This window comes from Stenotrophomonas sp. SMYL89, assembly GCF_036319985.1.
In the GTDB taxonomy this organism is placed as follows: Bacteria; Pseudomonadota; Gammaproteobacteria; order Xanthomonadales; family Xanthomonadaceae; genus Stenotrophomonas; species Stenotrophomonas maltophilia_Q.
The window spans coordinates 1-57,671 of record NZ_JAWIRW010000006.1 but is presented as its reverse complement, the minus strand read 5'-3'; the positions used below and the strand labels follow the sequence as shown (position 1 = coordinate 57,671).

At 68.4% G+C, this 57,671-nt stretch carries 42 protein-coding genes; 23 read left to right on the top strand and 19 right to left on the bottom strand.

Annotated elements, in window-relative coordinates; genetic code table 11:
• The first annotated feature begins 22 nt into the window (after window positions 1–22).
• On the top strand, window positions 23–1,507 hold the full coding sequence (locus V3B41_RS09355; protein WP_049429869.1) for an AAA family ATPase: 1,485 nt from the start codon (window positions 23–25) through the stop codon (window positions 1,505–1,507).
• A 683-nt stretch (window positions 1,508–2,190) separates the two neighbouring features.
• Here the strand turns inward: V3B41_RS09355 and V3B41_RS09350 are convergent.
• The gene (locus tag V3B41_RS09350) at window positions 2,191–2,826 is read right to left on the bottom strand and encodes a tetratricopeptide repeat protein (RefSeq protein ID WP_197632193.1); all 636 of its coding nucleotides are present in this window, start codon (window positions 2,824–2,826) and stop codon (window positions 2,191–2,193) included.
• A 171-nt stretch (window positions 2,827–2,997) separates the two neighbouring features.
• On the opposite strand from V3B41_RS09350, the gene V3B41_RS09345 reads away from it, so the two are divergent.
• On the top strand, window positions 2,998–6,684 hold the full coding sequence (locus V3B41_RS09345) for an indolepyruvate ferredoxin oxidoreductase family protein (protein ID WP_049427798.1): 3,687 nt from the start codon (window positions 2,998–3,000) through the stop codon (window positions 6,682–6,684).
• A gap of 36 nt (window positions 6,685–6,720) precedes the next feature.
• Here the strand turns inward: V3B41_RS09345 and V3B41_RS09340 are convergent, their stop codons facing one another.
• Window positions 6,721–7,335 (bottom strand): DUF938 domain-containing protein, encoded by a 615-nt coding sequence (locus V3B41_RS09340; protein ID WP_049427800.1) that lies wholly within the window; start codon window positions 7,333–7,335, stop codon window positions 6,721–6,723.
• A gap of 751 nt (window positions 7,336–8,086) precedes the next feature.
• On the opposite strand from V3B41_RS09340, the gene V3B41_RS09335 reads away from it, so the two are divergent.
• From V3B41_RS09335 to V3B41_RS09295, 9 genes are read left to right on the top strand one after another with little or no spacing between them, the layout of a single operon-like run.
• Complete coding sequence (locus V3B41_RS09335; RefSeq protein WP_049430849.1) at window positions 8,087–9,718, top strand: TldD/PmbA family protein; 1,632 nt, start codon at window positions 8,087–8,089, stop codon at window positions 9,716–9,718.
• Window positions 9,719–9,748: 30 nt separating this feature from the next.
• A complete protein-coding gene (locus V3B41_RS09330; protein ID WP_295548042.1) occupies window positions 9,749–11,383 on the top strand; it encodes a TldD/PmbA family protein in 1,635 nt (544 codons plus the stop codon).
• A 21-nt stretch (window positions 11,384–11,404) separates the two neighbouring features.
• A complete protein-coding gene (locus V3B41_RS09325; protein ID WP_049430853.1) occupies window positions 11,405–12,739 on the top strand; it encodes a TldD/PmbA family protein in 1,335 nt (444 codons plus the stop codon).
• Window positions 12,739–13,446: a DUF4159 domain-containing protein gene (locus V3B41_RS09320; protein WP_049430856.1), complete on the top strand. Its 708-nt coding sequence runs from the start codon at window positions 12,739–12,741 to the stop codon at window positions 13,444–13,446. Before V3B41_RS09325 ends, V3B41_RS09320 begins: the two co-directional genes overlap by 1 nt.
• A 16-nt stretch (window positions 13,447–13,462) precedes the next feature.
• On the top strand, window positions 13,463–14,446 hold the full coding sequence (locus V3B41_RS09315; protein ID WP_049430858.1) for a MoxR family ATPase: 984 nt from the start codon (window positions 13,463–13,465) through the stop codon (window positions 14,444–14,446).
• Between the two features lie 7 nt (window positions 14,447–14,453).
• A complete protein-coding gene (locus V3B41_RS09310) occupies window positions 14,454–15,350 on the top strand; it encodes a DUF58 domain-containing protein (RefSeq protein WP_197620644.1) in 897 nt (298 codons plus the stop codon).
• A complete protein-coding gene (locus tag V3B41_RS09305) occupies window positions 15,347–16,468 on the top strand; it encodes a BatA domain-containing protein (RefSeq protein ID WP_197620646.1) in 1,122 nt (373 codons plus the stop codon). The genes V3B41_RS09310 and V3B41_RS09305 overlap by 4 nt, the downstream gene beginning before the upstream one ends.
• Window positions 16,465–18,630, top strand: a complete 2,166-nt coding sequence (locus V3B41_RS09300; RefSeq protein WP_329860809.1) for a hypothetical protein — start codon at window positions 16,465–16,467, stop codon at window positions 18,628–18,630. Before V3B41_RS09305 ends, V3B41_RS09300 begins: the two co-directional genes overlap by 4 nt.
• Window positions 18,627–20,435, top strand: coding sequence for a hypothetical protein (locus tag V3B41_RS09295; protein WP_329860807.1), 1,809 nt, complete (start codon window positions 18,627–18,629; stop codon window positions 20,433–20,435). The genes V3B41_RS09300 and V3B41_RS09295 overlap by 4 nt, the downstream gene beginning before the upstream one ends.
• A 107-nt stretch (window positions 20,436–20,542) precedes the next feature.
• On the opposite strand, the gene V3B41_RS09290 is transcribed toward V3B41_RS09295, so the two are convergent.
• Both V3B41_RS09290 and V3B41_RS09285 read right to left on the bottom strand, forming a co-directional pair.
• Window positions 20,543–21,217 (bottom strand): hypothetical protein, encoded by a 675-nt coding sequence (locus V3B41_RS09290; protein ID WP_049430867.1) that lies wholly within the window; start codon window positions 21,215–21,217, stop codon window positions 20,543–20,545.
• A 39-nt stretch (window positions 21,218–21,256) separates the two neighbouring features.
• Window positions 21,257–21,742 carry a hypothetical protein gene (locus V3B41_RS09285; RefSeq protein WP_049430869.1) on the bottom strand — a complete coding sequence of 162 codons (486 nt, stop codon included), beginning with the start codon at window positions 21,740–21,742 and terminating at the stop codon, window positions 21,257–21,259.
• Window positions 21,743–21,930: 188 nt separating this feature from the next.
• Here V3B41_RS09285 and V3B41_RS09280 point away from each other — a divergent pair, with 188 nt between their 5' ends.
• The 4 genes from V3B41_RS09280 (at window position 21,931) to V3B41_RS09265 (ending at window position 28,032) form a co-directional block, all read left to right on the top strand.
• Window positions 21,931–23,997 carry an IgaA/UmoB family intracellular growth attenuator gene (locus V3B41_RS09280; RefSeq protein WP_329860805.1) on the top strand — a complete coding sequence of 689 codons (2,067 nt, stop codon included), beginning with the start codon at window positions 21,931–21,933 and terminating at the stop codon, window positions 23,995–23,997.
• Between the two features lie 145 nt (window positions 23,998–24,142).
• Window positions 24,143–26,632: a DEAD/DEAH box helicase gene (locus V3B41_RS09275; RefSeq protein ID WP_295548024.1), complete on the top strand. Its 2,490-nt coding sequence runs from the start codon at window positions 24,143–24,145 to the stop codon at window positions 26,630–26,632.
• A complete protein-coding gene (locus V3B41_RS09270) occupies window positions 26,629–27,651 on the top strand; it encodes a ribonuclease H-like domain-containing protein (RefSeq protein WP_329860801.1) in 1,023 nt (340 codons plus the stop codon). The genes V3B41_RS09275 and V3B41_RS09270 overlap by 4 nt, the downstream gene beginning before the upstream one ends.
• Window positions 27,652–27,717: 66 nt before the next feature.
• Window positions 27,718–28,032 carry an I78 family peptidase inhibitor gene (locus tag V3B41_RS09265; RefSeq protein WP_049430881.1) on the top strand — a complete coding sequence of 105 codons (315 nt, stop codon included), beginning with the start codon at window positions 27,718–27,720 and terminating at the stop codon, window positions 28,030–28,032.
• Window positions 28,033–28,184: 152 nt separating this feature from the next.
• Here V3B41_RS09265 and V3B41_RS09260 read toward each other — a convergent pair whose 3' ends face one another.
• Complete coding sequence (locus V3B41_RS09260; RefSeq protein WP_049430883.1) at window positions 28,185–30,176, bottom strand: M56 family metallopeptidase; 1,992 nt, start codon at window positions 30,174–30,176, stop codon at window positions 28,185–28,187.
• A 3-nt stretch (window positions 30,177–30,179) separates the two neighbouring features.
• Complete coding sequence (locus V3B41_RS09255; RefSeq protein ID WP_049430885.1) at window positions 30,180–30,566, bottom strand: BlaI/MecI/CopY family transcriptional regulator; 387 nt, start codon at window positions 30,564–30,566, stop codon at window positions 30,180–30,182.
• Between the two features lie 191 nt (window positions 30,567–30,757).
• Between V3B41_RS09255 and V3B41_RS09250 the strand changes: the two genes are divergently transcribed.
• Window positions 30,758–31,855, top strand: a complete 1,098-nt coding sequence (locus tag V3B41_RS09250) for a serine hydrolase domain-containing protein (protein WP_049430925.1) — start codon at window positions 30,758–30,760, stop codon at window positions 31,853–31,855.
• Here the strand turns inward: V3B41_RS09250 and V3B41_RS09245 are convergent.
• From V3B41_RS09245 to V3B41_RS09235, 3 genes are all read right to left on the bottom strand, one after another.
• A complete protein-coding gene (locus tag V3B41_RS09245) occupies window positions 31,814–32,626 on the bottom strand; it encodes a hypothetical protein (RefSeq protein ID WP_329860797.1) in 813 nt (270 codons plus the stop codon). The genes V3B41_RS09250 and V3B41_RS09245 overlap by 42 nt on opposite strands.
• A gap of 3 nt (window positions 32,627–32,629) precedes the next feature.
• On the bottom strand, window positions 32,630–34,051 hold the full coding sequence (locus V3B41_RS09240) for an XVIPCD domain-containing protein (RefSeq protein ID WP_295548564.1): 1,422 nt from the start codon (window positions 34,049–34,051) through the stop codon (window positions 32,630–32,632).
• Between the two features lie 123 nt (window positions 34,052–34,174).
• Window positions 34,175–35,281 carry an SDR family oxidoreductase gene (locus V3B41_RS09235; RefSeq protein WP_197620571.1) on the bottom strand — a complete coding sequence of 369 codons (1,107 nt, stop codon included), beginning with the start codon at window positions 35,279–35,281 and terminating at the stop codon, window positions 34,175–34,177.
• Between the two features lie 196 nt (window positions 35,282–35,477).
• On the opposite strand from V3B41_RS09235, the gene V3B41_RS09230 reads away from it, so the two are divergent.
• Entirely contained in the window at window positions 35,478–35,786 is a 309-nt protein-coding gene (locus V3B41_RS09230) for a hypothetical protein (RefSeq protein WP_049430894.1), read from the top strand.
• Between the two features lie 22 nt (window positions 35,787–35,808).
• Here V3B41_RS09230 and V3B41_RS09225 read toward each other — a convergent pair whose 3' ends face one another.
• The gene (locus tag V3B41_RS09225; protein WP_049430896.1) at window positions 35,809–36,867 is read right to left on the bottom strand and encodes a DNA topoisomerase IB; all 1,059 of its coding nucleotides are present in this window, start codon (window positions 36,865–36,867) and stop codon (window positions 35,809–35,811) included.
• 112 nt (window positions 36,868–36,979) lie between these two features.
• On the opposite strand from V3B41_RS09225, the gene V3B41_RS09220 reads away from it, so the two are divergent.
• From V3B41_RS09220 to V3B41_RS09210, 3 genes are all read left to right on the top strand, one after another.
• Complete coding sequence (locus V3B41_RS09220; protein WP_049430928.1) at window positions 36,980–37,369, top strand: I78 family peptidase inhibitor; 390 nt, start codon at window positions 36,980–36,982, stop codon at window positions 37,367–37,369.
• A gap of 174 nt (window positions 37,370–37,543) precedes the next feature.
• A complete protein-coding gene (gene gltB / locus V3B41_RS09215) occupies window positions 37,544–41,998 on the top strand; it encodes a glutamate synthase large subunit (protein WP_295548566.1) in 4,455 nt (1,484 codons plus the stop codon).
• Window positions 41,999–42,048: 50 nt separating this feature from the next.
• Window positions 42,049–43,494, top strand: a complete 1,446-nt coding sequence (locus V3B41_RS09210) for an FAD-dependent oxidoreductase (protein ID WP_049430900.1) — start codon at window positions 42,049–42,051, stop codon at window positions 43,492–43,494.
• On the opposite strand, the gene V3B41_RS09205 is transcribed toward V3B41_RS09210, so the two are convergent.
• Window positions 43,480–45,888 (bottom strand): ATP-binding protein, encoded by a 2,409-nt coding sequence (locus V3B41_RS09205; protein WP_049430931.1) that lies wholly within the window; start codon window positions 45,886–45,888, stop codon window positions 43,480–43,482. The genes V3B41_RS09210 and V3B41_RS09205 overlap by 15 nt on opposite strands.
• Before the next feature lie 168 nt (window positions 45,889–46,056).
• Here V3B41_RS09205 and V3B41_RS09200 point away from each other — a divergent pair, with 168 nt between their 5' ends.
• Entirely contained in the window at window positions 46,057–46,923 is an 867-nt protein-coding gene (locus V3B41_RS09200) for a methylglyoxal synthase (RefSeq protein WP_197633666.1), read from the top strand.
• A gap of 415 nt (window positions 46,924–47,338) precedes the next feature.
• Here V3B41_RS09200 and V3B41_RS09195 read toward each other — a convergent pair whose 3' ends face one another.
• Genes V3B41_RS09195 through ttcA form a run of 3 tightly spaced genes read right to left on the bottom strand, consistent with a single transcriptional unit; the run spans window position 47,339 to window position 50,052 of the window.
• Window positions 47,339–48,118: a SprT family zinc-dependent metalloprotease gene (locus V3B41_RS09195; protein WP_049430906.1), complete on the bottom strand. Its 780-nt coding sequence runs from the start codon at window positions 48,116–48,118 to the stop codon at window positions 47,339–47,341.
• A 59-nt stretch (window positions 48,119–48,177) separates the two neighbouring features.
• A complete protein-coding gene (locus tag V3B41_RS09190) occupies window positions 48,178–49,083 on the bottom strand; it encodes a recombination-associated protein RdgC (RefSeq protein WP_005411825.1) in 906 nt (301 codons plus the stop codon).
• 36 nt (window positions 49,084–49,119) lie between these two features.
• Window positions 49,120–50,052 (bottom strand): tRNA 2-thiocytidine(32) synthetase TtcA, encoded by a 933-nt coding sequence (gene ttcA, locus V3B41_RS09185; RefSeq protein WP_180849206.1) that lies wholly within the window; start codon window positions 50,050–50,052, stop codon window positions 49,120–49,122.
• A gap of 91 nt (window positions 50,053–50,143) precedes the next feature.
• Between ttcA and V3B41_RS09180 the strand changes: the two genes are divergently transcribed.
• On the top strand, window positions 50,144–50,347 hold the full coding sequence (locus tag V3B41_RS09180) for a YdcH family protein (RefSeq protein WP_049430910.1): 204 nt from the start codon (window positions 50,144–50,146) through the stop codon (window positions 50,345–50,347).
• A gap of 90 nt (window positions 50,348–50,437) precedes the next feature.
• On the opposite strand, the gene plsB is transcribed toward V3B41_RS09180, so the two are convergent.
• The 4 genes from plsB to V3B41_RS09160 all read right to left on the bottom strand — a co-directional run bounded on the left by plsB (window position 50,438) and on the right by V3B41_RS09160 (window position 56,121).
• The gene (gene plsB, locus V3B41_RS09175; protein WP_049430913.1) at window positions 50,438–53,074 is read right to left on the bottom strand and encodes a glycerol-3-phosphate 1-O-acyltransferase PlsB; all 2,637 of its coding nucleotides are present in this window, start codon (window positions 53,072–53,074) and stop codon (window positions 50,438–50,440) included.
• On the bottom strand, window positions 53,074–54,027 hold the full coding sequence (locus V3B41_RS09170; protein ID WP_329860790.1) for a hypothetical protein: 954 nt from the start codon (window positions 54,025–54,027) through the stop codon (window positions 53,074–53,076). The genes plsB and V3B41_RS09170 overlap by 1 nt, the downstream gene beginning before the upstream one ends.
• A 448-nt stretch (window positions 54,028–54,475) precedes the next feature.
• Window positions 54,476–55,201, bottom strand: coding sequence for an orotidine-5'-phosphate decarboxylase (gene pyrF, locus V3B41_RS09165; RefSeq protein ID WP_049430916.1), 726 nt, complete (start codon window positions 55,199–55,201; stop codon window positions 54,476–54,478).
• Entirely contained in the window at window positions 55,198–56,121 is a 924-nt protein-coding gene (locus V3B41_RS09160; RefSeq protein ID WP_049430918.1) for a 5'-nucleotidase, lipoprotein e(P4) family, read from the bottom strand. The genes pyrF and V3B41_RS09160 overlap by 4 nt, the downstream gene beginning before the upstream one ends.
• A 101-nt stretch (window positions 56,122–56,222) precedes the next feature.
• On the opposite strand from V3B41_RS09160, the gene V3B41_RS09155 reads away from it, so the two are divergent.
• Window positions 56,223–56,873 (top strand): DUF480 domain-containing protein, encoded by a 651-nt coding sequence (locus tag V3B41_RS09155; protein ID WP_295548574.1) that lies wholly within the window; start codon window positions 56,223–56,225, stop codon window positions 56,871–56,873.
• Window positions 56,874–56,987: 114 nt separating this feature from the next.
• Here V3B41_RS09155 and V3B41_RS09150 read toward each other — a convergent pair whose 3' ends face one another.
• Window positions 56,988–57,515: a GNAT family N-acetyltransferase gene (locus tag V3B41_RS09150; RefSeq protein ID WP_329860786.1), complete on the bottom strand. Its 528-nt coding sequence runs from the start codon at window positions 57,513–57,515 to the stop codon at window positions 56,988–56,990.
• Window positions 57,516–57,671: the final 156 nt, after the last annotated feature.

The following is a 57,671-nucleotide window of genomic DNA, read 5'->3' as shown; positions in this document are numbered from 1 at the left end:
GCCCCCGAAGGATCGAACCGGCATGAGCGAGCTGCAGGACCTGAGCGCACTGATCCGCGCCAACACCCCCCTGATCGTGATCGAGACCCAGGACGAGGGTCGCATCGTCGATCTGTTCCGGCAGACGCTGATGCACGTATGGCGGGCGCTGCACCGCTGGTCGATCACCGAGGGCCTGCGCCGCATCGACCTGGACAGCGAAGATCCGCCGGTCGGGCCACCCGACGCCAGCGCGGCCCTGCAGATGATCCGCCAGGCCGAGCAGCGCGGGGTCTACCTGCTCCTCGATTTCCACCCCTACCTGGGTTATGCCAGCCACCAGCGCGCCCTGCGCGACCTGATCCAGCGCCGCCACAGCGAACCTCATGTGCTGGTGCTGATCGGTGCCAAGGTGGAACTGCCGGCCGAGCTGGAAGCGCTGGCGGTACGCTTCAACCCGCGCCTGCCCGACGCCAACGCCCTGCTGAAGATGCTGCGCGAGGAGGCCGATGCCTACGCCCGGGAGCATGGTGGCCGCCGGGTCGAGGTCGACAGCGAGGCGGTGAAGAAGATCCTGAAGAACCTGCAGGGCCTGAGCCTGGTCGACGCCCGGCGCATTGCGCGCCAGCTGATCTACGCCGACGGTGCGCTGCGCGACGACGACCTGCCGCAGCTGGCACGACTGAAGTTCGAACTGCTCAACCGCAGCGGCCACCTGTTCTTCGAGCATGACAGCGCGCGCTTCGGCGACGTGGCCGGCGCCAACCGGCTCAAGCGCTGGATCAACCAGCGGCGTGTGGCGTTCATCGCTGGCTCGGCACCGGCCGGGCTGGACCCGCCGCGCGGCATGCTGCTGCTGGGCGTACAGGGCTGCGGCAAGTCGATGCTGGCCAAGGCCACCGCTGCCGGCTTCGGCGTGCCATTGCTACGCCTGGACGTGGGTGCGCTGTACAACAAGTACCACGGCGAGACCGAGGCCAACCTGCGCCAGGCCCTGGCCTCGGCCGAGCAGCTGGCGCCCTGCGTGCTGTGGATGGACGAAATCGAGAAGGGCCTGGCCAGCGGTGGCGAAGATGGCGGCGTGTCGCGCCGCGTGCTCGGCCATCTGCTGACCTGGATGGCCGAGCGCAAGGCACCCGTGTTCATCGTGGCCACTGCCAACCAGGTGCACGAGCTGCCTGCCGAGCTGCTGCGCAAAGGCCGCTTCGACGAGATCTTCTTCGTCGACCTGCCCTCGCCTGAGGTGCGCGTGGAGCTGCTGCGGCTGCACCTGGGCCGGCGCCAGCTCAACGCCGACGACTTCGCGCTACCCGCGCTGGCGGCTGCCGCCAATGGGTTCTCCGGCGCCGAGATCGAACAGGCGATCGTGGCCGGGCTGTACGCGGCGCATGCCGAGGGCCGGCCGCTGGACACCGAGCTGCTGATGAACGAGATCCGCGCCACGCGGCCGTTGTCGGTGCTGATGGCCGAGCAGGTGGAGGCACTGCGGGCGTGGGCGTCGGGGCGGACGGTTTCCGCGGACGATTGAGTTTCCAGCGAACGGCGCAGCCCCTCGTGGTTGCTCGCTGGAGGCGAATGCCGGGTGGGGCCGGGCGGACAGGCTGCGCAGGGGACGCTGCAAGTACGTCCATGTAAGCTCGATCGCCGCATCCATGCGGCTCACGCCCCTGCGCAGCCTGCCCGCCCGGCCTCTGACAGTTTCCGGGGGCGATCAGCCACGTAGAAGAAAGAAGAAGAGCAAGAGCAAAACCGGTTGGCTGGCCGCTTTTTGTAGAGCCGAGCCCACGCTCGGCTGCATTTCGATCAGATATCGAATAGTCGATTCCGATACAGATTCCTCCACGCATGGCGTGGATCTACCGTGTCGACCAAGGTCGACACCTACCAACTGCAGCGTCGAACCGTCAGAGGTGGGGCGGGGGGGGGGGGGGGGGGGGGGGGGGGGGGGGGGGGGGGGGGGGGGGGGCGCCGCGGGGGGGGGGGGGGGGGGGGGGGGGGGGCCGCCACCCCCCGTGGGTTGGCAGGACCGTTGGCGCCATGGATGGTGCCATCGAGCCCCCAGGGACGGGTCTACGGCGTGTCCTGCCAACCCACACCGCCCCGCCATCCCGCGAAATGCCCGCTGTTGCTGTTGCTTAGGCTGTTGCTTGGGCTATTGCTTCGGCCGTTGCCTCTGCGGGTGCCGGGTGCAACCCGGCCGAACCCCCAACCTCAGGGCCACGCAGGCGGTGCGGCCGCCCAGGCCTGCTGCACTTCGGCCAACGACGCACGCTCATCATCGCGCCATTGCGGCAGCAGCTGTGCGTAGTTGGCACTGGTGCTCCACTGCGACGGCTCGGTACGCACCGCCGCGGCATACCACTGCACCGCTTCCTGTTTCTGCCCCATCCGCCACAGCGCCAGCGCATAGGTCGGTGGCACCCAGCTGGGCTTGCTGCGCGCATTGCCGGCCGATGACAGCCATTGCTCCAGCGCTGCCTCCGGCTTGCCTTGGCGCAGCAGGTCCCAGCCATAGTTCCAGCGCACGCTGCGGCCCGCGCTGCTCTGTGCCGGCGCCTCCTTCAAAGCCTCGCCGTACAGCTGGTCGGCCAGCTCGGCACGGCCCTGGGTACTGGCCACTGAAGCCAGCTGCACGGTGGCTTCCACCGCTCGCCGGCCGCGCTCGCGCAGCCTCACCAGCTGGGTGACCAGCTCATCGCCCTCGCCCTGCATCGCCACCATCGGTGCCGCCGCCAAGTCGCTGTCGAAGTAGAACTCCTGTGGTGCCGGCATGGCCGGCGCGGCCCACGCCGTGACCGCTCCCGAGGCCAGCAGAACGCTGGCCAGGATCTTTCCTGGAACTGACATCCCTTCTCCCCAGGCTGCACAACCGCAGCCTCCCTCTCTCGCCCCGATCCTAACCCCAGCAGCGGCGCGGGCGCGAGTGCCGGGACCACCACGGCCCCGCTGCTACAATTCGCGCCTTTCCCGCCGCGTGCCTGCACGCGGCCGGTGCCAGCCGATCCTACCGGGCCAGCCATGACCAGTACCGCGCAACTCACTTCGCCCTCTTCCGCCGACCTGCTCGACCGTGATTACACGCTCGACCACAAGTACACCCGCAACGAGGGGCGGATCTACCTGAGTGGCGTGCAGGCGCTGGTGCGGCTGCCACTGATGCAGCGCCTGCGCGATGCCGCCGAAGGCATCGACAGCGCCGGCTTCGTCAGCGGCTATCGTGGCAGCCCGCTGGGTGGCTTCGACCTGGAACTGTGGCGCGCGCGCAAGCATCTTGAAGCGGCGAAGGTGAAGTTCACCCCTGGCCTGAACGAGGATCTGGGCGCCACCATGGTGTGGGGCACCCAGCAGACCAACCTGTTCCCCGGCGCCAACGTGCAGGGCGTGTTCGGCATGTGGTACGGCAAGGGCCCGGGCGTGGACCGCTGCGGCGACGTGTTCAAGCATGCCAACGCGGCCGGCACCTCGCGCTACGGCGGCGTGCTGGCGCTGGCTGCCGATGACCATGCCTGCCGCAGCTCGACCCTGCCCCACGGCAGCGAAGACGAATTCGTCAGCGCGATGATGCCGGTGCTGAACCCGGCCGGCGTGCAGGACATCCTCGACATGGGCCTGCTCGGCTGGGCGATGAGCCGCTATACCGGGCGCTGGGTCGGCTTCAAGACCATCGCCGAAACGGTGGAATCATCGGCCTCGGTGCAGGTCGATCCGCTGGCGCGCCGCATCGTGCTGCCGGAAGACTTCGAGCTGCCCGGCGGGGGCCTCAACATCCGCTGGCCGGACCCGCCGATGGACCAGGAGATGCGCCTGCACCGCTATGCGGTGAAGGCCGCACAGGCCTTTGCCCGCGCCAACGGCATCGACAAGGTGGTGATGGACGCACCGCGCGCGCGGCTGGGCATCGTCACCACCGGCAAGAGCTACCTGGACGTGCTGCAGGCGCTGGAGTACCTGGGCCTGGACGAAGCCGCCTGCGCCGACATCGGCATCCGCGTGTACAAGGTCGGCATGACCTGGCCGCTGGAGCCGGAAGGCATCGCGCGCTTCGCGCAGGGCCTGGAAGACATCATCGTGGTGGAGGAAAAGCGTGCCTTCATCGAGCGCCAGATGAAGGAACAGTTCTTCAACTGGCCGGCCAGCTGGGGCCAGCGCCCGTCCATCGTCGGCAAGTACGACGAAAGCGGCGAGTGGATCCTGCCGTCCACCGGCGAACTTACCCCCGCCACCATCGCCGGCGTGATCGGCCGCCGCATCCAGAAGTTCTTCAACAACGAATCGATCGAACAGCGCCTGCAGTGGATGCAGGAAAAGGAAGCCGAGCTTGCGTTGCCGCGCGCCAGCTTCCCGCGCGTGCCGCATTACTGCTCCGGCTGCCCGCACAACACCTCCACCACCGTGCCGGAAGGCTCGCGTGCGCTGGCCGGCATCGGTTGCCATTACATGGTGACCTGGATGGACCGCAGCACCGACACCTTCACCCACATGGGCGGCGAAGGCGTGACCTGGGCCGGGCAGGCGCCGTTCACCGATACCCCGCACGTGTTCCAGAACCTGGGCGACGGCACCTATTTCCATAGTGGTTCGCTGGCGATCCGCCAGGCAGTCGCGGCCGGCGTCAACATCACCTACAAGATCCTCTACAACGATGCGGTGGCGATGACCGGCGGCCAGCCGGTGGACGGCCCGCTGAGCGTGCCCGACATTGCACGGCAGATGCGCGCCGAAGGCATCCACACCATCGTGGTGCTGTCGGACAACATCGGCAAGTGGACCGGCCAGCGTGAGCACTTCCCCAGCGACGTGGAGTTCCACGACCGCAGCGAGCTGGATGCCGTGCAGAAGCGCCTGCGCGAAGTGAAGGGCGTCTCGATCCTGATCTACGAACAGACCTGCGCCACCGAGAAGCGCCGCCGTCGCAAGCGCGGCAAGCTGGAAGACCCGCAGAAGCGTGTGCTGATCAACTCGCTGGTCTGCGAAGGCTGCGGTGACTGCGGCAAGAAGAGCTTCTGCGTTTCGGTGCTGCCGAAGGAAACCGAGTTCGGGCGCAAGCGCGAGATCGACCAGTCCAACTGCAACAAGGACTACTCCTGCGTGAACGGGTTCTGCCCGAGCTTCGTCACCGTGCACGGTGGCCAGCCGCGCAAGGGCAGCAAGCGCGATGCCTCCACGCTGCTGGACAACCTGCCGGCACCGACCATCCGCGGCACGCTGGAACAGCCCTGGAACATCCTGATCACCGGCGTCGGCGGTACCGGCGTGGTGACCATCGGCGCGCTGCTGGGCATGGCCGGCCACCTGGAAGGCAAGGGCGCGACCGTGCTCGATCAGACCGGACTGGCGCAGAAAGGCGGCGCGGTGACCACCCACATCCGCATCGCTCGCCGCCCCGACGACATCCATGCCGTGCGCATCGCCGCCGGCGAGGCCGACCTGGTGCTGGGCTGCGACATGGTGGTGGTGAATGACTACTGGGCACTGTCCAAGGTCCGCGCGGGCCGTTCGCAGGTAGTACTGAACACCTATGAAGCGATGCCCGGCACCTTCACCACCCGCCCGGACATGCAGTTCCCCGCCGCCGACATCGTCGCCGGCGTGCGCGTGGCCCTGGGCGGCCAGGAACCGCTGCTGCTCGATGCCACCCAGCTGGCCACCGCGCTGCTGGGCGATGCCATCGCCGCCAACCTGTTCATCCTCGGCTACGCCTGGCAGCAGGGCCTGGTGCCGCTGTCGTTCGAGTCGCTGATGCGCGCCATCGAGTTGAATGGCGCCGCCGTGGCGATGAACCAGCAGGCGTTCGCCTGGGGCCGCCTGGCCGTGGTCGATCCGCAGGCCGTGCAGCAGGCCGCCGGCCTGGTGCGCAACCGCCACACCGATACCGAATCCACCCCGGGCCCGCTGCACGCGCTGCCGCCGGGCGAGTGGGAAGGCAACGAGTGGGGCGCCACCGCGGCACCGCGCAACACGGCCGACGAACGCGAACTGCGCGGCCTGCCCTCGCACGGTGGCGACGTGGCCTTCCTGCCGCTGGACGACGCGCGCCTGTCGCGCTCGCTGGATGAAATGATCGAACGGCGCGCCGCGTTCCTGGTCGAGTACCAGGATGCCGCCTACGCCAAGCGGTACCGTGATCTGGTGGCACGCGTGCGCGCCACTGAGGCCGACCGCATCGGCGGTTCCACCGCGCTGACCGAGACCGTAGCCCGCTACCTGTTCAAGCTGATGGCCTACAAGGACGAGTACGAAGTGGCCCGCCTGTACACCAGCGGCGACTTCCAGCGGCGCCTGCAACAGCAGTTCGAGGGCGACTACCAGCTGCGCTTCCACCTGGCACCGCCGCTGTTCGCGAAGAAGGACGAGCAGGGCCGGTTGCTGAAGAAGGAATACGGCCCGTGGATGTTCAAGGCGTTTGGCCTGCTGGCCAAGCTGAAGTTCCTGCGCGGCGGCCGGCTCGACGTGTTCGGGCGCACTGAAGAGCGCCGCATGGAGCGCCAGCTGATTGCTGATTACGAGGCGACGGTGCAGGTGCTGCTGGACGGCCTGGAGGATGATCGTCTGTCGCTGGCGGTGGAAATCGCCAGCATTCCCGAGCACATCCGCGGCTTCGGCCACGTCAAGGAAGCGCATTTCGCACAGGCCAAGGCGCGTGAAGCGGCGCTGCTGGCGCAGTGGCGCAATCCGAAGGCGCTGCATATCGTGCAGGTCGCTTGAAGGTGGTGCCGGCCGCTGGCCGGCACTACCGGCGGTTCAGCCCAACCGCCACAGCAACAGCCGGTTGTTGGCCGGCATCGCCACGTCACCCAGGCGGGTGAAGCCGTTGTCTGCCGCCAGCGCCTGCACCGCTTCGCTATCGCGGATACCGCTGCGCGGGTCGCGCGCCTTCAGCCAGCCATCGAACTGTGCGTTGCTGTCGCTGGTGTAGCGGCCGCCGTAATTGAACGGCCCATACACCGCCAGCAGCGCGCCATGGCGCAGCACCGGTGGCAGCGCGGCGAACAGCGCCTGTACGTGGTCCCAGCTCATGATGTGCAGCGTGTTGGCGCTGAACCCGGCGTCGAACGCGCTGCCCTCGGGTAGCGACAGGCCGGGTGCCGGCGGCAGTTCCACCTGCAGCGCCAGCGGCGGCAGCAGATTCAGCAAGGCTGCTTCGGCACGCCATGCCTCGATGCCAGGGAGATGATCCGGGTGATCACTGGGCTGCCAGCGCAACCACGGCCAGCGCTCGGCGAAGAAGGCGGCGTGCTGGCCGGTGCCGCTGCCGACTTCCAGCACCCGGTGGCGGTCACCCATCCACGGATCGAGTGCGGCGGCGATCGGTTCGCGGTTGCGCTCGCAGGCTTCTGAATACGGCTTGCTCGACATCAGGACGGGGGCCAGGCGGGGTCGGCCCATTGTGCACGAGGGGGTGTTGCTCGGCAGGGCGGCGCCCTGCACCCGCCGAAGCCGGAGCCAGAGCAACGTCAAAAGCTGGCATTCCGTGGGATGGCGGGTGGGTCCGGTGGCGGGGGACGCCGTGAATCCGTCCATGGAGGCTCGGTCGCGCCTTGCTCGTGTGCGCTGTCCTGCGCACACGGCAAGACCGGGGTTGGGCGTCCTGCCCAACCCGCCCGAGGCATGCCTCGGGCCCATGCCGCTCACGCCCCGCAACCGGACCCACCCCGCCTTCGACAGTTTCCTGCGGTCTGCAGGAACGGCTCTCGGGATCAGATCCGTTTTCCGCAGGAAAACGGATCTGACCCCATTTTTATGTATCGATATCTGACAGATGTGTCGACCAAGGTCGACACCTACCAACAGCCACCCGGAATCTGTCAGAGGTGGGGCGGTGTGGGTGGGCAGGACCGTTGGCGCCATGGATGGCGCCATCGAGCCCCCAGGGACGGGTTTACGGCGTGTCCTGCCCACCCACACCGCCCCGCCAACTCACGGAATGCCGCTTCGGCTTCGGCTTCGGCCGTTGCATTGAGCAGGTGCAGGGCGCAGCCCTGCCGAAACCCTCCCCAACCATGACTGCAGTCACTTGTCCCCGCGCGCCGTGCTGGCGAAAGTCGAGGAGTTGACGTGATCGGTGCGGCCTGTTGCCAACCGCACGCAAGCGAGAGAGAGAAACGCTGTGCAACGACGTGAGTTCCTGGCTTTTTCCGGTCTGGGCCTGGCGGGCCTGCTGCTGCCGCATTCCCGTGCCATCGCCGCCGAGCAGCTGTTGGCGCCGGTCGATACCGCCCAGCGCCGGCGTCTGGCCGAGCTCGCGCTGGCAGCCGCACGCACCGCCAAGGCCAGCTACTGCGATGTGCGCATCGGGCGCTACCTCAACCAGTCGGTCATCACCCGCGAGCATCAGGTCGGCAATGTGACCAACCGCGAATCGTCCGGCGTGGGTGTGCGGGTGATCGTCAACGGTGCCTGGGGCTTCGCTGCAACCCATCAGCAGACCGAGGCCGCCGTGCGCGCTGCGGTCGAGCAGGCTGCGGCGATCGCCCGTGCCAACGCCACCATCCAGACCCGGCCGGTGCAGCTGGCGCCGACGCCCTCGGTCGGAGAGGTGCGCTGGCAGACGCCGGTGCGCCGCAACGCGATGGCGGTGCCGATCCAGGACAAGGTCGAGCTGCTGCTGGCACTCAATGCCGCCGCGCTGAATGCGGGTGCCGACTACATCAATTCCACCCTGTTCCTGGTCAACGAACAGAAGTACTTCGCCTCCAGCGACGGCTCGTTCATCGACCAGGATATCCACCGCATCTGGCTGCCGTTCACCGCCACCGCCATCGACAAGGCCAGCGGCAGGTTCCGTACCCGCGCCGGCCTGTCTTCGCCAATGGGCATGGGCTACGAATTCCTTGATGGCGATGCGCGCGGCAAGGTGCAGTTGCCGGGCGGCATCACTGCTTACCGCGACTCCTACGACCCGGTCGAGGACGCCATTGCGGCCGCCCGCCACGCGCGAGAGAAACTGAAGGCGCCGTCGGTGAAGCCCGGCAAGTACGACCTGGTGCTGGACCCATCCAACCTGTTCCTGACCATCCACGAGAACGTTGGCCACCCGCTGGAACTGGACCGCGTGCTCGGCTACGAGGCCAACTACGCCGGCACCAGCTTCGCCACGCTGGACAAGCGCGATGCCGGCTTCCGCTGGGGCAGCGATATCGTCACCTTCTTCGCCGACAAGACACAGCCCGGCAGCCTCGGCGCGGTCGGCTACGACGACGAAGGGGTGAAGACCCAGCGCTGGGACCTGGTGCGCGACGGCATCCTGGTCGACTACCAGGCCACCCGCGATGAAGCCCATATCCTCGGGCGCGATGCATCGCATGGCTGCAGTTACGCCGATTCCTGGTCCAGCGTGCAGTTCCAGCGCATGGCCAATGTCTCGCTGGCGCCGGGCAAGCAGCCGCTCAGCGTCGAGGACATGATCAAGGACGTGGAGAACGGCATCTGGATCCACGGCCGCGGTTCGTATTCGATCGACCAGCAGCGCTACAACGCGCAGTTCGGTGGCCAGCTGTACTACCAGATCAAGGACGGAAAGATCGCCGGCATGGTCGAGGATGCGGCCTACCAGATCCGCACGCCGGAATTCTGGAATGCCTGCACCGCGATCTGCGATGAGCGTGACTTCCGCCTGGGCGGTTCGTTCTTCGACGGCAAGGGCCAGCCCGGCCAGGTCTCGGCGGTCTCGCACGGTTCGTCCACCACCCGTTTCAACGGCATCAACATCATCAACACCGCGCGCAGTCTCGGCGCTTGAGCCACCCATCCTTCGACATGGAGAGCAGCCTTGCAAAGACGTGACTTCCTGGCCCTGACCGGGCTTACCGCGGGCGGGCTGATCGTGCCCTCCTTCTTCGGCAAGGTGATCGCCGCCGAGCAGCTGCAGTCCACTCTCGACCCGGCGCTGAAGAAGCGCCTGGCCGACGCCGCCCTGCAGGCCGCACGCAGCGCTGGCGCCACCTACTGCGACGTGCGCATCGGCCGCTACCTGCGGCAGTTCGTGATCACCCGCGAAGACAAGGTGCAGAACGTGGTGAACACCGAGTCCACCGGTGTGGGCATCCGCGTGATCGTCAACGGTGCGTGGGGCTTTGCCGCCACCAATGCGCTGGGCACCGCCGACGTGGCCAAGGCCGCGCAGCAGGCGGCGGCCATCGCCAAGGCCAACGCCGGCGTGCAGACCGCGCCGGTACAGCTGGCCAAGGCACCAGGCGTGGGCGAGGTGAGCTGGCGCACGCCGATCCGCAAGAACGCGATGGAGGTACCGATCAAGGACAAGGTCGGCCTGCTGCTGGACGTCAACGCTGCGGCGATGGGTGCCGGTGCCAGCTTCGTCAACTCGATGCTGTTCCTGGTCAACGAGCAGAAGTACTTCGCCTCCACCGACGGCTCCTACATCGACCAGGACGTGCACCGCATCTGGGCGCCGATGACGGTCACCGCCATCGACAAGTCCAGCGGCAAGTTCCGTACCCGTTCGGGCCTGTCCTCGCCGATGGGCCTGGGATACGAGTACCTGGATGGCGCCACCGCCGGCAAGGTGGTAGGCCCCAATGGCGTGGTCAACTACAGCTCCTCCTACGACATGAAGGAAGACGCCATCGCCGCCGCAAAGCAGGCGCAGGAGAAACTGAAGGCGCCGTCGGTGAAGCCGGGCAAGTACGACCTGGTGCTGGACCCGTCGCACACCTGGCTGACCATCCACGAGTCGATCGGCCACCCGCTGGAACTGGACCGCGTGCTCGGCTACGAAGCCAACTATGCCGGCACCAGCTTCGCCACCCTGGACAAGCGCGAACAGCATTTCCAGTACGGCAGCGAGCTGGTCAACATCTTTGCCGACAAGACCCAGCCGGGCAGCCTCGGCGCGGTGGCGTACGACGACGAAGGCGTGAAGTGCAAGCGGTGGGACCTGATCAGCAATGGCAAGCTGGTGGACTACCAGACCATCCGCGACCAGGCCCACATCCTCGGCAAGACCGAGTCCGACGGCTGCTGCTATGCCGACTCGTGGTCCAGCGTGCAGTTCCAGCGCATGGCCAACGTGTCGATGGCGCCAGGCAATAAGCCGCTGAGCGTGCCCGACCTGATCAAGGACGTGGAGAACGGCATCTACATCATCGGTGACGGTTCGTTCTCGATCGACCAGCAGCGCTACAACGCGCAGTTCGGCGGCCAGCTGTTCTACGAGATCAAGAATGGCCAGATCACCCGCATGCTGGAAGACGTGGCCTACCAGATCCGCACGCCGGAGTTCTGGAATGCCTGCACCGCCGTGGCCGACGAGCGCGACTACCGCCTGGGCGGTTCGTTCTTCGACGGCAAGGGCCAGCCGGGCCAGGTCTCGGCGGTCTCGCACGGCTCGTCGACCGCGCGCTTCAACGGCATCAACGTCATCAACACCGCACGCAGCCTCGGCTGACCGGTCAGGAGCCCTTACACCATGAGTATCTTCACCGAAGCCCAGGCCAAGGCCATCCTCGACAAGGTCATTGCCCTGTCCAAGGCCGACGAGTGCACCGCCGTGCTGGCCGGCGCGATCAGCGGCAACATCCGTTTCGCACTGAACAACGTGTCCACCAGCGGGATTGTCGATAACACCGAACTGGCGGTCACCGTCGCCTTCGGCAAGCGCGTCGGCACCGCCTCGATCAACGAGTTCGACGATGCCGCGCTGGAACGCGTGGTACGCCGCGCCGAAGACCTGGCCCGCCTGGCCCCGGAGAACCCGGAGTTCATGCCGGCCATCGGCAAGCAGAGCTACCGCGCCAGCCCGACCTTCAGCGAATCCACGGCCGCGATCGATCCGGCCTTCCGTGCCAAGGTTGCCGCCGATTCAATCGCGCCGTGCCGTGGCCACGGCCTGATCGCCGCCGGCTTCCTCGAAGACGGCCAGGGCTTCCAGGCCACCGCCAACAGCAACGGCAACTTCGCCTACCAGCGCACCACCAACTTCGATTACACCTGCACCGTGCGTACCGAAGATGGCCGTGGTTCGGGCTGGGTCGGCCGCAACCTGAAGGATGCGGCGGACTTCAAGGCCGACCAGGACATCCGCATCGCCATGCGCAAGGCCACTGAATCGGCCGAGGCCAAGGCGTTGGAGCCGGGCAAGTACACGGTCATCCTGGAGCCGGCCGCGGCCGCCGGCCTGATCAGCTTCATGATGAACTTCTTCAGTGCACGCTCGGCCGATGAGGGCCGCAGCTTCCTGTCCAAGAAGGGCGGCGGCAACAAGCTGGGCGAGCAGGTCTACGACCCGCGCGTGACCATGTTCGCCGACCCGTGGCACCCGGATGCGCCTGTACTGCCGTGGGACAACGAGGGCCTGCCGCGCGAGCGCATGGCCATCATCGAAAACGGCAAGATCGCCAACCTGGACTACTCGCGTTTCTGGGCACAGAAGCAGGGCAAGACCGCCAAGGCGTCGCCGGGCAACCTGCTGATGAGCGGTGGCGACAAGAGCACCGCCGAGCTGGTGCGCGGCACCCAGAAGGGCATCCTGGTCACCCGCACCTGGTACATCCGCATGGTTGATCCGCAGACCGTGCTGCTGACCGGCCTGACCCGTGACGGCACCTTCTACATCGAGAATGGCCAGATCAAGCACCCGGTGAAGAACTTCCGCTTCAACGAATCGCCGGTGATCATGCTCAACAACATCGAAGAACTGGGCAAGCCGGTGCGCGTGGCCGGTGATGAATCCAGCTACGTGATGATGATCCCGCCGATGAAGCTGCGCGATTTCACCTTCACCTCGCTGTCCGACGCCGTCTGATGGATCGCCGGGCCTGCCTGCGCTGGTTGGCCGCTGCCGCTTCGGCGGCGGCGCTGCCGGCCTGGGCACAGGCAGGCCCGCGCAGTTCACGCTACGACTTCTGGTTCACCCGGCTGCAGTACGACTCCGGCGACTGGGACGTGGACGCACGCATGCCGTCCAACCTGATCACCTCGCTGATCGACTACACCTCGCTGCGGGTGGACCCGCAGGAACACGTGGTGGCCCTGGCCGACCCGCGCATGCTGGAAGCGCCGTTCTGCTACCTGGCCGGGCACACGCTGGTCGAGTTCAACGCCGCGGAGCGGCAGAACTTCGTGCGCTACGTGCGCAACGGCGGCTTCGTCTTCGTCGATGACTGCAACCATGACATCGACGGGTTGTTCGCCACCTCGTTCGAAGCGCAGATGGGCCGCCTGTTCGGGCCCAGGGCATTGCAGAAACTGCCCAACAGCCACGCGCTGTACCGCAGCTTCTTCCGATTCCCCGACGGCCCGCCTGCGACCAGCTTCGAGCTCAACGGCTGGGGCGATGACCTCGTGCACGACTACCTGAAGGGCATCGAGGTCGATGGCCGCCTGGGCCTGCTCTACAGCAACAAGGACTATGGCTGCGAGTGGGACTACGACTGGCGCAACAAGCGTTTCCTGGCCGAAGACAACACCCGCTTCGGCGTCAACATCGTGATGTACGCGTTGAACAACTGATAGGACCTGCACGCCCATGACCGCCCCCGACCTCGATTCCCTGCTGCCGCGCCTGCACGATCTGCGCGCTGCGCTCGCACGCGCGGTGGTGGGCCAGAACACCGTGGTCGAGCAGCTGCTGATCGGCCTGCTGGCCGGCGGCCACTGCCTGCTGGAAGGTGCGCCCGGGTTGGGCAAGACGCTGCTCGTGCGCTCGCTCGGCCAGGCCCTGGAACTGCAGTTCCGGCGCGTGCAGTTCACCCCCGACCTGATGCCCAGCGACATCCTCGGCACCGAGCTGCTGGAGGAAGACCACGGCACCGGTCATCGCCATTTCCGCTTCCAGCAGGGCCCGATCTTCACGAATCTGCTGCTCGCCGACGAACTCAACCGCACCCCACCCAAGACCCAGGCGGCGCTGCTGGAAGCCATGCAGGAACGCACGGTCAGCTACGCCGGCACCACCTATGCGCTACCGGCGCCGTTCTTCGTGCTGGCCACGCAGAACCCGATCGAGCAGGCCGGCACCTACCCGCTGCCGGAAGCGCAGCTGGACCGCTTCCTGCTGCACGTGCTGGTGGATTACCCCAGCGAGGACGAGGAACGGAAGATCCTGGAGCAGACCACCGGCGGCGCCACCGACACGGTGCCGAAGGTGATGGATGCCGAGGCGGTGATCGCACTGCAGGCCGCGGTGCGCCAGGTGCATGTCAGCCCCGATGTGCTGGCCTGGATCACCCGCCTGGTACGCGCCAGCCGGCCTGGCGAAGGCGCTCCGGCTGCGATCAACCAGTGGGTGAAGTGGGGCGCCGGCCCGCGTGCCGGCCAGTCGCTGGTGCTGGCAGCGAAGGCACGCGCATTGCTGCAGGGCCGCTTCGCCGCCACCCGCGAGGATGTGCAGGCACTGGCCGCGCCGGTGATGCGCCATCGCCTGCTGCTGTCGTTCGCCGCCGAGGCCGAGCAGAAGCGTGCCGACGACGTGGTCGCCGCGCTGCTGCAGGCTGTGCCGTTCCCGGGTTGAGCCACGCGTGAACGCAGGTACGCCGTTGACCCTGCCGCCGGAACTGCGTGCGCGCCTGCGTCTGCTGCGGTTGCGGCCGCGCCTGGCCAGCGGGGCAAGCGGCATCGGCCAGCACGCCAGCCGCAGCCGCGGTGCCGGCCTGGAATTCGCCCAGTACCGTGCGTACGAACCGGGTGACGAACTGCGCCAGATCGACTGGAAGCTGTATGCGCGCTCGGACCGCTTCTTCGTGCGCGAGTCCGAACGCGAAAGCCCGATAACGGTCTGGCTGCTGCTTGATGCCACCGCCTCGGCCGGCCAGGCTGATCGCGCGGCACCGCAGCGCACGCGACTGGACCACATGCGTGGCGTGGCCGCATGCCTGGTTGAACTGGCCCTGCAACAGGGTGATCGCTTCGGCCTGCTGGCGATCAATGGCGATGGCCTGCAACTGGTACCCGCGGCGAACGACGCGCGCCAGCGCGACCGTGTGTATCTGCAGTTGCAGGCGCTGCAGGCACGCGGCGGCTGGCCTGCACCTGATCGCCTGCGCCCGCTATGGGAACGGGTGCGTCCAGGCGACCTGCTGCTGGCGATCGGTGATGGCTTCGATGAGGCCGGCATCGTGCTGCTGGAACAACTGGCCAGCGCCCGCCGCGAAGTGGCACTGCTGCAGATCCTGACCGCTGACGAACGCGATTTCCCCTTCGACGCCGGCCACCGCTTCCGCGACCCGGAGACCGGCGAAGAACTGCTGGGCGATGGCGTGGCGATCCGCACCGACTACCTGCAGCGCTTCGCCGATGCACGCAGCGCGCTGCAGGCGCGCCTGCAGGCCAGTGGCATCGCCAGCGCCAGCGGTTGGCTCGACCAGCCACTGGACCAGCCGCTGCAGGCGCTGTTCGGCCGTGGGGGCGGCGCATGAACCTGTTGTTCCCGCTGGGCCTGGCCGCGCTCGCCGCATGGCTGCTGCCGTTGTTGATCCACCTCGCCCGCCGCCATCCGTACACGCCGCTGGATTTCGCCGCGCTGCGCTGGCTGCGCGCGCAGATCCGACCGCGCCAGCGCATCCGCTTCGATGACTGGCCGCTGCTGCTGGTGCGCCTGCTGCTGTTGGCCGCGCTGGCGCTGCTGCTGGCGCGCCCGGCGCTGACGGGCCCTGCGCCGGTCCCCGCTGCGTGGACCGTGGTGGCCCCAGGACTGGATGCCGCCGCACTGCGTGGCACCGTCAACGATGGCAACTGGCATTGGCTGGCAACCGGCTTCCCCTCCATCGACCAGTCACCGCTGGCCTCCAATGCCTCCCTGCCCAGCCTGCTGCGCGAACTGGATGCCCAGCTGCCGGCCGGTACCGCGCTGACCGTGCACATGCCCGATCCGCTGCCCGGCCTGGACGGCGCACGCCTGCAGCTGTCGCGCGATGTGCAGTGGCGCCCGCATGCCGTGGCGGCCACAGCCACACAGGCCGCCACGACGCCGCCACGGCTGCGCGTGCACGCCAACGCGCCCGCCGGGGTGCAGCGCTGGATCGGTGCACTGCAGCGGGCCTGGGGCGTGCAGGCACCCTCGGCACCGTTGACGGCCGATGCCTTGCCCGAACGCGGCGAGATCGGTGTCTGGAGCCGCAGCGACGCACTGCCGCCGCACTGGCAGGCGTGGCTGCGCGACGGCGGCAGCGTACTGAGCGCTGCGAAACCTGCCACCGAGGCCAGTGTGCTGCTGCGCAGCGCCGATGGCGCGCCGCTGCTCTGGCAGCAGCGCGTCGGTCACGGACGCTTGCTGTCACTGCCCGGTGACTGGGACATCACCACCCATGCCGCGTTGCGCGACGCGCAGCTGCCACGCTCGCTGCTTCTGGCACTGCAACCGCCATCGCCCCCACGCGTGGGGGATGCAACAGACCACGCGCCCCGCCAGACCGCTCTGCCGGCCGCAACGCCGCCGCTGCGTGAGCCGACCGCATGGCTGTTGCTGGCCGTCGTGCTGCTGTTCGCCGTTGAACGCTGGATGGCCAGCAGCGCCCGGCGCAGGGTGGCAGCATGAACGCGTTGCAACGTGCCTGGCAGCGCGCGCGACGCCGACGCGCCCTGATCACCCTGCTGCTTGGCCTGCCGTTGGCGCTGGCCGCCACCGCGCTGGCGCTGCGCCTGTCCGGCTTCGATCTGGCCTGCGTGGTCGGGACGCTCGTCGTGCTCGCCTGCGCCGCCGTTGCGACGGCGCGTGCCCGGCAGCTCGACCGTCGGTGGCTGCAGCGGCAACTTGATGCAAGCGGCGCCAGCGAGGACAGCGCGGACCTGCTGTTCGCCGAGACCGCCACGCTCAATCCGCTGCAGCAGCGCCAACGCACGCACGTGCTGGACACGCTGGAGCGCCGCATGCCGGAGCTGCGACCGCGCTGGCCGCGTGCGGCGCTGGCCCTGTGCTTGATTGCGGGCCTGACCATCGCACTGCTGGCATTCGGCTGGCCGCGCTCGAACAGCGGCCCCGCCACCGCTGCACCCACGTCGCACGGCGGCACCCCGCCCGCGGGCCCACTGCACCTGAAGTCCACCCGCCTGCGCATCGACGCACCGGCCTATACCGGACAGGCCACGCTCACCCAGAATGCGCTGGATGCCAAGGTTGCCGCCGACAGCCGCCTGTCGTGGTCGTTGCGCTTCGACCGTGCACCGGACAAGGCGTGGCTGCAGTTCCACGATGGCCGACGCCTGCCGCTGAACGAACAGGACGGCCAATGGCAGGCGCAGGACGTGGCACGCGCGCCGGTGCTGTATCGCGTGGTGAGCGAACCGGCATTGGCCGAGGCCCGCCTGCATCGGCTGGACGTGGTAGCCGACCGTGCACCCTCCGTGCGCGTGCTGGAACCGGCGGCCAGCCTGGTGCTGGCCTCGCCCGGACAGCGCCAATGGTCGCTGCGCTTCGAGGCCGGCGACGACTACGGCGTGGCTGCACAGGCAACGCTGTCGATCACGACCACCCAGGGCAGCGGTGAGAACATCACCTTCGTCCGTCGCAGCGTCAGCCTCACCGGCAGTGGCGCGCCGACCGCACGACGCTTCGCGCATACGCTCGACCTCGCCGCGCTGGGTGCGCAGCCTGGCAACGATGTGATCGCCCAGCTGGAAGTGCGCGACAACCACGCGCCCATACCACAGGCGGGACGTAGCAGCAGTGTGATCCTGCGCCTGCCCAGTGCCGAGGTTGCGCTGGGTGCCGAGCTGGAAGGCCGTATCAGGAAGACACTGCCGGCCTACTTCCGCAGCCAGCGACAGATCATCATCGATGCCGAGGCCTTGATCCGGCAGCGGCGCGGTCTCGCCGCCGATGACTTCATCAAGCGCAGCGATGCGATCGGTGTCGACCAGCGCATCCTGCGCCTGCGCTACGGCCAGTTCCTGGGCGAGGAAAGCGAAGGCGCACCGAAGCCGCCGCCGACCAGCGACCTGCCCACCAGCGATACGCCGACCGCAGATGGCCACGACGACGATCACGAGCACGACCATGGCGCGCAGGCCGATGCGCACGACGACCATGGCCATGACCATGGCGGTACAGCCAACGCAGATACCCCGCCGGTGTTCGGCAGCGCGACCGACGTGCTTTCCGAGTACGGACACACCCACGACCACGCCGAGGCGGCGACCCTGCTCGACCCGCAGACCCGTGCCACGCTGAAGGCCGCGCTGGACCAGATGTGGTCGGCTGAAGGCGAGCTGCGCCAGGGCCGGCCGGAGCAGGCGCTGCCATTCGCCTACAAGGCGCTGGGCTTCATCAAGCAGGTGCAGCAGGCCGAGCGCATCTACCTGGCCCGGGTCGGGCCGGAGCTGCCCCCCATCGATGAAGGCCGCCGGCTGGGTGGTGATCGCGCCGGGCTGTCCAGCCGTGAACTGCCGCTGGCCGCACGCACGCCGCCGGACCCGGCCATTGTCGAAGCCTGGCAGCGTCTCGGCGATGACATCGGCACACCCGATCTCGATGCGCTCGCGACCTGGCAGCAACGCAACGCTACCTACCTGCCCGATGCACTGGACCTGGCTGCCGCCATCGAACAGCTGCGCATCGAGCCCGGCTGCCGCGACTGCCGCCAGCGCCTGCGTGCGCAGCTGTGGCGTGCCCTGCAGCGTCCGTTGCCGCAGGTAATGCGGCGCAGTGCAGCCGATGCGATGGGGCAACGGTATCTCGACGCGCTGGAGGCGCAGCCATGAACGCCTCCGGTTCGAGCCTGTGGATTGCGCTGCTGCTCGCCCTGGTCGTGGTCATCGCCAGCGTGCGCCAGTTGCGTGGAAGCACAACGCACCCAGGCCGCCGCTGGGTCGTCATCGCGCTGCAGATCGCCGCTGCCACGCTGCTGTATTTCTGCCTGGTGCCACCTCCCCATCAGCGACCGGCCGCCGGCCTGGTCGTGCTCGGCGCCGAGGCCGACAAGGTGGGCGCACCGCCGGCCAGCGAAGGTCCGCTGCTGCTGTTGCCGGAAGCGGGCGATGTACCTGATGGGCAGCGTATCCCCGACCTGGCCACCGGGCTGCGCCAACACCCCGCCTCCACGCTCACCCTCGTTGGCGCCGGCCTGGTCGCACGCGATCGCGACGCGACGTTGCCGGGCGACGTGCGCTGGCAGGCAGCACCCGCACCGCGCGGCTGGGTCGCGCTGCAGCCACCGGCCGACGTTGCTCCCGGTGGCCGCTTCGAGGTACAAGCGCAGGCGCGTGGCGCGGCAAAGGCGAAGGCCGAGCTGCTGGACCCGGCCGACACCGTGGTCGATCGCGCGGACGTTGCCAAAGACGGCCGCGTCCAGCTCACTGGCATCGCCCGTGCCGAAGGCCGCAGCGTATTCCGGCTGCGCCTGCTCGACACCGAAGGCCATGTGGTGGATACCGTACCGGTGCCGCAGCAGACCGTGCCGGCAGCGCCCCTGCGCCTGTTGGTGCGTGCCAGCGCGCCCGGCCCGGAACTGAAGTACCTGCGGCGCTGGGCCGCTGACGCGGGCCTGCGCGTGCAGGTGCAGGCCGATACCGGTGCAGGGCTCAGCGTGGGCGATGGCGTGGTTTCGCTCGATGCTGCAACGCTGGCGCACGGCGACCTGCTACTGCTGGACGAACGCGGCCTGGCGGCCCTGAGTGCAGGCCAGCTGGCCGCCGTGCGCCAGGCGCTGCGCGACGGTCTGGGTGTACTGGTACGCAGTGCGGGGGCACCTTCGGCCAGCGCGCGCCAGCGCCTGCACGATCTTGGCCTGCCCGTGCAGGGCGATGGCAGCAGCCACACCCTCGAACTTCCCGGCGACGGTGACACCGCGGTCCTTGCCGCGCGCCGTGGCCCGCTTGCCGCCGGCACACTGCCAACCGGCTACGGCGAAGAGGCCGACCGCAGCTCGCACAGCGCTGCGCTGCCTTCGCTGGAAGCACTGGCATTGCAGGCACCGGGCAGCAACGCACTGCTGCAGGGTCTTGATGGCAAGGCCGTCGGCGGCTGGCGCTCGGCCGGCAAGGGACGCATCGGCCTGCTGCCCATCACCGACAGCTGGCGTTGGGTGCTGGCGGGCCGCGATGACCGCCACGGCGAACTGTGGAGCGGCGTGGTTGCCACGCTGGCACGTGCGCAGGGCAGCGGTGATGCGCTGTGGTCACCACAAGCGATTGCCTGGGCCGGCGAACGGCAGGCGCTGTGTGGCGTACAGGCGCCGCTGCAGGCCTTCAACCCGCGTGGCGACGGCGTACCGCTGATCGTCGATGGTGCGACATCGGCGCTGCGTTGTGCCGGCTGGTGGCCACGTGGCGCAGGTTGGCAGCGCCTGCAGCATGGGGACAGTATCGTCTGGCGCTATGCATTCGACCCGAAGGACGCGCCCGCACTGCATCGGCAGGCGATGATCGATGCGACCACGCAGGCGCTGGCCCGCAGCACGCCCGCGAATGCACAGGCCACGCAGCCGGTGGCTGGCTCGCGCTGGCCATGGTGGCTGGCCTTCGTGCTGTGCGCCTCGCTGCTGTGGTGGCTGGAACGGCGGCGGTGACTTCGGGGTCGGATCCCTTTCGCCCGCGAAAGGGCTCTGACCCCGGCCGATTGGATCGCAAAGAGCATCCATGCATGGCGTGGATCTACTGGTCCCTCATGCGCCCTTCAACGTTTTCCCACGCGCCGATACACGCCATTGAAGCGCACGTTCATGCCACCGCACTCGCTGTTGTCGGCCACGATCAGCACCTCGCCCAGCGAATGCACACGCACCCTGCAGGTGTCTTCGGCGAACTCCACATCGGCGCCGCGTGGCGTCGCACGCGCTTCGACCTGGCCCATGTTGGGGCCATACGGACGCTGTTCCGGCGTGGGGTTTGCAGAGGGCCAGTAGGCGTCGCCTTCCACATGCAGCTGTGCACCCTGCACCGAGATGTGCAGGCCGTTGTCGCCATCCTTCCAGTTGCCCGCCCAGTCCCGCAGCGACGGCACCACCGCAGGCAATGGCTGCAGCTTGCTGCGGTCCACCCAGCCCGCACTGCCGCCCACCTTGTTCGGGAAGAACGCACAGCGATAACCGCCCAGGTCGCGCCCGGTCACCACCGTATCGCCGTTGACCACATAGCTGCGCTGGCGGCAGGCCGGCTCGCCCTTGCCCGGGCAGCCGTCCATGTCGCCGAGCAGGTACAGGCGCGGTGCGTCGACCACCCGCGCCAGTGCAAACCGGCTCTGTTCGGACGGGAACGCGCCGTTGCGGCAGGCGCCGTCATCGGCGATATCGGAAGCAAAGGCAGAGGCGGGCAGCAACGCGGCCAGCAGGCAGAACGAACGCAGGGACATGGCATGGCACCGATGGGGATGCCGGCAGGATATACCGGCCTACTTCACCGGCGATGGGTCACCGGCACCCTGCTCCTCGGAGAACCGCAGCGCACGCTGCTGCTGTTCGGCACTGAGTTCCGGCGGTGGCCGCGCCACCGCAGCCTGGATCTGCGCCGGTCCACCGGTAAGCTTGTTCACGCCCTTTGCAGCTGCCATCACGCCCTTGACCACGCCCATCATGATGTAGCCGCCGCCCATGCTGACCTGTTCCGGCGACGGTGGTTCACTCCAGTCGCGGCTGAAGCGGTTGTCGCCGAACTTCACGGGATTCTTGAAGCGGTACAGGTCCAGCGGCTCGTCTTCCGGCTTGAGTGCGCGCACTTCGCCAAGGGTGGTGACGTTGTCCTGCGGCAGGGTGGTGGAAACCGGCGCGGTAGCTACCGTGGGCGCGTCTGCAGAAGGAGCAGGCGCAGCCTCGGGCACCGCCTGCTGCGCCTGCGCCAGGCCCGCCAGCATCAGGTTGGCCAGCACTGCTCCCTGCATTCCACGTCGTGCCACGGCCCTTGCCCCGTCTGTTGCGTCCAGGCTGTGAGGATACGCATCGCTGCTTCAGATTTCGTTGTGGCCGCGCGCAGGCGTTCAGCGGGCGATGGCCCAATCCGCAACGAGTTGCATTGGTTTTCGATGCCGAACCCTTGAACCTGTCAGGTTCGACCTGCCGGAGCACACTCATGCCCCTTTCATTGCTGGTGATTGGCTGCGTGCTGCTGCTCGCCCTCGCCCTGTCCGCCACCGAATTCCATCAGCGACAGCTCGATCATCGCGCCCTGCGAAGGCTTCGAGGCTCGCAAGCGGCGCGCCAGCTGGACAGCGCCGAATACGACGCTCTCGAGCCCTTCAGATTGACCGGCCAGCTCGGCCCGTCCAACAGCGTGTACCGCATCGAAGGCGAGCACAGCCTGCGCGAGGTCGACGCACACACGAAGATCGAGCGACTGGGCAGCGTGCCGGTGCTGCTGCCGTATGGCATGCGGCGCCATCTGTCCGCGCGGAACCGTGCGGATGTCGTGCTGGGTCGCTCATTCGCCCTGGTCGTCTGGCTGAACGGCCATACGATCACCGGCGAGCGTGAACGTGAAACGCAGGCGCAGACTGACCGATGTGTCTGGCTCGAGAGGGGTACCCGGCAGCCCACGCCCGGGCCCTGCACGGTGGACACTGCGCAGGGAAGCCCACGCACCCGGCGCGAGGAGACGGAGGCAGAACGTTCCCTCCGCCAACCCCGCTGGCTGGGCATATCAAGCGCAGTGTGCATCGTGCTTGCATCCACCCTGTTCTGGGTGGGTGGTCAGATGCGTTGGGGATCGTCCTGGGGGCTGCTGGCCGGTGGCGCGGCCATGGCCGGGGTCGCAGTGGCGCTGCGGCGGCAGGGAACGCGCCCGCTGCCGCCGCCGGCGCAGGTGGTAAGGATCGAGGGTGTCCTGTCCGGCCCGGTACTGCAGGGCAATGGTCAGATCGATGGTGACGTGCCACGGGTCTTCGTCGATACCGTCGAAGTGCACGTCCCTCGCCACTGGTGCGAACCCGGCGTGCTGCCCTTTGGTCGCACCGTCACCGCCGACGTGCGCGAGGAGGATCGTGCACTGCTGGCGGTGTCACCCGGCCCGTCCCGGGTCAAGGAGGCGCTGCGTCACCCTCCTCTTCCCTGGGCCAGGCACCTGCTGTGGCTGACTGTGGCGGTCATCGTCACGCTGTGGTCCCTGGGCAACGGCGAAGGCGTCATTGAAGACCTGCGTGCCTCGGCGGATGCACTGCGGCCGTCACGCGTCCGGACCGATGCAGTGCCCTCTGATCTGCTATCCGATCCCCCCAGGCGCGGTGACAAGGTGCAGCTGACCGGCCTGGCCACCTGTGGCGTGCGCCGGTCCTGGGCAGGAGACAGAGAGGCACCTGCGATCCTCGACTGCGGGCAACGGGTCTGGACAACATCCCCCGTTGCGCCACCGCCGGCCGCGCTGCCGCCCGCCATCGCGGCCCTTGGCGATGAGTCCCTGTTGAAGGTTCGTGTATCACTGCACGCACCTGACGCCCTGTTTCTGAGCGCACGGCAGGATGCCAGGCATGCCGTGCTGGGGAGCCGTCAGCTGGTGGATGGACTGGAGCTGGCATGCCAGGCGGGCCTGCCGGACTGTGGATACTTCCGCGAGCGCGTGATGGAACTGCTGGCGACGCCGGTTGCACGGCGCAGCGCAGCACTTCCTGACGAGGCGGTCCCGCCGGGAGATGGCTGGAGGGGGTTTGCAGCGTCCATGCAACGAATCGACGCTTCAGGCGACGCGGCCCTGCACCTGACCACGCCCGACATGGCTGCCCTGCACGCACTGCAGCGCGCCGTCAGCCGCAGTATTGCCAGGCAGCAGCTGGCTGAACTCACCCATGCCTATCGCGATGCCCCGCCCGGGGTGATCCTGCGGGAGCACCGGCCCCGCCCGACCCTTGCTGGGGCTGCCGCCAGCGATCCCTGGCAGGCGCTGGGCCTGACAAGCGACCGGCTGGTACACCCGCAGCCTTTCGACATGGCAGGCTGGGTCGTCAACGCTTCGCAGCAAGGCCACGCATTGCATGTGGACATCGACACAGCCTCGGGATCATCCCCACTTGCCAGCGCCTTGGTACGCAGCACGTGGCGGCTGCTGGCGGTGCTGTTGCTGCTCGTCCAGTTGCGCATCCTGATGCGATGTGGGCTCCGGGCAGAGCAGCAGCGTCGCGCATTGGCCAGCCACATGCGCGACGACTGACACATCGCGATAGCCAGCAGAAGGATCAACCACTCCTCGGGTCCCGCTCTGAATGGTTCACTGCATCCCACGCCGGTGTCTCACATCCTGAGACGTGGATGTGGTGCCATGTGACCCCTCGCAATCCGTACTGGCTCCATCTTCCATGGCCTACGAACTCGCCAAGCGCACCGCCGACGCCGAGCAGAAGCTCGCCACCCGCGACGGCCTGCCCGCCCGCGATGGCGCCCTGCTCAGTGCGCGGCTGCAGCGCCGCTACCAGGACCGCATCACCGGCAGCTTTGCCATTCCGGGCCGCGAAGGCCGCTACGCGCCCCTTCCCGATTCAGTGCCGCCGGCCCTGGCCGCCGCGCTGAAGGCCCGTGGCATCGAGCAGCTCTACAGCCACCAGGCTGAAGCGTGGGAGGCCAGCCAGCGCGGCGAACACGTGGCCATCGTCACCCCCACCGCCAGCGGCAAGTCGCTGTGCTACACCCTGCCAGTGGTCAGCGCGGCCATGCAGGACAAGGCCAAGGCGCTGTACCTGTTCCCGACCAAGGCGCTGGCCCAGGACCAGGTGGCCGAACTGCTGGAACTCAACCGCGCCGGCGACCTGGGGGTGAAGGCCTTCACCTTCGATGGCGACACCCCTGGCGATGCGCGGCAGGCGATCCGCCTGCATGGCGACATCGTGGTGTCCAACCCGGACATGCTGCACCAGGCGATCCTGCCGCATCACACCAAGTGGGCGCAGTTCTTCGAGAACCTGCGCTACATCGTCATCGACGAAGTGCATACCTACCGCGGCGTGTTCGGCAGCCATGTCACCAACGTGCTGCGCCGGCTCAAGCGCATCTGTGCGTTCTACGGCGTGCAACCGCAGTTCATCCTGTGCTCGGCCACCATCGGCAACCCGCAGGCGCATGCCGAGGCGCTGATCGAGGCCCCGGCGACTGCCATTACTGAATCCGGTGCGCCCAGCGGGCCGAAACAGGTGCTGTTGTGGAATCCGCCGGTGATCAACCCCGACCTCGGCCTGCGCGCCTCGGCGCGCTCGCAGAGCAACCGGATCGCGCGCATCGCGATCAAGTCCGGGCTGAAGACGCTGGTGTTCGCACAGACCCGGTTGATGGTGGAAGTGCTGACCAAGTACCTGAAGGACATCTTCGACCACGACCCGCGCAAGCCGCCACGCATCCGTGCCTACCGCGGCGGCTACCTGCCCACCGAGCGCCGTGAGACCGAACGGGCGATGCGCGCCGGCAACATCGACGGCATCGTCAGCACCTCGGCGCTGGAACTGGGCGTGGATATCGGCAGTCTGGACGTGGTCATCCTCAATGGCTACCCCGGCAGCGTGGCCGCCACCTGGCAGCGCTTCGGCCGCGCCGGCCGCCGCCAGCAGCCCGCGCTGGGCGTGATGGTGGCCAGCTCGCAGCCGCTGGACCAGTACGTGGTGCGGCATCCGGATTTCTTTGCCGAGGCCTCGCCCGAACATGCGCGCATCGCGCCGGACCAGCCGTTGATCCTGTTCGACCACATCCGCTGCGCGGCCTTTGAATTGCCGTTCCGGGTCGGCGATGGCTTCGGCCCGATCGATCCGGAAGTGTTCCTGGAAGCGCTGGCCGAAACCGAAGTCATCCATCGCGAAGGCGAGCGCTGGGAATGGATCGCCGACAGCTATCCGGCCAATGCGGTCAGCCTGCGTGCCGTGGCCGACGGCAACTTCGTGGTGGTCGACCGCAGCGATGGCCGCCAGCAGATCATCGCCGAAGTGGATTACTCCGCCGCGGCGCTCACCCTGTACGAAGGCGCCATCCACATGGTGCAGTCCACCCCGTACCAGGTGGAAACGCTGGACTGGGACGGGCGCAAGGCCTACGTCACCCGCACGCATGTGGACTACTACACCGACAGCATCGACTTCACCAAGCTCAAGGTGCTGGACCGCTTCGATGGAGGCGTGGCCGGCCGTGGCGATTCGCACCACGGCGAAGTGCACGTAGTGCGCCGCGTGGCCGGCTACAAGAAGATCCGCTACTACACGCACGAGAACATCGGCTACGGCCCGGTGAACCTGCCCGACCAGGAACTGCATACCACTGCGGTGTGGTGGCAGCTGCCACAGGCGCTGCTGCTGCGCGCCTTCGCCAGCAAGCAGGATGCGCTGGATGGATTCCTCGGCGCGGCCTATGCGCTGCACATCGTCGCCACCGTGGCGGTGATGGCCGATGCGCGCGACCTGCAGAAGTCGGTGGGCAACGGCGATGGTTCCTGGTTCGCAATCGCCGACCAGAGCGGCCGTGGCCAGCTGCGCGGCAGCGAGGGTGATCCTGGCGTTGTCGAGCTGTTGCAGGAGTTCGTGCCCACCGTGTACCTGTACGACAACTTCCCTGGTGGCGTCGGCCTCAGCGAGCCGTTGTGGCAGCGCCAGGCCGAGCTGGTGCAGCGCGCGCGCGAACTGGTGCAGCGCTGCGACTGCAAGGCCGGCTGCCCAGCCTGCGTCGGCCCGGTGCTGGCGGCGCAGGAAGAAGATGAAACCTCGCCGCGTGCGCTGGCGTTGCGCGTGCTCGACCTGTTCGACGCAGAAGCCTGCCAGCACGTGCCCGACGTGGTGGTGACCTCCCGCGATCCGATGGAGCTGCTGGCCCCGTGAGCCTGAGGCTGGACAAGCTGCGCCTGCTGCGCAGGCAGGCCGGCGACCCGAAGGCGAGTACACTGGCCGCGCCGGACGTGCCCCCTGCGCCACCGGCATCCGTGGCCGCCAACGATGCGCGGCAACCACCGGCCGAGCGTTCGGTGTTCGCCTGGGTCGAACAGGAGATCCGCCACAAGCCGACCGGCGCTGCGGCCTCCACACCGGCACCCGCACCGCTGCGTCGGCCGGAGGTGGGCAGCCTGCATCGCCTGCTTGGCCTGCGCACACGCGGCGGCCCTGCACCGGTGCATGCCAGTGCACAGGATCGGCAACTACCCGGCGAAGAAATCGCACCGGGTCTGTTCCTGATCGAATCGCTGCAGCCGCAGACGATTCCGGCGCAGCCCCTGTCGCTGGATTTCGCCCGTCGCGAAGGCCAGCACGTGGCCGCGCGCGACCTGCTGTTCTTCGATACCGAAACCACCGGCCTGGCCGGCGGCACCGGCACCCGCGCCTTCATGATCGGGGCCGCCGACTGGCATGTGTGCCCTCAACGCGGCGAAGGCCTGCGCATCCGCCAGCTGCTGATGTCCACCATGGCTGCGGAAGACGCGATGCTGGCCACCTTCGCCAGCTGGCTGCAGCCGACCACCGTGTTCTGCAGCTACAACGGCCGCAGCTACGATGCGCCACTGCTGAAGGCCCGCTACCGGCTGGCCCGGCAACGCGACCCGATCAGCGCGCTGGACCATGTCGACCTGCTCTACCCCACCCGCCGCCGTTATCGTGGCAGCTGGGAGAACTGCAAGCTGTCCACCATCGAACGCCAGCTGCTGCGCGTGGTGCGCGAGGACGATCTGCCCGGTTCTGAGGCGCCGGGCGCATGGCTGCGCTTCCTGCGTGGTGGCGATGCGGTGAACCTGCGCCGGGTGGCCGACCACAACCACCAGGACGTGGTGACGCTGGCCCTGCTGCTGCAACGGTTGGTGCACGAGGAACAGCGCGAGCGCGAGACGCTGGCGCTGGTCGGGCAGTAGGCGTTGACGCGGCCTGACGGTGGCAGCGGCGACACTGCCGCCACCATCCACGCTTGGAGCCCGACGATGCGCCTCAGTCCCCTCGCCCTGCTCGCCATCCTGCCTCTGGCCGCCTGCAGCCATGCGGGCAGCAGTACCGCGCATGAGACCACGCCGCCATCGGCGGCCGACGGTCCGCATGAGTGCCAGCCCGACAAGCTTGAAGCCTTCACTGGCAAGACCGCCGACGAGGCCACCGTGAAGCAGCTGGTCAGCGCCAGCGGCGCGCGCAATGCACGGGTGGTCAAGCCTGGCATGGCGGTGACCATGGACTTCCGCCAGGACCGCGTGACCGTGCAGGTGGATGCGCAGAACCGCATCGAACGCGCCAGCTGCGGTTGATCGCCTCAGGGTAGTGGCGGGGGGGGGGGGGGGCCCCCCCCGTGCGGCGCCGCGGCGGGCCCGCCCCCCGCCGGGGCGGCGCTCCGCCCGCGGGGGCGCGGCCGCGGGGCCCCCCCCCCCCCCCGCGCCCCCCCCCGCCCCCCCACTACCGCTCAGAGTCGCTCGGCCTTGCCGCTGGCCAGTGCGCGCGCGATCACCTGCTGTGCCTGCTGCGATGCCTGCGCATGCACGCGCGCCTGACGCTCGCCCAACGCGGCCTGTTGGCTGCCCAGTGCCGCCTGTCGGTTGGCCAGTTCAGACTGCTGTCTGGCCAGGCGCTGCATGTCACGGGTACGGCCGGACTGCGCGGCCTCGCTGCGGGCTTCCTGCATCGCACGACGTGCCTCGGCGGCGGCCTCGCGCGCAGCCTCTCGCGCAACGGCGATATCGCTGGTCGCACCGCGCGCCGCCTTCGCCGCTTCCGCCGCCGCCTCGCGGTTGATGTCATGCGCGGCCATCGCGTTGCGCGCGGCCTCGGCAGCGGCCAGTGCGATGCGGCGTGCCTCCTCGCTCTGCAGACGCCCCATCTCGCCCATCTGCTTGCCGAGTTCGCCCTGCTCGCGACCCAGCGCACTCTGCTGGCGGCCCAGTTCGCTCTGCTGGCGGCCCAGATCGACCGCGCCGCTGTAGGCACGCTGCAGGGTCTGGATCATCATCGGATCACGCACCACGTAGCGCTTGTCGCCCTGGCGGAACCACAGCGCCGGGCCCTTGCCGAGCTGTTTGCGTGCCAGCGTCACATCGTCGATGCCGCCGTTGGCGAAGGTCGAATCACCATCCACCAGCACGAATGCCTGCGACGGGGACTGGCCCAGATCCAGACGGCCGTAGGTGGTGATGGAGGAACTGCGCGAGGTGCTGCGGCCGCCGTCGATGCCCGGGTCGACGTCGACATCCACGTCAACCGCCACATCCGCATCGTCCGGGCCGGACAGCTCCTCAACGTCGGCGGGCTCGGCGGGCGGCGCAGGGGCCACCGGCACCGCCGGCGCGCGCGCCGACATCGGCGGTGCAGGCGGAACCTTCGGCGCCGGCGGCGGGGGAACCACGGCCTTCGGTGCGGCCGGCGGCGCAGGCGGTGCCGGCGGCACCGGGGCTGCAACCAGGCGCATCGGCGCCACGCCCACCACCACCACGGCAGCGGTCAACGCCATCGCCAGCAGGCGCGGGCAGGACCGGTGCGACTGCAGCGAGAGCAGGCGACGCTTGAGGCTGGTGGTGCTCGGTGCGGCGCTGGCCACGCCCAGGTGCGGCTGTGGGGCCACGCCCAGCTGCAGCAACAGGCGGCCATAGGCCTGGCGGCTGGCGCCGTGCTGGCCGACCACGGCCGCATCCACTGCTTCCTCGCGGGCCTGGGCGTATTCGCGCACCGACAGGCGCAGCAGCGGGTGGAAGAAGAACAGGTGCTGGGCCAATGCGGGCAGCAGCCCCCACTGCAGGTCACGACGCTGCAGGTGCTGTAGTTCGTGGGTCAGCGCCAGGTCCAGCGCGTCGCCTTGCAGCGCATTGTCACCTGCGGGCAGCAGCAGCACCGGGCGGAACGGCCCGACCAGCTGCGGCGAGTCCACCTGAGTGCTCATCCACAGCCGCGGTGCAGGGCGCACACCGTGCGCATCGGAGGCCAGCTGCAGGGCCTGCACCAGCGCCTGGTCCTCGCAGGGATAGGCCGCAGCCAGCAGTGCGCGGCAGCGGCGCCACTCACCGAAGGTGCGCAACGCCATCAGCAGCACGCCGGACAGCCACAGCGCGGCCAGTGCGATCGCCCACCAGGCCACCGCCGGCACGTCCGCCGCAGGCATCGGCATCGCCGCCAGCACCTGCGCCGAGGCCTGCGGGGCCAGCGGGTGCAGTGTCTCGGTGACCACTTCGGTTGCAGTCATCGCCACGGCCTGGGGGGCCGGCAGCCAGGCCAGCTGCAACGGCTGGCTCCAGAACAGGCCGAGCACGGCCTGCAGCGAGACCAGCCACCACAGGCGGCAGCGGGTGGCCGCCGACAGCGACGGCAGCGCGCGGCACAGGCCATACACCAGGGCCACCAGCAGCACGGTCTGCAGGCTGGTCCAGCCCAGCCGTTCCAACATCGGGATCAGCATCGTGGTGTCCATGGCTCAGCCCTCGTGGCGACGCGATTGGAGTTGGGCGACCAGCGCTTCCAGCTCGGCCAGCTCGTTGTCGCTGACCTGCTGGCGCTGCGACAGGTAGGCCACGAACGGCGACACCGACCCCTGCAGGGTGTTGTCGACGAACTGGGCCACGGCACCCTGCAGCACGCTCTGCGGGCCACGGGTGGCCTGGTAGCGGTAGACCCCGTCCTGCTGCTGGCGCTGAAGGTACCCCTTCGCCCGCAGCCGCTCCATCATCGTCAGCACGGTGGAACGGGCCAGGCCACGGGCCTCCCCGTAGCCACTGGCGACCTCGCCGACGCTGGCCGGCGCATGTTCATCGATGTACTGCAGCAGGGCCAGCTCCTGGTCCCCGATGGTCTTGCCACGCATGACACCACTCCCTTGACTACATGTGTCGTCACTGTCAGCTTGGCGACAGCTGTAGTCAACCCCCCGGAAGTCATGGGCCGACGAACGGTAGGCACCACCGAGCGCTTAAACCTTGGATCCGCCCGCTGCATCCCATCCGCAACGCCCCGCTGGAATTCCGCATGTCCCACCCAATGCTCCGAGTCCTGCTCATGCTCATCAGTGCACTGCCCTTCGCCGCCGTCTCTGCCAGCCAGGACCAGGCCAACGACCAGACCCGCCGCCTGATCCGCCAGATCATGCTGGAGCGGCGCATCCCAGGATTGCAGATCGCGGTGGTCAAGGACGGGCAGACCGTGTTGTCCGAGGCCTACGGGCTGGCCAACGTGGAGAACGGTGTGCTTGCCTCGCGCGACACCCGTTTCCCACTCAATTCGGCCACCAAGGCGTTCACCGGCGTGGCCGCCGCGCAGCTGGCCCAGCAGGGGCAGCTGGATCTGGACGCGCCGGCCTCGCGCTACCTGGATGATCTTCCGCCAGCGTGGAGAGACGTGCGCGTACACCAGTTGCTGGCGCATACCTCCGGCCTTCCGGACATCCTTGATGCGAATGGACTGCTGGGCGGTGGCTCAGAAGCGCAGGCGTGGGCGGCCGTCACTGCGCAGCCGGTCGAAGCCGAACCCGGGCAGCGCTTCGCCTACAACCAGACCAACTACGTACTGCTGGCACGAATCATCGCGAAGCAATCCGGCATGCCCTACGAACGTTTCCTCGCCACCCGCCAGTTCAGCAGCGCGCGCATGGCCCGCACCACCTTCGGCGACAGCTACGACCTGATTCCGGATGCGGCGACGATGTACAGCCTGGCCCCGCGAGCCACCGACGCTGCCGATGCACCGTCCCGCCTGTCGCACTGGTTCTACGACATACCGCCTTCGCTGTGGGCCGGTGGCGGCATCCTCACCACCGCCGACGACACCGCGCGCTGGCTGGTCGCGCTGACCGAAGGCCGTCTGCTGCCGGAGACGGCCCTGCGTCGGATGTGGAGCGCAGAGCGCCTGGCGGATGGCCGTGCCGGCCCGTGGGCGGGGGGCTGGCCGGTACTGCGCGCATCGCCCGACCTTCAGGTGGCCGGTATCGGCGGTGCGCGCTCGGCGTTCGTGGTCTATCCCGAGCGCCGCGTGGCGGTGGTGGTGCTGACCAATCTTGTCGGTGCCAATCCGCAGCAGTTCATTCCGCGCATTGCCGATTTCTATGCGCGCGATGCCTCAACGCCCAGTCACGAACGGGTCGCCCTTGCACGGCAATAACGGGCTGTCATCGCAGGGCCATAGCCCGGCCGGCACGGTCCTGGCCACTTCGAAGTGATCCTGGTTCCAGCGCAGGAAACCGCCGTGGATGGCATTGCCATGGTCGAAGCTGCGCGCGTCGGGGGCCAATGGCTGCTCGGGGTCGGCTTCGGCCACCCAGCGCAGCACCGGCACCTTGTCCAGCGGCCCGATGAAGGCGAACAGGTCGCCCGCGCCCTTGTCCTGGTATGCCGTCATCGTCGCCGCATCAGGCAGCCCTGCCTGCGCCAGCAGCGATGCGGTGACGTCCTGCAGCGGTGCCGCCCCCTGTGCAATGTAGGCGCGCATGCCGGTGGTGCTGGCTGGGCAGTCCCGCAGCTGCACCAGATAGCCTGTGGTGCCGCCACTACTGGAGAACGACCGTATCCAGTAACGGAAACGCGGCCCGCTGCGATCGGTGACCATGAAATCCTGCCGGCCCCCCTGCGCGGGAATGGAAAGCACCTGCACATTGCTGGCACCTTCCACGTTGCACTTCAAATGCATCAGCACCTGCCTGGCAGGTTCGGGCAGCGCAGCGTAGCGACCGCCGGGATGGGCGCTGCCGGAGGCTTCCGGCAGTGCGGGCAGTCCACGATCAGTGGGCAGGGTCTGCGCAGGCAAGGCCTCCGGGTTCGCCGCCGGGCTGGCGGTGGGCGCTGCCGGCGCGACACGCTCTCCAGCGGGCGCGCAGGCGCTGCAGGCCAGCAACAACATCAACGAAACGCTCGGCATCAGGTGTGATCGGATCATCGCTCAACGCCCTCCCATCGCCGGTACTTCCTGCTGCTGTGCAGGCGCCGGCGCCGGTACCGGTGCACCCTGTTCGCGCGCTTGCTGCTGCAGCTGGCGCAGGCTGGTTTCCACCGTAGTCTCGCGCACCTCGGCCGCGTTGACGCCTGCGCGCACTGCCGCGGGGTCGCCCGGACTGCCCTGCACCAGGAACAGTGTCTCGCCCGCAGCGCGGCCACCACTGGGATTGCTGGCCACGATCTGGTCGACCCGGGTCATGCCTGCGGCCTTCGCTTCGCGCAGCATCACCAGACTGTAGTCATCGGCATGCTCGGCGTAGCGTCCGCCCAGGGCCTGCAGGTGCGTGCTGATCTGCTGCTGCAGGGCATGGTCGCGATGCTGCGGCTGACGGGGATCGTCATTGGCCGCGAGCGGCGCGTCCTGTCCCAGCTCGCGCGCCTGGCCGGGTGCAACCGAGGTCAGCACGTACTGCCAACGGTTCTGCCCAGGCGTGCCGCGCACCGTCGACACGAAGTCGTCGTACTCGCCGCCGCCGATGGTCTGGCAGCCCGCCGAATCGGTATTGGACCGGCTGCCACGATGGATCTTGAAGGTGTCGTTGAGGTCCTGCACGCCCTGGGTATCGCGCGCATCGAACCAGCCGTCGCCATTGCTGTCGCGCTCCACACGGCCGGCGCCTGCGGTGATCGCGTCCTGCGAAGGGCGCAGTGCAAATTCATCGGGATGGCCATTTCGCGGATGGGTTGTTGCGCGCATCTCGGTGGTGCCTTCGCCCAACCGTCCAAGATCCTTGACCCGGTCGCCGTTGACGTCCTCGCCCTCGGTCTTGGTGCGCGGCGCCACGTTGCCGAAGCCGGGGCTGCGTGGCGTGGTCTTGGCGTGACCATCGTACTGGGCCGTCGGCTCCGTCGTGGCCTGGTTGAACTCGCGCACATGGCCGTGGCCCTGCGCATCCTTCCACAGCACCACGATGCGGTCGTCGTAGACACCACGCCCGCGCGCCTCGGTGGTGCGGTTCTCATCACGCAACCCCAGCACCACGCGATCCCGGGTGGCCATCGCATCGTTTGCCGCGGCGCTGCCGCGCTGGGCCACGATGCTGCCGTACACGTCGTACTGCTGGGCCTGGCTCAGGCCTGCGGTCTCTGCTGCATCGGGCATGCGCGGAGGGCGCGTCGCCTCAGCCAGGCGATCCAGCATCGGGTTGACCGTGGCCGCATCCGCGGCGGATACGCCACCGCTGCGTTGCAGGGCCTCAAGCTCGGTGGCACCCCGCGCCGCGATGTAGCGATCCAGCGATTCCTGCACCACTGCACTCTGGCCGTTGTGCAGGGCCTCCAGGCGCGCGGCCGCGCCACGGGCGTCGTTCTGCCGCAGCAGGGCGACGACTTCATCGGCCGCTGCGTTGATATCCATCTCCGCCATGATCTTTCCTTGAACGTGATCGGTATGGGAGTCCAGCCTACCCCGCCGCACCGGCGCAGCCTTTGACGCACGCCACACACCTGCGCGAGGCCCCATTCAGCAGACTCCACGCAGTAGGGCCGTTCAGCCTCGCGGCCCGCCCATCACCGGCAGGATCACGCCACTGATGTAGCTGCCACAGACCGGCGAGGCCAGGAATACGTAGGCCGGAGAAAGTTCTTCGGGCTGTGCGGGCCGGCCGATGTCGCTGTCCTTGCCGAACTCCGCCACGTCCTCCGCCGGCTTGTCGGCCGGGTTCAGCGGCGTCCACACCGGCCCCGGCGCCACGCAGTTGACCCGGATGCCACGTGGCAGCAGCTGGCTGGCCAGCGACTTGGTGAACGCGTGGATCGCGCCCTTGGTGGCCGAGTAGTCGATCAGCGCCTTGCTGCCGAAAATGCCGGTTTCCGAACCGGTGTTGATGATGCTGGCGCCCTCGCCCAGGTGCGGCAGCACCGCACGCGCCATCTGGATGTACCCACCGATGTTGGTCTGCAGGGTCTCCTGCAAGTGCGCGTCTTCGAGGTCTTCCAGCCGCTCGCAGTGCAGCTGGAACGCGGCGTTGTTGACCAGGATGTCAATGCCGCCGAAGGCCTTGGCGACCTGCTTCACCGCCTTGTTGCAGAAGCGCGGATCGCGCACGTCACCGGCAATCACCACGCAGCGACCGCCTTCACGCTCCACGTGCTGGCGGGTGATGTCCGCGTCCTCCGCCTCGTCCAGATGTAGCACTGCAACGTCCGCACCCTCGCGTGCGAACAGCACCGCGACCGCGCGGCCGATACCGGAATCGCCGCCGGTGATGATCGCGCGCATGCCCTGCAGTTTGCCGCTGCCCGCGTAGTCCGGCGCGAGGAAGCGTGGCGCCAGCTCAAGTTCGTGTTCATGCCCGGGCTTGGGCAGCTGCTGGGCGGGCATGACCTCAGGTTGCCTGCGGGTACCGGCCTGGGTCGCGCGCTTCTTCGTGGCCTTCTTTGCCGCCCGCGCGTCCTTGGCCTTTTCCTGGTCCTGCAGGCGCCGCTGCCGCGACGCGACGCGCGCCGCCCGCGGATCGCTGGCGGCGGCCTTGCGGGTTGCGGTTTTCACCACGCGTGGGCGGTCCGGGTCGGCGGCGGTCGTGGTAGCGGTGCTGCCTTTGCGCACCTTCGGCGATGCCTTGCGGCGGGTGGGAAGCTTCTTGCTCGTGGCCATGCAGATCTCCTCGGGAGGGAAAGGGGCTGCCGGCAAGCGGCCGGCACTACCGGGGGCGGCATCCGCCGCAACTGCAGTGTCCCTGACCGCGCTGTCGGCGGCAGTGAGCGCACCGTGTCCAGCATGTGCACGGCATTCATTCCGCCACCACGCGCGCCGTCGCACCCTTGCACGCAACCACGCGAGGAACGCCTCCATGAAAGCTGCCATCGCCGCCACCGCTCTCAGCCTTGCCCTCGCTGCCTGCAGCAGCACGCCGATGGCCCAGGTGCAGCCGATCGACGGGGTGATTTCCGGCCAGTGCCACAGCGACATGGTGCGCGGTGCGCTCGGCCTGGCCGCTTCGGCCGCCACCGTTGAACGCGCGCGCGTGGACAGCGACAGCCTGCACGTGCAGGTGCTGCGTCATGACGGCCCGCGGGTGCCACCGGCGCACGAAGGCGGTGACCGCCTGACCATCGAGAAGGGCCGTACCAACAACATCACGGCCATTTATTGCGGCTAATAGCCGTCGAGCAAGCTCGACGCTACGTCGTGGCGCTGCGCTTGGCCAGCCGCCGCGCGCGGCGCAGTACCTTCAGCGTCGCCTGTTCCCATTGGCGCGGCCCACGCAGGCCGGCCAGTTTCGCCAGTTCGCCGCGCTCCCAGCCGGCGAACACGCAAGGGTCGATATAGGCCTTGCGGCACACCGCAGGCGTATTGCCCAACTGGGCCGCCACCTTGCACACCACCTCGCGCTGCACCTTGGCCAGCGCGCGCTGGCTGGCCGGTTCGGGCAGTTCGGTGGCTGCGAACGCCTGTACCGCGGCCAGGGTGCCGCCCCAGGTGCGGAAATCCTTGGCGGTGAAGTCCTCTCCCATCACCTCGCGCAGGTAATCGTTGACCGCACCGGAATCGACCGGCTGGATGACACCGTCGTCGTCGCGGTACTGGAACAGCGCCTGGCCCGGCAACTGCTGCACACCGCGCACCAGCGTGCCCAGCCGGCGGTCACCGACCGTTACTTCATGCAGCTGCCCGGATTTACCGCGGAAGCGCATGCGCACGCGCCCGCCGCGCAGCAGGTCCAGGTGCCGGTTGCGCAGCGTGGTCAGGCCAAAGGATTTGTTTTCCCTGGCATACGTTTCATTGCCTACCCGCACCAGGGTGTCGGCCAGCAGCGCGACCACCACCGCCAGCACCTTTTCGCGCGGGAAGCCGCTGCGCTTGAGATCGCGGCCAAGCCGGCGCCGCAGCGCAGGCAGTGCTTCGCCAAAGGCGATCACCCGGTCGAACTTGCCGGCGTCGCGCACTGCGGCCCAGTCGGGGTGGTAGCGGTACTGCTTGCGCCCGCGCGCATCGCGGCCGGTCGCCTGCAGGTGGCCGTTGGCATGGGCGCAGATCCACACTGCGGTGTAGGCCGGCGGAATCGCCAGCGCACGGATGCGTTGCAGGGTGGTGGCATCGCGCAGCGCGTGGCCGTCGGCATCGCGGTAGCTGAACCCCTTGCCGGCGCGGCGGCGGCTGATGCCGGGCTGGGTGTCATCAACATAGCGCAGGCCCGCAGCGCGCGCGGCCTGTTGTTCCGGAGTGGGGGGTGTTGGCATGCCCGGCAGTGTCACTGGTGCGGCGCAGTGATCCTGTCGATAACACAAGACAAACACGTGAGGGTCGGTTCGCCGCTATGCTCGGGCTTTCACAACCCCTTCCGGAGTCATGATGTCGTTTCCGATTCGCGCCCGTTCGCTCTCCGTCCTGTTGCTGCCGGCCGTGCTGGCCCTGACCGCCTGCCAGGCACCGGCGCTGGATGAACAGGATTCGGCTACGGCCCACGCCCAGCAGGCCGCCGAAGCCGCCAAGGCACCGGCCGACGACGCCGGCAAGGCCACCGAGGCACCGCCCGTCGGCACCTGCGATGCCAGCCAGGTGCAGAGCCTGGTCGGCCAGGCCTACACCGATGCCCTCGGTAAGCAGGCGCAGGAAGATGCCGGGGCCAGCCAGGTGCGTGTGCTCAAGCCCAATGATGTGGCCACGATGGAGTTCCTCGGCGACCGCCTGAACATCGAAGTGGACGACAAGGGCGCGGTCAGCGGCACGCGCTGCGGCTGAGTCCGGCCCCGCGCCGGCACTGGGTTGCCGGCGCTTTCCGTTGCACCTGCAACCGTGTATTGCGGCGTTGCAGCAACCTGTGATCTAGTCGAGGCATCCGGTGGCCTCACGATGCGCTCCAGGGAATGAGCGGGGACGAGTGTCGCCGCCAACCCTATACGCATCGAGGTAGAGATGGCCCCCCGCAACCGCCAAGGGCTTTACGACCCGCGCTCCGAGCGCGATGCCTGTGGATTTGGCATGGTCGCCCAGCTCGACGATCAACCATCGCGCCTGTTGGTTGATACCGCCATCGCCGCGCTTTCGCGCATGACCCACCGTGGTGGCGTGGCCGCCGACGGCCTGACCGGCGATGGCTGCGGCCTGCTGCTGCGCCGCCCCGATGCGTTCCTGAAACTGCTGGCCAGCGAGGCCGGCATCGCCACCACCGCGCGCTTCGCTGCCGGCCTGGTGTTCCTGCCGCACGATGCCGGCGCGGCCCAGGCCTGCCGCGCGCAGCTGCAGGCGCAGGTGGAAGCGGTGGGCTGCAAGGTTGCCGGCTGGCGCGAGGTACCCACCGACGACAGCGTCTGCGGCCAGCTGGCGCGCGACACGCTGCCGCGCATCGAACAGGTGTTCGTCGACGCCGGCGTCGGCCAGGATGATGCCGGCTTCGCGCTGGCGCTGTTCCTGGCCCGTCGCCGCAGCGAGCAGCAGCTGCGCGAACACGCCGACTTCTACGTCACCACCCTCACCCCGGATGCGATCAGCTACAAGGGCATGGTGCTGCCGGACAAGCTCAGCCGCTTCTATCCGGACCTGCAGCGCCGCGAACTGGCCTCCAGCGCGATCGTGTTCCACCAGCGCTTCTCCACCAATACGCTGCCGCGCTGGCCGCTGGCCCACCCGTTCCGCATGCTCGCCCACAACGGCGAGATCAACACCATCGAAGGCAACCGGCGCTGGGCGCAGGCGCGCAGCAAGGTGTGGAAGACACCGCGCTTCGACATCGCCGAGTTCGATCCGGTCATCTCCATGCACGGTTCGGATTCGCAGAGCCTGGACAACATGCTGGAACTGATGGTCGCCGGTGGCATGGAGCTGATCCAGGCGCTGCGCATCCTGGTACCGCCGGCTACCCAGTCGCTGGAATTCAAGGACCCGGACCTGGCGGCCTTCTACGAGTTTCACGGCCTGAACAGCGAGCCGTGGGACGGCCCGGCCGGCATCGTCGCCTGCGACAGCCGCTACGCCGTGTGTACGCTGGACCGCAATGGCCTGCGCCCGGCGCGCTGGATGCTGACCGCCGACCGCCACTTCCTGGTCGCCTCCGAAGCCGGCGTGTGGGAAGTGCCGACCGAACGCGTGGTGCGCAAGGGCAAGCTCGGGCCCGGCGAGATGGTGGCCATCGACCTCAAGCGCGGCGATCTGCTTGACTCGGACGCGGTGGACCGCATCAACCGTGGCCGCGCGCCGTACAAGCAATGGCTGCAGCAGGGCGTGACCTACCTGCAGACCGAACTGATCGACCCGTCGCTGGTGGAAGAGCCCTTCGACGAAGGCACCCTGCGCAGCTACCACAAGCTTTACCAGCTCAGCAGCGAGGAAGTGGAGCAGGTGCTGCGTCCGCTGGCCGAGACCGAGCAGGAAGCCACCGGCTCGATGGGTGATGACACGCCGATGGCCGTCCTCAGCCAACGCAGCCGTCCGCTGTACGACTACTTCCGCCAGGCCTTCGCGCAGGTCACCAACCCGCCGATCGACCCGCTGCGCGAAGACTGCGCGATGTCCCTGTCCACCCAGCTCGGCAAGGAGACCAACATCTTCCATGCCGGTCCGGAGACGGTGAACCACGTCATCCTCAATTCGCCGGTACTGAGCCAGCGCAAGCTGCGCCAGCTGCTGAAGATGGACCAGTACGTGCAGGCCAACCGCCTGCTTGATCTGTCCTACAGCGAAGACGAAGGCCTGCGCGCCGGTATCGAGCGTATCTGCGCCGAGGCCGAGCAGGCCGCACGCGATGGCATGGTGATGCTGTTGCTGTCCGACCGCTACCCGGTGGCCGCGCGGCCGATGGTGCATGCGCTGCTTGCCACCAGCGCCATCCATCACCACCTCTCGCGCCTGGGCCTGCGCTGCGACGTCAACCTGATCGTCGAGACCGGCACCGCGCGCGACCCGCACCACATGGCCTGCCTGCTCGGCTTCGGTGCCACCGCGGTGTATCCGTATCTGGCCTACCAGACCCTGTTCGACCTGGGCCGCCGCGGCATCCTCAAGCTGAGCAAGGGCGGTGAGCAATCGCAGATCGGCCGCCGCTACCGCAAGGGTGTCTACAAGGGCCTGTCGAAGATCATCTCGAAGATGGGCATCTGTACCGTGGCCAGCTACCGCGGTGCGCAGCTGTTCGAGATCATCGGCCTGGAGCCGGAGGTCGTGGACCTGTGCTTCCCGGATACGGCGTCGCGCATCGGCGGCGCCGGCTTCGCCCGCCTGGACGCGGACGCGCGCGAGCTGCGCGCGCAGGCCTGGGACGCGCAGCAGGACGTGGATGTTGGCGGTCTGCTGAAGTACGTGCACGGCGGCGAGTACCACATGTACAACCCGGACGTGGTGACCACCCTGCAGCGCGCGGCGCGCAGCGGTGACCCGCGTGCGTGGCAGCAGTACTGCGATGCCGTGCATGCGCGGCCGCCGTCGGCGCTGCGAGACCTGCTGGAACTGGTGCCGGCGGCCACGCCCGTGCCGCTGGATGAAGTGGCGCCTGCCAGTGCTCTGTTCCCGCGCTTCGATACCGCGGCGATCAGCCTGGGCGCCCTATCGCCCGAAGCGCACGAAGCGCTGGCCATTGCCATGAACCGCCTCGGCGGCCGCAGCAATTCCGGCGAAGGTGGCGAAGATCCCGCACGCTACGGCACGCAGCGGCGCAGCAAGATCAAGCAGGTGGCCTCCGGCCGCTTCGGTGTCACCGCCGAATACCTGGTCAATGCCGAAGTGCTGCAGATCAAGGTCGCGCAGGGTGCCAAGCCCGGCGAGGGCGGCCAGCTGCCGGGTCACAAGGTCAACGAGTTGATCGCACGCCTGCGCTATGCGCGCCCGGGCATCGGCCTGATCTCGCCGCCGCCGCACCACGACATCTATTCGATCGAAGACCTGGCCCAGCTGATCTACGACCTCAAGCAGGTCAACCCGACCGCGCTGGTGTCGGTGAAGCTGGTCAGCCATGCCGGTGTGGGTACGATCGCCGCCGGTGTGGTCAAGGCCGGCGCGGACCTGATCACCATTTCCGGCCACGACGGCGGTACCGGTGCCTCGCCGATCAGCTCGATCCGCTATGCCGGCGTGCCGTGGGAACTGGGCGTGGCCGAAGCGCACCAGGCGCTGCTGGCCAACGACCTGCGCGGGCGCACCCTGCTGCAGACCGACGGCGGCCTGAAGACCGGCCTGGACGTGGTCAAGGCCGCGCTGCTGGGCGCGGACAGCTTCGGCTTCGGCACCGCGCCGATGATCGTGCTGGGCTGCAAGTACCTGCGCATCTGCCACCTCAACAACTGCGCCACCGGCGTGGCCACACAGGATGAGCGCCTGCGCGAGAACCACTTCACCGGTCAGCCCGAGCGTGTGGAGAACTTCTTCCGCCTGCTGGCCGAGGAAGTACGCGGCTGGCTGTCGTACCTGGGCGCGCGTTCGCTGGAAGAGATCGTCGGCCGCACCGACCTGCTGCGGCAGATCGAGGCCGCACCGCGCGACGGTGTGCGCGTGGACCTGTCGCGCCTGCTGGCCGACAGCCGCTACGAGGGCAGCCACTGTGCCGCCCAGCGCCTGTACGAATCACCGGACAGCCTGGCCACGCAGATGGACGGCCTGCTGGCGCCGGCCATCGAGCACAAGCGCGGCGGCGAACACCGCTTCCTGATCCACAACACCGACCGCAGCATCGGCGCCCGCCTGGCTGGCGCAGTGGCACGCGCGCATGGCAACCAGGGCATGGCCGAGGCACCGCTGGAACTCCGCTTCCGTGGCAGCGCCGGGCAGAGCTTCGGTGCCTTCAATGTCGGCGGCCTGCACCTGGAAGTGGAAGGCGAAGCCAACGACTACGTCGGCAAGGGCATGGCCGGTGGCCGCCTGGTGGTTCGCCCGCCGCGTGGCGCCCGCTTTGAGGCGCGCAGCACCGCCATCATCGGCAACACCTGCCTGTATGGCGCCACCGGCGGCGAGCTGTTCGCCGCAGGTCGCGCAGGCGAGCGCTTCGCGGTGCGCAACTCCGGCGCGCTGGCGGTGGTCGAGGGTGCCGGTGATCACTGCTGCGAGTACATGACCGACGGCGTGGTACTGGTACTGGGCAAGGTCGGCCTGAACTTCGGTGCCGGCTTCACCGGTGGCCTGGCCTACGTGCTGGACGTCGACCGCGATTTCGTCGATCGCTACAACCACGAGCTGATCGACATCCATCGCGTCTCCGCCGAGGGCTTCGAGAACTACCGCCAGCACCTGCACCGCCTGATCGGCCGCCACCGCGAGCTGACCGGCAGCATCTGGGCGCAGCAGATCCTGGACGAGTTCCGCGATTACATCGGCAAGTTCTGGCTGGTCAAACCCAAGGCCGCCAGCATCGAGTCGCTGACCGAAACCCTGCGCCGCGCCGCATAACGGTAGTGCCGGTCGCTGGCCGGCCCCCGGAAAACAACACAGAGCCCGCCATGAGCCGCAAGCACGCCTTCCAGTTCCTCGACCTGCCCCGCACCATGCCGCAGCGCATTCCGGTGGAACTGCGCACCTCCGGCGACTGGGGTGAGCTGTACGGAAAGTTCGGCAAGGAAGACGCACAGTACCAGGCCGGCCGCTGCCTGGACTGCGGCAATCCGTACTGCAGCTGGAAGTGCCCGGTGCACAACGCCATTCCGCAGTGGCTGCAGCTGGTACAGGAGAACCGCATCCACGAGGCGGCCACGCTGTGCCACAGCACCAACCCGCTGCCGGAAGTGTGCGGCCGCGTCTGCCCGCAGGACCGGCTGTGCGAAGGCAGCTGCACGCTGGAGGAATTCGGCGCGGTCACCATTGGTGCGGTCGAGAAGTACATCGTCGATACGGCGCTGGCCACGGGCTGGCGCCCGGACCTGGGCGCGGTGCAGCCGAGCGGCCACAGCGTGGCGGTGATAGGCGCCGGGCCGGCCGGACTGGCCTGTGCCGACCGCCTGGCGCGCGCCGGCATTGCCGCGGTGGTCTACGACCGCTATGAACAGATCGGCGGCCTGCTGCAGTTCGGCATCCCCAGCTTCAAGCTGGACAAGGACGTGATCCATCGCCGCCGCCAAGTGCTCGAGGGCATGGGCGTGCAGTTCCGCCTCGGCGTGGAGATCGGCCGTGACCTCAGCGTGCAGCAGTTGCTGGACAGCCACGATGCGGTGTTCGTCGGTACCGGCGCCTACCGCTATACCGACGGTGGACTCGACGGGCAGGACCTGAAGGGCGTGCTGCCGGCGTTGCCGTTCCTGGTGCAGAACAGCCGCATCGTCGGTGGTGATGATCCGAAGGGCCGGCCGATCGCCGGCTGGGAGGACACCATCGCCCTGCCCGATCTCAACGGCAAGCGCGTGGTGGTGCTCGGCGGTGGCGATACCGGCATGGACTGCGTGCGCAGCGCGGTCCGGCTGGGCGCGGCCAAGGTGACGTGCGCCTATCGCCGGGACGAGGCCAACATGCCCGGCAGCGCGCGCGAGGTCGCCAATGCGCGCGAGGAAGGCGTGCGCTTCCTGTTCAACCGCCAGCCGCTGTCGATCGAAGCCGGTGCCGATGACGAAGTGATCGGAGTGACCGTGGTCGAGACCCGACTGGGCGAGCCGGATACCAACGGCCGCCAGAACGCGGTGCCGATCGACGGCAGTGAATCGCTGCTGGAGGCGGACGTGGTGATCATCGCCTTCGGCTTCTCGCCGACCGTTCCGGCCTGGCTGGCCGAACACGGCGTGGAAGGCCAGTCCAACGGCCGCATCGTGGCCGGGGGCAAGGACCGCCTGCCCTTCCAGACCGCGCACCCACGCCTGTTCGCCGGTGGCGACGCAGTGCGTGGCGCCGACCTGGTGGTGACCGCCGTGGCCGAAGGCCGCGACGCCGCCGCCAGCATCATCCGCCTACTGGCGCGTTGATTCCGGCACCAGCAGCATGGCCAGCAAGCCACGCAGTTCCTGCGCCTCTACCGGCTTGGCCAGAAAATGATCGATGCCTGCTTCGCGGCAGGCCTCGCGGGTGCGGTCCAGCACGCTGGCCGTGAGTGCGATGATCGGGACCTGCGCGCGAACCGTGCAGGCGTCGGCGCGGATGGCCCGTGCCAAGGCGAAGCCATCCATGTGCGGCATATGGCAGTCGGTGATGACCAGGTCGAACGCCCGCGCCTGCCAGGCCTCAAAGGCCTGGCGACCATCGGTGCAGGCGTGCACCTGCAGTCCCAGATCATGCAGCCGCTGCTCCAGCAGATGCAGGTTGGTGGGATGATCTTCAGCCAACAGCACCCGGGCCGATGACAGTGGCCGCGCCGCCTCTACCGGAAGCGGCAACGCCTCCGCAGGCAACTCACAGGCGTCCAGATCCAGTTCCAGCCACACGGTGGTGCCCTTGCCTGGCGTGCTGCGCAGGCAAAGTTCCGCTTCCATCGATGCGGCCAGTTCACGGCAGATCGCCAAGCCCAGGCCACTGCCGCCAAAACGGCGCGTTGTCGATGCCTCGGCCTGGGTGTAGGCAGCGAACACCGCCTGTTGGCGTTCCGGACTGATGCCCACACCGCTGTCACTTACCTGCAGGCGAAGACGTTGGCCGCCCTCGCGCTGCTGCAGCACCTGCACCTGCAGGTCCACGCCGCCCTGCTCGGTGAACTTGAGCGCGTTGCCGGCAAGGTTGAACAGGATCTGGCGCAGGCGCAGGCCGTCGGCCAGCGATCCGGCCTGCAGTTCCGGATCAAGTTCGATCCGCAGATGCAGGCTCCGGCTGGCCGCCACCGGCATCAACAACTGCTGCACCGCGCGCACCAGCGCAGCCACGCTCGTGGGCCGCAGCTGCAGCGGCAGTGCCTGCAGCCGTTGGGTGTGCAGCACATCGTCCAGGATCTGACGCAACATCTGGGCAGCATCACCCACGGTCACCAGCACCTGTTGCTGGCGATGATCCAGACTGCTGCCATCCAGCCGCTCGAGCATGCCCAGCAGGGTGCTCATCGGCGTGCGGATCTCGTGGCTCATGGTTGCCAGGAAGTGGGCCTTGGCCAGCGCTGCCTGCTCGGCCGCACGACGTGCCTCGGCCAGCGCATGGGTGCGCGACTGCTCTTCGCTTACGTCGATCCAGTAGCCACTCCACTCGACGTCGCTGCTGTCCAGGGACAGCGGCCGTCCATGCGAGCGGACCCAACGCCAGCCCTGTGGCGAACGCGTGCGGAAGGTGACGTCGATCGGGCCCCGCGCCAGGGCAGCGGCGTCGACGGTGTCCATCAGCCGCGAGCGGTCATCGGGATGAACCGCTGCCAGCAGGCGCTGTTGATCGATCAGGGCGGTTTCCACGCTGATTCCGAACAGCGCCTGCACATCGCCTGCGATCTGGGGAAAGCTGTAGTGGCCGGTGGCAGAGCGACGCGCTTGATAGACCACCGCTGGCAGGTTCGAGGTCACCTCCTGCAGGCGTTGCGCAGCCACGTGGCGACGCTCACTCTCGCGATGCACGCGCCAGTAGCCGAAGGCGTACACCAGTACGAGCGCCAGCAGGATCAGCGAAGACGACACCAGCCAGCGCAGCGGCGACAGCGGTGGTTGGGGACGTGGCTGGTCCGGCAGCCACGCGTTGCGGATCGCTTCATGCTCGGCGCCGGAAAGCTGCGAGATGGCCTGGTCGAACGCGCTGACGACACCGGCACAGGCCGGCACGGTGGCCAGCACCAGCGCGTCGTCGATACCCGCCGGCGCGGCGATCACCAGCGGCGTGCCCCGGTAGCTGCGCAGGCCGGCCTCGGCCTCGCCGAGGTTGGCGATCACCGCATCGACCAGGCCCGCTCCCAGCAGGGCCAATCCGTCATCCATCGGCGCAGGCGGCAGCAGCTGTGCACCGGGCGCATGCTCGGCCAGCATTGCGCTCAGCGACACCGCGTCGGGACTGACCACGGTCTTCCCGCGCAGCCCTTCCAGGCCCAGCATCGGCGGCGCATCGCGGCGGCGCACGATCACCTGTGGCAGCTGCTGGTAAGCGGTACTGGCCACCCAGCCCGCCGGCAGCTGCGAGCGCGGCCAACCCAGCAGGGCCTGGATGCCGGCGGGCACCGCACCTTCCGCGACGGCGGCCGATGGCAATGGCTGGGGCTGCAGCAACTGTCGTGCGCCCAGCAGCGCCAGGTATTCCGCGCTGAGCCCTTTCGGCTCGCCCTCTTCACTGGAAGACAGGGGCGCGCGATCGGCGGGCCAGGCAATGCGCAGGGGCGTCCCACACTCCGCAGCCGCGGCGGTAATGGGCGACAGCACGCAGGCCATGACCGCAGCGGCGGCACGCATGCCAGCGACGTTCACGATGGGCATCCTCTTTTCGCGGGCGGAAATGAACGGCCGCGCTGCGGTACCGCTGCCTGTCACGCTAGCGACGCGCGTGCGGGTAGCAATGAAGAAAGTTGTAAAAGCAGCAAGTAGAGGAGATGCCGACATACACTGCCGCTTTCACCCCTACCTGCGGAGCATTCGATGCGCATCGGCCTGGCCGCCAACCGTCTCCATCACCACGACGCGCGCGCCGCCCTGTTCCGCTGGCTGCGCGCCAGCGAACCCGGCCTGCGCGAGCTGGGCGTGTCATTGCATGCGGTCGGCCGCACCCATGACGCGATCGAGCGGCAGGGCTTCCTGGCCGGATACGGGAGCCTGCATCGCTATCCCTACGGTCGCGAGGGTGGCCTGATGAAGCTGGTCGCCGAGGTGGTTGGCATGGGGCCGGAACGGACGCTGGATGGCGCGATCTACCTGATCGATCCGGTCGATCCGTCCTCCGTGTTTCCGGAAGCCACGGCGCTGAAGCGGCAGTGCGTGATCCACGGCAAGCCGTTCATCTCCACCGTGGCCACTGCGCGCGACTGGATCGAGGTGGAACGCATCCACGCCCGCCTGGCCGCCGATGCCGGGGCTGACGACCTGCATGCATTCGAGGAGCAGACGCTGGCGCTGATCGCGCACGACGCGATGAAGCCGGCGATGCTGGCCTTCGCCGACGAGCACTTCGAGGTGCTGGCCCGGTTCGGTGAACGGGTGGCAACCGGTACTACCGGCCAACGTTTGAACGAGCTGGCCTGGAGCCGTGGCTGGCCCAGCGATACGCCGTGGGTGACGCGCTACCAGAGCGGCCCGATGGGCGGTGATGCGCAGATTGCAGACCGCGTGCTGGAAGGGCGCTGCCAGCGCGCGATCTTCTTCGAGGACCCGCATGTGGCGCGCCAGCATGAGGCGGATATCCAACTGCTGGAGCGGGCGGTGACGACGGTGACCGACCAGGCGGTGTGCATTACCGCGCCGCGGGTGGCGGCGCGGTGGGCGGCGGCGGCGGCGTTGCGGGCGGGGTGAGGGTTTCGGCCAACGGCTGAGCCCCTCGTGGTGGGTCGTTCAAATCAGAAGCCGTGCTTGGCCGGGTGGGGTGGATTGCGCAGGGGTCGCTGCAAGTCCCCCTCCGGGGCCCGGCCCAGCCGCTGGCGGCTGTTCGTTCAGGCGCTTGCGAAGCAGTGCTTCGCAAGCAAAGCGCCTTCACCCTTGTAAGCTCGGTCGCCGCTTGCTCGTGTGCGCTTTCCTGCGCACACGGCAAGACCGGGGTTGGGCGTCCTGCGCAACCCCCCCCCACCCGGCCACGGACAGTTTCCGGTGTGCCCACCACGGAAGAAGGAAGGAAGAACAGGAGCGGGTCGCGCGCTGTGCGCGCTTCTGTAGCGCCGAGCCCATGCTCGGCTGCATTCAACGGCAGCCGAGCGTGGGCTCGGCTCTAAAGTTACAGAAGCTGGCGCAGCATCGCTTTGAGGCGTCGCCCTTCCAGCTGGAAGTAGTCGCGCTGCTCGCGCCAGGCGGGGAAGCGTTGCTCCACTTCGTGCCAGAACGCGGGTGAGTGATTGGGCTGGATCAGGTGGCAGAGTTCGTGCACCAGCACGTACTCGAACGCGTCGGAGCGGCCCAGCACCAGGGCCAGGTCCAGTGCCATGCTGCCGTCGGGCGCCAGCGAGCCCCACTGCGAGGACATCACTTTCAGCCGCAGGCGGCTGGGTGCGCGCGGCAGGGTAGGCAGGTACTTCGGCAGCCAGCGGCCGACGTCGGCGCGGGTCTGCGCTTCGTAGAACTCGCGCAGCAGGCGGCGCAGGGTGGCGTCCCCACCACGGGTCGGCCACTGCACGCAGGCACCGTGCGCGTCGATCTCCAGGCGCGCGTAGCGGCCTTCCTGCCAGCGCAGCGGCAGCAGTTCGCCGCGCAGGGGCAGCACGCCGTCCTCGCCCGGCTGCAGCGGTGCCGGCAGGCCCTGGCCCTGGTACTGGCGCAGCTGCAGCGCCAGCCAGTCGCGGTGCTGTTCCAGGAAACGTTCGCCCATCACCAGGCTTGCCCGCGGCGGCAGCGTCAGGCGCGCGCCGCGTTCGTCCACGCTCAGCTTGATGCGCCGCGCACGCGGATCACGCACGCGCAGCACCTCGATCTCGGCATCCTCCAGCCGCAGGCGAACGGTGTCGCGCTGTACGGTGGCGGGCGGGGTCGGGCTGATCAGGCGGCGCAGCAGACGGCTCATGCGCCCAGCATAGCGCTGCTTCGGGCCGCCGGATGACCGGCGGCCGTCGGGCTGCCTGTTCAGTCGGCCTTGCTGAGCTTGAAGGCTTCTTCCAGCAACAGGAACAGGCGGCGGATCTCGGCGCTCTGCAGGGCGAAGCGGGCGTCGAACTCGGCGCGGCGGCCGTCTTCGTCGGCATGCTCCAGCTGGTCCAGGGCACCGTCGAGGAACTTCAGCTTGCGCACGATCAGGTCGTCGCCGATCACGAAGGACAGGTTGTCCTCGAAGATCAGTGCCAGCTTGGTCACCTGCTTGCCGGCGTCCAGGTGCTTGTCGATCTCGTCGCAACGCAGCTCCTGGTGCTGGCACTTGACCACCGCGCCACCTTCCACCGGATCCTTCATCTCGCACTCTTCGCCCAGGCTCAGCCCGGTCGGCAGCGGCTCGCCGGCGATCCAGCCGGTCAGGATCGAGCGCGGCGCGACTTCGGCGTTCAGCGGCATGGCCGGGAAGCTGCCGAGCAGGCCGCGGATGTCGGACATGAAGTACTCGCCGGTCTTGCGGCTGGAGGTGTCCACCGCCACGTAGCCGTGCTGCAGGTCGATGAAGGCGTCGTTGCGCGAAGACTTCACGAAGGCGCGCGGCAGCAGTTCATGCAGCAGGTCGTCCTTCATGCGCTTGCGTTCGCGGCCACCCGGGCGGCGGCCTTCCTTCTCCTCGATCTCCTCCAGCTTGCGCTCGAGCAGGTCGTTGACCACCGCCGCCGGCAGGATCTTGTCCTCGCCACCCACAGTCAGCCACAGGTGCTCGGCGATGCGGTGGGAGAGCAGTTCCTTCTCCTCGCGGCCGAACGGCGAAATGAAACCGCGCGAGTTCATTTCCAGCGCACCCACCGGCTTCAGCAGGGCGTGCGGCAGCAGGGTGTCGACTTCGGAAAAATCGGTGGTGGTCGGGAAACGGAAGAACGTCAGGTTGCGAAAGAACATGGAATTCCGGATGGCAAAGAGGAAGGGCGGCCGGCCTTAGACGGCGGGCGTCTCGGGATCTGCGTCGGCGTCGGCCGGGGAACCGGCCAGCCAGGCATGGGCGTCGGGCAGCGGCGCGTCGTCGCGACGGCCCAGCGCCATGAAGTCGAACAGGGTGGTGTCAGCCAGCTGCGAGGGCCGCACTTCGCCCATGGCGCGCGCGATCTGCTCGATGCGGCCCGGGTGGTCCTTTTCCCACTGCTTCAGCATCAGGCCGACCTGGCGGCGCTGCAGGTTCTCCTGGCTGCCGCACAGGTTGCAGGGAATGATCGGGAACTGGCGTGCCTGCGCGTAGTCGACGATGTCGCTCTCGCGCACGTAGGCCAGCGGCCGGATCACCACATGCTTGCCGTCGTCGCTGCGCAGCTTCGGCGGCATGCCCGACAGCTTGGCGTGGTGGAACAGGTTCATGAAGAACGTGGCCACCATGTCGTCGCGGTGGTGGCCCAGCGCGATCTTGGTGAAACCGTGGGTTTCGGCGTAGTTGTACAGCGCGCCACGACGCAGGCGCGAGCACAGCGAACACATGGTCTTGCCTTCCGGAATGACCCGGCTGACCACCGAATAGGTGTCCTGCTCGATGATGTGGTACGGCACGCCCAGCCCGGCCAGGTACTCCGGCAGCACATGCTCGGGGAAGTCCGGCTGCTTCTGGTCCAGGTTCACCGCCACCAGCTCGAACGGCACCGGCGCCTTCTTCTGCAGCTGCAGCAGCACGTCCAGCAGGGTGTAACTGTCCTTGCCGCCGGACAGGCAGACCATCACCTTGTCACCGGCCTCGATCATGCCGAAGTCGGCGATCGCCTCGCCGACCTGGCGGCGCAGGCGCTTGGCCAGCTTGTGCTGTTCGCGCTCGGCCAGCCGCGGATCGCGGGCGGCGCGCGGCTGGGAACGCGGCAGGGGATCGGGAAGGGAAATCACGGCACTCATGGGTTCCATTCTAACGGCTCGGAGCCGCCCCGGCCGGGGGTCGGGATTCCCCTCTCCCGGCAGTCATCATCGCTGTGTATGCTCGGAGGTCGTGGACACCTACAGCCCCGCCGAGATCGTCGAACGCCTCGCCGCCCTGCGCGCCGAGCATCGCCTGCTGGATGAACAGATCACCCGCATGGCCGCCAATGGCGAGGACGAACTGGAATCCAAGCGCCTGAAGCGGCGCAAGCTGCAGTTGAAGGACTGCATCGCCAAGCTGGAAAGCCTGCAGATTCCCGACGAACCGGCGTAGCGCCGGTCCTGGGGGGTGCCAACCCTGGTTGGCACAGACGGGAGGTGTGCGGACCACGGTCCGCACCCACCGCATGGCCCGGCGCTACCTTCAATCCTGTGGCGCGGGCTCGTCCAGGCGGGCCGCTTCCGGGCTGACCCGTTCGATGGTGTGGCGCAGTTCGCGGCCGAGGATGAACTTGGCGTCCTTGGCCCAGGCATCCAGGCGCTCGTCGAACAGCAGCTTGCTGTTCTCGTCCGGCCACACCAGGCGCAGTTCGCGCAGCTTCTGGATGAAGCCACGGAACAGGGTGCGGTCGAAGAACTCCGGCGCGGCCGGTGCATAGAGCAGGCTCAAGCGCTGCGCCGCCTGCTGGCACAGGCTTTCCAGCTCGGCCGCGCCCAGCACGCCCGGGCCATTCTTCACCAGCACCGAGATGGCGATGTAGTAGCGCTCGAACGCCTGCTGCAGCGAGTGGCCGATCGCACGCAGGCGGAACACCTCGTCGGTCTGCCCGGTGTTGCGCGCCAGGATGCCGCCGTCGTCGTCGTTGACGTTCTGCAGCAGGCCCTCGCGCACGAACACGTTGATGGTCTGGTCGATGCGCTGCGCGAACTCGTCTTCGCTCCACGGCAGGAACAGCTCGGCCTGCAGGAACGGGTACACCGTGCGGCCCAGCTGGACCAGGCCGGTGCGGCTCATGCGGCGGTTGTTCTGGAAGCAGCAGGCCACCCACGACGAGGCGGTGAACAAATGCAGCACGTTGTTGCGGAAGTAGCTCAGCAGCACCGCGGTATCGCCGCTGACGCTGAGCACGTCGCCCAGCGGATGCTTGATGCGGGTGAGGACGTTGATTTCCTCGGCGTGGGCGATGATCCGTTCCGGCGAGTGCGGAGTCACCGTCACCCGATCCGAGTACGGCATCTCGACCAGCAGGGTCTTGCACAGCTCGATCTGCGCGATCAGGTCGGCCTCGCCCATCGCGTGCTTCGGCGTGGACAGCAGCGCCAGCGCCAGCAGGTTGATCGGGTTGACGTCGGCGGCGCCATTGATGCGCACCTGGATGCGTTCGGCCAGCGTATCCACCGTGGTCGACAGCCACGCCGGCTTCTCGTCCTCGGAGACCGCCTCGCCCTTCCACTCCGGGGCCTTCTCGGCCAGCACGTCGTTCAGCGCGATCGGCTCGCCGAAGTTCACCACCACCTGGCCGTAGTTCTGCTTGAGCACCTTGGGGATGCCCCACAGCAGCGACCAGATCGATTCCTTTTCCTTCGGTCGTCCGGACAGTTCGTCCAGGTAGCTGCCGCCCTCCATCAGCTTCTCGTAGCCGATGTAGATGGGCTGGAACAGCACCGGCTTGCGCGGCTGGCGCAGGAACGCGCGCAGCGTCATCGAGATCATGCCGCCCTTGGGCTGCAGCAGGCGGCCGGTGCGCGAACGGCCACCTTCGACGAAGTACTCCAGCGAGTAGCCACCGGCCACCAGCTGCGCGACGTACTCGCTGAGCACGGCCGAGTACAGCGCGTTGCCGCGGATCGAGCGGCGGATGAAGAACGCACCGCCCTTGCGCAGCAGGGTGCCGACCACCGGCAGGTTCAGGTTGATGCCGGCCACGATGTGCGGCGGCACGATGCCACGGTCGTACAGCAGGTAGGACAGCAACAGATAGTCCATGTGGCTGCGGTGGCTGGGCACGTAGACCACTTCGTGGCCCGGTGCGGCAGCCTTGAACTTGTCCAGATGGTGCACCAGCACGCCCGCATAGATGCGGTTCCACACGTGGCTGAGCATGAAGCTGGCCGACCGCACCACCGGGCTGGAGTAGTCCGCGGCGATTTCCCAGGCGTAGGTGTGCGCCTTCTTCCAGGCATCGGCCGGCTTGGAATTGTCGCGCTTGGCCTGCGCGGCGATCGCCTCGCGTACCGGTTCGGCGGCCAGTACCTGGTCCACCAGCAGGCGCCGGGTCGACAGATCCGGGCCGATCACCGATTCACGGATGCGGCGGAAATGGGTACGCAGCACGCGCTGCAGCTTGCGCACCGTGCGCTCCGGCTCCAGGCCTTCGTCGACGGTGTTGCGCAGCGAGATCGGCGGTGCGAAGCGGACGATGGTGCTGCGGCCATTCAGCAGCACCGCCAGCAGGCGGCGGAAGCGGCCGACCAGCGCCCAGTTTTCCGAGAACAGCACCGCGAACCAGCCGCTCTGCTTGTCCGGCGCGCGGCCGACGAAGATCGACACCGGCACCAGGTGCACATCCAGATCCTCACGCACGCGGTGCGCCTGCAGGACCTTGGCCAGCGAGTCCGAATGGGTCTTGGCACCACGCTGCTCGGGGATCAGCGAATTGCTGGAGCTGCGACGCGACAGTGCCAGGTAAGCACGCTTGCGCCCGGTGGGGTCGCCGGCCAGCGGCACCAGCGGCGACGGCAGGCCAGCTTGGCGGCAGGCCTTGTCCAGGATCAGCGCGTTGGACAGGCCGTAGTCTTCCAGCACATACATGACCGGGCGGCCATCGTTGTACTGGCCCGGGTCTTCCGGCTCGATCTTCAGCGACAGCCACGGCTCGACCAGGCGGCCCAGCAGGCGAGCCCACAGCGGGCGGCGGCCGGCCGGACGCGCATGCGCGGGCGGCGGTACCGGGTTTGGGCCGGTACCGGTCGAGGGGGACGCCGGCACCGTATCGGCGGGCGTCGACTGGGATTCTTCGCCGGGGAACGGCAGCGGGTTCTGTTTCGACATCGGCGCCATTATGGCTTAGGCGGTGGCATTGCCGCTTCCCCACCCTCGGCGGGGGCTTCAACCGGTTCGGGTGCGGCGGCGGCGCGGGCCGCATCGGCCTTGCGCAGCAGGGCGTCGGTGTCGGCCAGGGTTCGGGTCAGGTACCAGTGGCCTTCGCGCCGGCTCAGCGGCAACTGCAGGCTCATCTCGCGACCAGCGAGGACGTAGCGCAGGCGTACCAGCGCGTTGTCGCCTTCCACCGACAGCAGTTCGCCGCGCACGCTGCGCAACGCGTCGTCCACGCCCAGCCCGTAACTGCCGAGCACCGCCTTGAGGGTGTGGATGAACGGCGCCAGCTGCTCCAGGCTGCCTTCCATGCCCGCGGCCTGCAGGCCGGCCTCGTCGCCGAAGCCGACCTTGTTGGCGGCGCCGACCAGCGCGGCGATGGTGCTGCGGGCACGCGCACGGTCGCTGATGGGTGCGCCCTGCGCCCAGCTGGCGAGGGTTTCGACGAGGGCGATGTAATGCGCCTGCTGGCCCGGTGTGTAGCCCTTCTGATGGCGCAGATACTGCACGCCGAAGTTGCCCATCGACTGTGCGGCCTGGCGAACGGCGCCGGCCTGTCCGGCCAGCTGGCGATCGAAGCTGCGCTGCAGTTCGGCGCTGGCATTGGGTTTGCGCAGTGCGGCCAGCATCGGCAGCAGCTGGTCGCCCAGCGGCAGTTCGGTCAGCGGCCATTGGCTGTGGCCTTCGGTCCAGGCCTGTTGCAGGCGCGGGTACTGGCTCGGCGGCACCGACAGCTTTGCGTAGCCGACCAGATCGTCCTCGGCCAGGCGCAGCGCCATCGCCTGCACCGCCGCGACCGGCTCGGCTGCCGGCTTGGCCGGATCGTCGGCTGAATCACGGCACGCAGCCACCGCCAGCAGCAGCATGGCTGCCAGCCCCCACCCACGCGCAGACCTTCCTCGCACCGCTACGCTCATGCACTCGGACTCCCCGGACCGGTCCGCATCTTGCGGCCTGCGACGTGACAGCGGCAAGCCGGGGGGCAACTTGGGGTCAGATCCCTTCTGCCCTTGGCAGAAAGGATCTGACCCCGGACCGGGCCCCGCGCATAAAAAAAGAGCCGGATCACGGGGATCACAGGCTCTTCAAGCCGGCAACAAGGCCGGTGGACAGTGTTGTGGCACATGTCCGGCCCGAGGACCGGATGGCGGCGATCCTACGCTGCGCTTCAACTTAAGGCAACACTTTACGTAACTTGGAATAAACCATTGATTTAATTGGAATGTGATTCCCGCCATCACGCTCCCATGAAATCTACGGCAGGTTTTGCGGCGATTCGGGCACAACCACTGCTTGGCAGATGCAGAAACGCCATCCTGCGCGGGGCAGGATGGCGTTCGAGCCCGCAACCCTGGCCGCGGGATCTCAGCGCGCAGCCAGCGCCGACGCGATTTCCTGCTGGATCGCCCGTGCTGCGGCCTGCGGGTCGGTCGCCAGGCGGATCGGGCGGCCCACCACAATGGCGTCAGCGCCATCGGCGAAGGCCTGGGCCACGCCAACGGTGCGCTTCTGGTCGTCGCCGACCGGGCCACCCGGACGGATGCCCGGGCAGACGATCGAGAAGCCTGCGCCCGTGGCGGCACGGATCGGCCCCGCTTCCTGGCCCGAGGCGATCACGCCATCGATGCCGGCGGCCTGGGCGGCCAGCGCGCGCTCGACCACCACGTCGACCGGTTCGCGGTCGATGCCCATCTGCGCCAGGTCCTGGCGGCCCATCGAGGTCAGCACGGTCACCGCCAGCAGGCGCATGTCGCCGCTGTTGGTGGCCGCGCAGGCCTCCATCATGGCCGGGTGCCAGCCATGGATGGTGGCGTAGCTGACCGGCCACTGCGACAGGCGCTTGATCACCGCCGCGGCGGTGGCCGGGATGTCGAAGAACTTCAGGTCGACGAACACGCGCTTGTCGCGGCGGGCCAGCTCATCGAGCACCTGGAAGTACTCGCCGGAGGCCAGCAGTTCCATGCCGATCTTGTAGAACGCCACGCTGTCGCCGAGACGGTCCACCCACTCCAGCGCCTGCACACGGTCGGGCACGTCCAGCGCGAAGATCAGGCGCTCGTCATCGCGCAGCGGCAGCGGTGCGCGGCTCACGGTGCGTAGTCCAGCGCGGCGCGCTTGGCGTCATGACGGGCCTGGCGCGACTGGCTGTAGTCGTTGTTGAACTGGGCCGGCTCGAAGCCGCCGTAGGTCGGGTTCGGCAGCATCCACCAGCGTTCGCCGAACCAGTCGTGGTACTGCTGCAGCAGCGCATCACGGCCTTCATTGGTGTTGGCGGTCACTTCCACGAAGTCGCCCAGCTGGTCGCCGAACTGCATCAGCACGCGGTACTTCTGCCCGGCCAGGCGACGGCGGCAGTTCTTCTCGCTGCCGGCCTGCTCGCAGCCTTCAACGACGGTGCCCAGGCCCAGGAACACGCTGTCATCGGCCACCGGCAGGCCCTGCTCGCGCAGGTTGGCCAGGGTGGCATCCTTCAGGTGCACGGCGCGGTTGGAGATGTACAGCAGGGTCACGCCCTTGGCATTGGCGGCCTTGGCGAAATCGACCACGCCGGGAATGGCCTTGGCCTTCTTTTCGGCCACCCACTGGTCCCAGCTCAGTTCATCGTATTCCTTGCCATCGCGCACCAGGCGCGCCTGGTAGGGCGAGTTGTCCAGCACGGTCTCGTCCACGTCCAGCACCACTGCCGGCTTCAGGCCCTTGGCCTCGTTGCCGCGCTCCTCCGGTACCAGCGCATCCCAGTGGGCTTCCTTCAGCGCCACATCCAGGTGGTCGGCGGCGGCGCGGTAGGTCTGCTCGGTGATCGCCTTGTACTCCTGCGCGCGCTGCATCCACAGCACGGCGTTGAGATTGTCGTTGGCGATCGCATCGGGTGCGCCATCGGCCTTGGCGGCAGCGGCCGGAGCCTGCGGGGCAGCGGCTTCAGCGGCAGGCGCCTCCACGCGCTTGCAGGCGGACAGGCCCAGCACCGCGGTGGCGAGCAGGGTCACAGACAGGGAAACGGGACGACGCATGGATTCACCGGCAATCAGATATACCGGCGCATTTTACCGGCAAAGGCGGCCCTGGGACGGCTATGCTTGGTGGTTGACCCGTTGCCCCTCCGGAGGCCGCCATGACCGATTCCGTCCAGACTCCCGACGTCCCCCTGCTCGATGCCGTGCAGGCCCGCCTGCTGGGCTGCCTGGTGGAGAAGGAGGCGACCACCCCGGATACCTATCCGCTGACGGTCAACGCGGCCCAGTCGGCGGCCAACCAGAAGACCGCCCGCGAGCCGGTGATGAACGTCGATGCCGGCAGCGTGCAGCACGCCCTGCGCCAGCTGGAGACGCTGGGGCTGGCCCGCCAGCACTTCTCCTCGCGTGCCGACCGCTACGAACACCGGCTGCAGGCCGCGCTGGACCTGACCCGGCAGCAGACCGTGCTGCTGGCGATGCTGTTGCTGCGTGGGCCACAGACGTTGGGCGAACTGGTCTCGCGCAGCGAGCGCCTGCACCGTTTCGCCGATACCGACGAGGCCCGGCACGCCATCGAGCGCCTGCAGCAGCGCGCGCTGCTGATGGTGCTGCCGCGTGCCAGCGGCCAGCGCGAGGACCGCTACATGCACCTGCTGTGCGGTGAAGTGGATGGCGCGGCGCTGGCGGCCAGGTACGCCAGCAGCGGCGGTGGCAGCGACGCAGCCGACCCCGGCCTGGCCGAGCGCGTGGCCCAACTGGAAGCGGCCGTGGCCGAGCTGCAGGCACAGCTGGCGGAACTGCGGGGCTGAAGGGTGGGTGCCGACCAACGGTCGGCACCCACCACGATCAGCCCACCGGGGTCGGATCCCGCAGTGCGGGCTCTGACCCCATCGCCACCTCGAGTTGCCGGCCAGCTGCCGGCACTACCCGACCTCTGCCGCACCCGGCGTGGCATACAAGCGGCTCGGGCTGTCCACGCCCGGCAGCTGGATCACCCCGCGCTCCTGCATGCCCAGGCCCAGCAGGATCTTCCCGGACACCACGTTGTCCAGATCAGTAATGCCATACAGATCCTGCAGGCCCAGCGCGCCACGGGCGTGCGCGAACACTGCCCGCGCCGCCTCACCGGCATACCCCTGCCCGGTAAATTCCGACAGCACGGCATAGCCGATGTCCGGCCCCGGCAGGCCATCGCGCCGCACCAGCCCGGCGTTGCCCAGCCAAGCGCCGTCGGACAGGCGCTCGATGGCGTACATGCCGAACCCGTTCAACGCATAGCTGTGCAGCACGCGCAGCGCGATGTACTCGCGCGCCTGTTCCTCGCTGCGCACGTTGCGGTCGCCGATGAAGCGCAGGAAGCCGGGATCGTTGAGCAGGGTCAGCATCGACGCCGCGTCGCGGTCGGGCTCGATGCGGCGCAGGCGCAGGCGTTCACTCTCGATCGGTTGCACAGGCAGACCTCCAGCCGAAACCCCGATTCTGCCTCACCCCCGGCTGTTGCTTTTGATTTTCTTTTTTCTTTTCCGTGGCTGGCGCGCACGGAACCTGTCAGAGGCCGGGGGGGGGGGGGGGGGGGGGGCGGGCGCGGGGGGGGGGGGGGGGGCGGC

What these genes read in the sequence shown, in the direction of transcription:
- V3B41_RS09355 (WP_049429869.1), top strand. Translation starts at nt 23, where the DNA reads ATGAGCGAGCTGCAGGACCTGAGCGCACTGATCCGCGCCAACACCCCC.
- V3B41_RS09350 (WP_197632193.1), bottom strand. Translation starts at nt 2,826, where the DNA reads ATGTCAGTTCCAGGAAAGATCCTGGCCAGCGTTCTGCTGGCCTCGGGA.
- V3B41_RS09345 (WP_049427798.1), top strand. Translation starts at nt 2,998, where the DNA reads ATGACCAGTACCGCGCAACTCACTTCGCCCTCTTCCGCCGACCTGCTC.
- V3B41_RS09340 (WP_049427800.1), bottom strand. Translation starts at nt 7,335, where the DNA reads ATGTCGAGCAAGCCGTATTCAGAAGCCTGCGAGCGCAACCGCGAACCG.
- V3B41_RS09325 (WP_049430853.1), top strand. Translation starts at nt 11,405, where the DNA reads ATGAGTATCTTCACCGAAGCCCAGGCCAAGGCCATCCTCGACAAGGTC.
- V3B41_RS09320 (WP_049430856.1), top strand. Translation starts at nt 12,739, where the DNA reads ATGGATCGCCGGGCCTGCCTGCGCTGGTTGGCCGCTGCCGCTTCGGCG.
- V3B41_RS09315 (WP_049430858.1), top strand. Translation starts at nt 13,463, where the DNA reads ATGACCGCCCCCGACCTCGATTCCCTGCTGCCGCGCCTGCACGATCTG.
- V3B41_RS09305 (WP_197620646.1), top strand. Translation starts at nt 15,347, where the DNA reads ATGAACCTGTTGTTCCCGCTGGGCCTGGCCGCGCTCGCCGCATGGCTG.
- V3B41_RS09300 (WP_329860809.1), top strand. Translation starts at nt 16,465, where the DNA reads ATGAACGCGTTGCAACGTGCCTGGCAGCGCGCGCGACGCCGACGCGCC.
- V3B41_RS09295 (WP_329860807.1), top strand. Translation starts at nt 18,627, where the DNA reads ATGAACGCCTCCGGTTCGAGCCTGTGGATTGCGCTGCTGCTCGCCCTG.
- V3B41_RS09290 (WP_049430867.1), bottom strand. Translation starts at nt 21,217, where the DNA reads ATGTCCCTGCGTTCGTTCTGCCTGCTGGCCGCGTTGCTGCCCGCCTCT.
- V3B41_RS09285 (WP_049430869.1), bottom strand. Translation starts at nt 21,742, where the DNA reads ATGCAGGGAGCAGTGCTGGCCAACCTGATGCTGGCGGGCCTGGCGCAG.
- V3B41_RS09280 (WP_329860805.1), top strand. Translation starts at nt 21,931, where the DNA reads ATGCCCCTTTCATTGCTGGTGATTGGCTGCGTGCTGCTGCTCGCCCTC.
- V3B41_RS09275 (WP_295548024.1), top strand. Translation starts at nt 24,143, where the DNA reads ATGGCCTACGAACTCGCCAAGCGCACCGCCGACGCCGAGCAGAAGCTC.
- V3B41_RS09265 (WP_049430881.1), top strand. Translation starts at nt 27,718, where the DNA reads ATGCGCCTCAGTCCCCTCGCCCTGCTCGCCATCCTGCCTCTGGCCGCC.
- V3B41_RS09260 (WP_049430883.1), bottom strand. Translation starts at nt 30,176, where the DNA reads ATGGACACCACGATGCTGATCCCGATGTTGGAACGGCTGGGCTGGACC.
- V3B41_RS09255 (WP_049430885.1), bottom strand. Translation starts at nt 30,566, where the DNA reads ATGCGTGGCAAGACCATCGGGGACCAGGAGCTGGCCCTGCTGCAGTAC.
- V3B41_RS09250 (WP_049430925.1), top strand. Translation starts at nt 30,758, where the DNA reads ATGCTCATCAGTGCACTGCCCTTCGCCGCCGTCTCTGCCAGCCAGGAC.
- V3B41_RS09245 (WP_329860797.1), bottom strand. Translation starts at nt 32,626, where the DNA reads ATGATCCGATCACACCTGATGCCGAGCGTTTCGTTGATGTTGTTGCTG.
- V3B41_RS09240 (WP_295548564.1), bottom strand. Translation starts at nt 34,051, where the DNA reads ATGGCGGAGATGGATATCAACGCAGCGGCCGATGAAGTCGTCGCCCTG.
- V3B41_RS09235 (WP_197620571.1), bottom strand. Translation starts at nt 35,281, where the DNA reads ATGGCCACGAGCAAGAAGCTTCCCACCCGCCGCAAGGCATCGCCGAAG.
- V3B41_RS09230 (WP_049430894.1), top strand. Translation starts at nt 35,478, where the DNA reads ATGAAAGCTGCCATCGCCGCCACCGCTCTCAGCCTTGCCCTCGCTGCC.
- V3B41_RS09225 (WP_049430896.1), bottom strand. Translation starts at nt 36,867, where the DNA reads ATGCCAACACCCCCCACTCCGGAACAACAGGCCGCGCGCGCTGCGGGC.
- V3B41_RS09220 (WP_049430928.1), top strand. Translation starts at nt 36,980, where the DNA reads ATGTCGTTTCCGATTCGCGCCCGTTCGCTCTCCGTCCTGTTGCTGCCG.
- gltB (WP_295548566.1), top strand. Translation starts at nt 37,544, where the DNA reads ATGGCCCCCCGCAACCGCCAAGGGCTTTACGACCCGCGCTCCGAGCGC.
- V3B41_RS09210 (WP_049430900.1), top strand. Translation starts at nt 42,049, where the DNA reads ATGAGCCGCAAGCACGCCTTCCAGTTCCTCGACCTGCCCCGCACCATG.
- V3B41_RS09200 (WP_197633666.1), top strand. Translation starts at nt 46,057, where the DNA reads ATGCGCATCGGCCTGGCCGCCAACCGTCTCCATCACCACGACGCGCGC.
- V3B41_RS09195 (WP_049430906.1), bottom strand. Translation starts at nt 48,118, where the DNA reads ATGAGCCGTCTGCTGCGCCGCCTGATCAGCCCGACCCCGCCCGCCACC.
- V3B41_RS09190 (WP_005411825.1), bottom strand. Translation starts at nt 49,083, where the DNA reads ATGTTCTTTCGCAACCTGACGTTCTTCCGTTTCCCGACCACCACCGAT.
- ttcA (WP_180849206.1), bottom strand. Translation starts at nt 50,052, where the DNA reads ATGAGTGCCGTGATTTCCCTTCCCGATCCCCTGCCGCGTTCCCAGCCG.
- plsB (WP_049430913.1), bottom strand. Translation starts at nt 53,074, where the DNA reads ATGGCGCCGATGTCGAAACAGAACCCGCTGCCGTTCCCCGGCGAAGAA.
- V3B41_RS09170 (WP_329860790.1), bottom strand. Translation starts at nt 54,027, where the DNA reads ATGAGCGTAGCGGTGCGAGGAAGGTCTGCGCGTGGGTGGGGGCTGGCA.
- V3B41_RS09160 (WP_049430918.1), bottom strand. Translation starts at nt 56,121, where the DNA reads ATGCGTCGTCCCGTTTCCCTGTCTGTGACCCTGCTCGCCACCGCGGTG.
- V3B41_RS09155 (WP_295548574.1), top strand. Translation starts at nt 56,223, where the DNA reads ATGACCGATTCCGTCCAGACTCCCGACGTCCCCCTGCTCGATGCCGTG.